Consider the following 57,503-nt stretch of genomic DNA (forward strand, 5'->3'; position numbering starts at 1 on the left):
TCAAGTCCTTTAGCCGGCACCATTTTGCGGAAATAGCTCAGTGGTAGAGCACCACCTTGCCAAGGTGGGGGTCGCGGGTTCGAACCCCGTTTTCCGCTTAGCCAATTCATTACGCCGGGGTGGCGGAACTGGCAGACGCACAGGACTTAAAATCCTGCGGTGAGTGATCACCGTACCGGTTCGATTCCGGTCCTCGGCATTGTTTTATATTTAGCACCCATAGCTCAACTGGATAGAGTGTTTGACTACGAATCAAAAGGTTAGGGGTTCGACTCCCTTTGGGTGCATTAGTTATATACGGGAAGTAGCTCAGCTTGGTAGAGCACTTGGTTTGGGACCAAGGGGTCGCAGGTTCGAATCCTGTCTTCCCGATAATAATTTTCATGGGGCCTTAGCTCAGCTGGGAGAGCGCCTGCTTTGCACGCAGGAGGTCAGCGGTTCGATCCCGCTAGGCTCCATTCTTATTTTAATATAAGAGTTTCGCGGTGTAGCTCAGCTGGCTAGAGCGTCCGGTTCATACCCGGGAGGTCGGGGGTTCGATCCCCTCCGCCGCGATTATACATTTGGAAGAGCCTGGACCTTTAGCTCAGTTGGTTAGAGCAGACGGCTCATAACCGTCCGGTCGTAGGTTCGAGTCCTACAAGGTCCATTGTGACGTTGTTTATAGTTTTATTTTTATCATGGAGGATTACCCAAGTCCGGCTGAAGGGAACGGTCTTGAAAACCGTCAGGCGGGTAAAACCGTGCAAGGGTTCGAATCCCTTATCCTCCTTTCTTAGGAATTAAGTTTCCTTAGTCTAATTATCGCGGGGTGGAGCAGTCAGGTAGCTCGTCGGGCTCATAACCCGAAGGTCGTAGGTTCAAATCCTGCCCCCGCAATTGCTTTTGATTTCAAAAGCACATAAAAAGAAAAGTATGGTTTGGTAGTTCAGCTGGTTAGAATGCCTGCCTGTCACGCAGGAGGTCGCGGGTTCGAGTCCCGTCCAGACCGCCATGCGGGTGTAGTTTAGTGGTAAAACCACAGCCTTCCAAGCTGTTGTCGCGAGTTCGATTCTCGTCACCCGCTTTTCTTTTTGGGCCTATAGCTCAGCTGGTTAGAGCGCACGCCTGATAAGCGTGAGGTCGATGGTTCGAGTCCATTTAGGCCCATAATTTTATAAAATGGCCCGTTGGTCAAGCGGTTAAGACACCGCCCTTTCACGGCGGTAACACGGGTTCGAGTCCCGTACGGGTCATAGTTTTGTTACGGAGGATTACCCAAGTCCGGCTGAAGGGAACGGTCTTGAAAACCGTCAGGCGGGTAAAACCGTGCAAGGGTTCGAATCCCTTATCCTCCTTTCTTAGGAATTAAGTTTCCTTAGTCTAATTATCGCGGGGTGGAGCAGTCAGGTAGCTCGTCGGGCTCATAACCCGAAGGTCGTAGGTTCAAATCCTGCCCCCGCAATTGCTTTTATTTTTTAAAGCATACATTTGCATAAAGCAAAAACGAATTGGTTTGGTAGTTCAGCTGGTTAGAATGCCTGCCTGTCACGCAGGAGGTCGCGGGTTCGAGTCCCGTCCAGACCGTTTTTGGCTCGGTAGCTCAGTTGGTAGAGCAATGGATTGAAGCTCCATGTGTCGGCAGTTCGATTCTGTCCCGCGCCATCCAAGAAAAATTTGCGGGTGTAGTTTAGTGGTAAAACCACAGCCTTCCAAGCTGTTGTCGCGAGTTCGATTCTCGTCACCCGCTTTTTTCTTATTTGGGGCCTATAGCTCAGCTGGTTAGAGCGCACGCCTGATAAGCGTGAGGTCGATGGTTCGAGTCCATTTAGGCCCATTTATTTCTTGGGGAAGTACTCAAGTGGCTGAAGAGGCGCCCCTGCTAAGGGTGTAGGTCGGGAAACCGGCGCGAGGGTTCAAATCCCTCCTTCTCCGTTTTTTCTTTTTAATGGCCCGTTGGTCAAGCGGTTAAGACACCGCCCTTTCACGGCGGTAACACGGGTTCGAGTCCCGTACGGGTCATAGTGAAGCATACAAACATTGTTTGTATGCTTTTTTTATTTTTATTACAAAAAAATGTCGTTGAAAGCGTTGACATTTGTTGTAAATATGTTATTCTTTGAATGTAGGGATAAGTAAATAGATGGATAGTGATTGTTTAAAGACAAGCTAAACCTAATTTTTTCATGAAGCGACAGGTGTGTCGTTCTTTTTGAAGAAATTGGGTTTTTCTTTTTTCAACGAAACACAAAGGAGGTGGGGCATTGATTATTCACAAAATTTTAAACAATAATGTGGTTATTACATTAGATGATGATAAACGAGAGCAAATTGTTATGGGCAAAGGAATTGCTTTTAAGAAACGCATTGGGGATTGGGTTCCTGATGAAAGTATCGATCAAGTTTTTTATTTAGCCAATCAAGAAACATCACTTAAGTTTCAAGAATTGTTAGGAAATATTCCTTTAGAGATGATGAAACTCTCGGATGACATTATTGTTTATGCAAAATCAACGTTGAAAAAGAGTTTGAATGATACCATTTATATTTCTCTGACGGATCATTTGTACACAGCTTTAGAAAGAAAAAAACAAGGAATTGAAATTAAGAATTTATTATTATGGGATATTAAACGTTTTTTTCCTGAAGAGTACGAAGTAGGAGTAAATGCTTTAAAAATGGTACAAAAGCGCGTAGGAATGGAATTGTCAACGGATGAGGCAGGTTTTATCGCATTGCACTTGGTAAATGCGGAGATGGAGGAAGAAGTCGGTAATATTTACGAATTGACAAAGTTGATGCAAGAGATTACAAATATCGTCAAATACTATTTTAAGGTAAGTTTTGATGAAGACTCTGTCTACTTTTATCGATTTAGCACACATTTAAAATTTTTCTGTTATCGCTTATTACACCAACGTGAAGTTGTCGAAAATGATGATGAAGAACTGTATGCGGTAATTAAAAAGAAATATCTCAACGCCTATCGTTGCGTGGAAAAGATCAGCTTGTATTTAAATGAGAACTATGACTATCAAGTTTCAAATGAAGAACGCTTGTACCTAACGATTCACATTGCACGAATTGTACAAACAACGGAACAATAAACGCACCACTTTGGATAGTGACATTCAGTTGGCTAAACCTTCAAATGAAAATAAATTTTTGGAGGAAAAAAAGATGGGAAAATATCATGAACTAGCAGAAAAAATTGTAAAAAATGTCGGTGGGCAAGAGAATATTAATAGTTTGACACATTGTATCACACGTCTTCGCTTCAAATTAAAAGATGAGAGTCAAGCGAATGATGATGTCTTAAAAAATATGGACGGTGTGGTAACTGTTATGAAAAGCGGTGGACAATACCAAGTCGTTATTGGGAACCATGTTCCAGCCGTTTACGAAGAAGTAGTTAGTATTGCAGGCTTGTCAGGAGAACGTGAAGAAGAAGCTTCCCGTGGGAATTTATTTGATCGCTTAATAGATATTTTAAGTGGTTGTTTCCAACCCTTTTTAGGGGCGTTAGCAGCGGCTGGGATGGTCAAAGGGTTAAATGCCTTATTGGTTTTCTTAAAGCTCTATACGGCTACGTCAGGGACTTATACCATGTTAAATGGGATTGGCGATGCAATTTTCTACTTTATGCCAGTTATTTTAGGTTATACAGCAGCTAAAAAATTCCGGTTGCATCCAATGGTAGGGATCGTGATTGGCGCAGCTTTATGTTACCCAACGATTCAAGGAAGTGCATTACAAACGGCCTTTGAAACAACAGCGGGTGCGGGAGCCGCAGCGCCGTATAATTTATTCGGCTTACCTGCCTATGATACATTTATGGGGATTCCTTGGGTCGGTGCGAACTATACAAGTAGTGTCGTACCAATCATCTTCATTATTGCTTTTGCGGCACAAGTTCAAAAAGTGTTTAAACGTATTATTCCAGAAGTTGTTCAAACGTTCTTAGTACCGTTTTTCGTCTTGTTGATTGCCTTACCAATTGGTTTCTTAGTAATTGGGCCAATCGTTAGCATGCTAACAGATTTATTAAGCGCTGGCTTTACAGCATTAATGAGTTTCTCACCAGCTTTGTATGGTTTGATTCTTGGTTTCTTCTGGCAAGTCTTAGTTATTTTTGGTTTACATTGGAGCGTTGTGCCATTAGCTATTATGCAAGTGACACAAGAAGGTTCAAGCCAAGTATTAACGGGATCATTTGCAGCTAGTTTTGCGCAAACAGCGGTTGTTTTAGCGATGTTCTTCAAATTGAAAGATAAAAAGTTAAAAGCTTTGTGTCCGCCAGCAATTATCTCTGGTATTTTTGGTGTAACAGAGCCAGCAATTTATGGAATCACTTTACCGAAAAAATGGCCATTTATTTATTCAATGATTGGTGGCGCTGTCGGTGGTTTATATTTGATGATCAATAATGTGACAGCATATACAATGGGTGGTTTAGGAATTTTCGGTGTGCTAAACTTTATCAATGGTGATGATGCAAGTGGGATGATTCAGTCCTTTATTGCAATTGCCATTGCAGCGGTCGTTGGTTTTGGTCTAACATTCTTCTTCTGGAAAGACAATACAGTTGAGGAAGAAGAAGTGATTATTGATAAAACAACGATTAAAAAAGAAAATATTACAAGTCCAGTCAAAGGACGAGTGTTATCTTTAAAAAATGCAGAGGATCCTGCTTTTGCAAATGGAGCTTTAGGAAATGGGGTCGTGATTGAACCAACGGAAGGTAAAGTGGTTGCACCCTTTGATGGAACGATTGTCACACTATTCCCAACAAAACATGCATTAGGTTTGATTTCAGATAACGGCACAGAATTATTGATTCATATTGGGATTGATACAGTTCAATTAGAAGGCGAAGGCTTTGAAGCTTTTGTAAAACAAGGTGACCGCGTGAAAAAAGGTCAAACATTAGTAACCTTTGATTTAGAAGGAATAAAAAAAGCTGGGTTTAGTACACAAATTCCAATCGTTGTGACGAATACAGCGGATTATTTAGATATTTTGGAAGTCGGCAGTAATGAAGTTTCAACAAGTGATGATTTGCTGACCGCTTTAATATAAAAAGATGTGGAGGAAGAGAATTTATGGCATTTAGAAAAGACTTTTTATGGGGTGGCGCAACAGCAGCCAATCAATGTGAAGGTGGCTATAACGAAGGTGGACGCGGTTTGGCAAACGTCGATTTAGCGCCAACTGGTCCAGATCGTTTTCCAGTAATCACTGGTGAAAAGAAAATGTTTAACTTTGATGAAGAACATTTCTATCCTGCACAAGAGGCGATTGATATGTATCATCGCTATAAAGAAGACATCGCCTTGTTTGGTGAAATGGGTTTTAAAACATACCGTTTATCCATTGCTTGGAGTCGAATTTTTCCAATGGGAGATGAAACAGAGCCAAATGAAGAAGGCTTGAAGTTCTATGAAGACTTATTCAAAGAATGTCATAAATATGGGATTGAGCCACTAGTAACGATTACACACTTTGACTGCCCAATGCACTTAGTGGAAGAATATGGCGCTTGGCGTAGTCGTAAGTTAGTAGGTTTCTATGAAAATCTTTGCCGTGTAATTTTCAACCGATATAAAGGTTTAGTCAAATATTGGTTAACATTTAACGAAATTAATATGATTTTACATGCACCATTTATGGGAGCAGGTCTATACTTTGAAGAAGGCGAAAACAAAGAACAAGTGAAATACCAAGCGGCTCATCATGAACTACTAGCAAGTGCAATTGCGACAAAAATTGCTCATGAGGTAGATCCTGAAAACCAAGTAGGTTGTATGTTAGCGGCTGGTTCCAACTACGCTTATACTTGTAAACCAGAAGATGTTTTCGCTGCTCGACAAGCAGATCGTGAAAATTATTTCTTTATTGATGTCCAATCACGTGGGGAATACCCTGCGTATGCTTTAAAAGAAATGGCCCGTAAAGGTATTCAAATTGAAATGGAAGAAGGCGACGAAGAACTTTTAAAAGAACATACGGTGGACTTCATTTCGTTCTCTTATTATTCTTCTCGTGTCACATCAACAGATCCAGAAATTAATGAACAAACAGCTGGTAACATCTTTGCCTCTGTGAAAAATCCTTATTTAAAAGCCAGTGAATGGGGTTGGCAAATTGATCCGCTTGGTTTGAGAATTACGATGAATGACTTATATGATCGTTATCAAAAACCACTATTTATTGTTGAAAATGGCTTAGGAGCGGTAGACACACCAGACGAAAATGGTGATGTAGTCGATGATTATCGTATCGATTATTTGGCGGCGCATATTCAAGCGATGAAAGATGCCGTTGAACAAGATGGTGTCGACTTGTTAGGCTATACGACTTGGGGCTGTATTGATTTAGTATCAGCTGGAACAGGTGAAATGAAAAAACGCTATGGCTTTATCTATGTGGATCGCGATAACGAAGGAAATGGTACGTTAAAACGAAGCAAGAAGAAATCGTTTGATTGGTACAAAAAAGTAATCGCAACAAATGGTGAAGATTTAAGTAATTAATAAAATTAGCAACTATTAAAGGGCGTTTGACGTTGGTAGAAAAAACAAGGACTCTTCTGCCAGCGTCAATTCCCTTGATGGTTTCTTTGTTATGCCTAAAAACAGAGGGAAAGAGGGATTTTATGGGATTTCCAGAAAATTTTTTATGGGGCGGCGCAACAGCTGCTAACCAATATGAAGGTGGCTACCTTTCAGGAGGCAAAGGTCTGAGTACATTAGATGCAATTACTGGTGGTAGTCAAACGGAACCGCGACGGATTACGTATTTAACTAAAGAAGGCCAAAAAGCTTCGTGTACACGCGATCAAGCATTACCCGAAGGAGCGATTGGCTATATCGATGAAGAATTATACTACCCTAGTCATGTAGCGACGGACTTTTACCATCATTACGAAGAAGATATCGCCTTATTTGCAGAAATGGGTTTCAAATGTTTTCGGCTGTCTATCGCCTGGAGCCGGATTTGCCCAAATGGAACAAAAGAGATTAATGAAGAAGGCTTAGCCTTTTATGATAAAGTTTTTGATACTTTGCTGCGCCATGGAATTGAGCCCGTTGTGACGATTAACCATTTTGATATTCCGATGTATTTGGCCGATGAATATGATGGTTGGAAAAATTGTGAAGTGATTGATTTCTTTGTTTTCTTTTGCGAAACCATTTTTACGCGTTATCAGGATAAAGTGAAGTATTGGATGACTTTTAATGAAATTAATTTTTTAAGAAGTTGGACGCAAATTGGGATTCACAATAATGATAAACAAAGTAAATATCAAGCAGCGCATCATCTATTTGTAGCAAGTGCGAAAGCAGTTGAATTAGGACATTCCATCAATCCAGATTTCCAAATTGGTATGATGGTGGCTTATATTCCAAGTTATCCTTTGTCCTGCAAACCTGAGGACGTGATGGCAGCTGTTCAATTTAACCGAGAGCAAGAATTTTATATGGATGTCCAGGCTAAGGGATATTATCCAGCGCATAAGCTCAAAGAATTTGAGCGTGAAGGAATGACAATTCAAATGGAGTCAGAGGATTTAGCGATTATTCAAAAAGGAACAGTTGATTATATCGGGTTTAGTTATTATATGTCGACCGTTTCGACTGCTTATCCCGAAGAAGTAAAATATGTCGGAGGCAACCAAATGCCTGCGGTTAAAAATCCTTATTTGCAAGAATCTGAATGGGGCTGGGCTGTCGATCCTTTAGGGTTAAGAATTTCATTGTGTCAGTTGTCAGATCGTTACAATATGCCATTGTTTGTGGTTGAAAACGGGTTTGGCGCGGTAGACACATTGCAAGAGGATGGCTCGATTGTCGACGATTACCGCATTGATTATTTTAAACAACATATTGAAGCCATGAGAACCGCAATAGAAGAAGACGGGGTTAACTTAATTGGTTATACGCCATGGGGTTGTATTGACTTAGTTTCAGCAGGGACTGGCGAAATGAAAAAACGTTACGGCTTTATCTATGTAGACATGGATGACGAAGGTCAGGGAACCTTGAAACGAACTAAGAAAAAATCATTTAATTGGTACAAACAAGTTATCGCTAGTAATGGTGAAAACTTAACAACTGAGTAGAAAATGAGGGGAAATAAAAAATGAAAAAACGATTGACGATTGTGGGGATGCTTTTTCTGGCCATTTTAGTAATGGTTGGTTGTGGTAAAAATCAGCAAGCAACGACAAAAGAAAAAGAGACAAAACCTGAAGAACTAACTCTTTACATTGTGCGCCATGGAAAAACCATGTTAAATACGACGGACCGCGTACAAGGATGGTCAGATGCGGTCTTAACACCAGAAGGTGAAAAAGTTGTGACCGCAACTGGGATTGGCCTGAAAGATGTTGCCTTTCAAAATGCATATAGTAGTGATAGTGGCCGCGCCTTGCAAACTGCTCAACTTATTTTAGATCAAAATAAAGCAGGCAAAGACCTTGAAGTCGTGCGTGACCCAGATTTACGTGAATTTAATTTTGGTAGCTATGAAGGGGATTTAAACAAGACAATGTGGCAGGATATTGCTGATGATCAAGGTGTTTCCTTAGAAGAATTTATGAAAAACATGACCCCTGAATCCTTTGCCAACAGTGTAGCTAAACTGGATCAACAGCGCGAGGAAAGCAAGAATAACTGGCCTGCAGAAGACTATGCTACAATTACCAAACGTTTGAAAAAAGGCTTAGATAAAATTGTTGCCACAGAATCAGCCAATTCTGGGAATGGCAATGTTTTAGTGGTCTCTCATGGCTTGAGTATTTCAGCGTTGTTAGCAACTTTATTTGATGATTTTAAAGTCCCAGAAGGCGGTTTGAAGAATGCTAGTGTTACAACGATTCATTACAAAAATGGCGAGTATACTTTGGATAAAGTCAATGATGTCAGCTACTTAGAAGCAGGCGAAAAAGAATCAAAATAATCTAAGGCATCGAGAAACGGTCTAGTTAGGAGTTGGTGGAGCAAGAAAAGGGTTGCTTCACCAACTCCTATTGTTTTTTTATTAAAAGTGAAGGCTTACCTCATCACATTTTTAAATAGAAGTGGTTCGAGCTCAAAAATGATTTATCGCATAACTATGCTGACTAGATTTTGGACCGTTTTTTTTACTAACTGAATAAAAGCATGTTCTGATGGGGTATTTTTACATTTATATTAAGTGAAAATTAGAAATTATTTTTTTAATTAGTGAATCAACTATTAAATAAATAGCATGAAAACATTGTGACATGTATCTGTTAAAAACCAGTCCTTTTTATGACTATTGTTGTTTTAGTTAATGAAATAGGTTGTTATTTATTATCTAAATTGTATAAGGCTGTTACTATGCTTGCTTATATTAGTAATGTGTCCCTATAAAATAGAATAATAGCTATGTCTATTTAAAATAGTGTATGCTACTATTTTTTACAACAGACAAATTTATGAAAGTAAGACTGTTTGTTGAAAAATAATTTATATATTAATGAAAAAGTTTAAGAAAGTGTATTGATGGTTTCAAGTGAAGCGATATAATTAATTTCATTAGAGAGAAGTGGTAGAATGGCGAGAAAGCAATGGTTTATTGTTAAGTCAATGTTACTATCATTCCTTATTTTGGGAGTCCTTTCCTTCATTTTCAAAGAATATATTTTTGAAAATGTTGGTTTATTGAGGGCTTCGTTAGCTCTGATAGTATTTTTCATTGGCGAGTATATCTATTTAGACTATACTTTATCAAATAACAGGGCTTTATTGATCTGTTCGGTGTTGATATTTCTGCTTTCAGCTTCATTGTTATTTTAATAAGGGAAGTGTAGGAAAAATAAATGATGATTTGAGACGGTTATTATCAGCTACTTAGAAGCAGGCGAAAAAGAGACAAAATAATCCCTGGCGTCGAGAAACAGTCTATTTAGGAGTTGGTGGAGCAAGAAAAGGGTTGCTCCACCAACTCCTATTGTTGTGTTCTTTTTTTATTAAAGGTAGAATCAGAAAGAAGAATTTTTTCATTGGGAGGAAATGAGATGAAAAATAGAACAAAATCACGCTGGAAAAAAATTGTCCTAGGACTTGGGCTTTTTTTAGTAATCTTAGTCATCGGCCTGACTATTTTTATTAAAAATAGTACGTATCAAGCGACCGATTCGGCCTTAAAAATAAGTCAAAGTGCCACGCAAGAAAAAAACTATGATTATTACACAAACGGGCAAAAAAATGATACAGCACTGATTTTTTATCCAGGTGCATTGGTTGCGCCCGCTAGTTATAGTGAATGGGCGCAAGAAGTTGCTACGAAAGGTTATGATGTCTATATTGTTCATTTTCCTTTGAATTTAGCGGTTCTTGCACCAAATGCTGCAGAACAAATTATAAAGGATCATCCACAACAAAACTTCGTTTTGGCTGGGCATTCTCTGGGTGGTGTGATGGCTAGTCGTTTTGTAGCGGAAAATGAGCAACGAATCAAAGGCATGATTTATTTAGCCAGCTATCCTGACGAAAAAGGTGCACTAAACAAGCAAAATCTGCCGGTTCTGTCAATAACAGCCACAAACGATGGTGTTTTAAATTGGACTAGCTATCAAAAAGCCAAACAGTTTTTGCCAAAAGATACGCAGTATGTATCTATCGAAGGTGGGAATCATGCAGGGTTTGGTAATTACGGTGTCCAAAAAGGAGACAACAAAGCGACAATTTCTAATGAGCAACAGCAAACAGAAATCAGTCAATTGATTGTAGTATGGCTACAATCACGCCCCAATAAATAATCCGATGAGCCGAAATGTTATTTTTTCGGCTCATTTTTACTGCGATAAACAGAGGGGGTTACGCCTGTTTCTTTTTTAAAAGTGGTGGCAAAATATGCTGCGGTTTGGAAGCCAACTTTTTTCGCGATTTGTTGAATCGTAAGGGGTGAATGGAGAAGCAATTCTTGGGCGTGCCTAATTCGGACACTTGTTAAATAAGCTGACGGGGTTTGTTTCGTTTGCTCCTTAAAGGTTCGCTGCAAATGAAAGGGACTACCGTGGCAGGCTTGCGCTAAATAGTCTAAACTTAATGGTTCCGCTGAATGCCGATCAATAAATTGCTTAATTTGAGCAACCCATTCCTCATTAGGAACGACTTGCCCGGTTGGTTGACATCTTTTACATGGACGAAAACCAAGTGTTAAAGCTTCCTGAGCCGTTTTGAAAATCAGAACGTGGTTCTTGTTGGGCACACGGGAAGGGCACGAAGGACGACAAAAAATTTTAGTTGTGGTCACACCATAAAAAAAATCACCATCAAATTGCGTATTATTATTTTGAATGGCTTCCCAACGTTTCTGAGTAAGTCGATACGTTGTTTTCATTGTAAGCACACCTCCCATTTTCTTCATTGTAAAAGAATCCCTAATAAAAACAAGTAAAAAGTGATAGGAGCGCAAGATTTTGAAAGCCAAAAGAATTATAATGAAGATAAGAAAACACGAGAAAGAAGTGTAGAAATATGGCAAAAAAGATTTATTATGCGCAACAAGAATGGCAGAAAGATCACTATTATCTTGGTGTGACAGACGCTGGACTAGCTTTTGTAGGTTCAGCCAATCAATCGATAGAAGAGCTGAAAAACTGGTACCCTCAAGCACAATTAGAAGCTTCTGAAAAGAAAACTGCGCCTTATAAAGAAGCATTAATAAGTTATCTTAACCAACATTCGACAACGTTTGCTTGTCCCATAGACATCGAAGGAACGCCCTTTCAAAAAGAAGTTTGGCAGGCGTTGCAAGAAATCCCTTATGGTGAGACAATGACTTATCAAGAAATTTCAGAAAAAATTGGGCGTCCACGTGCGGTTCGAGCAGTTGGCACAGCGATTGGGAAAAATCCTTTATTAATGGTCATTCCTTGCCATCGAGTCATCGGCAGCAAGGGACAATTAACCGGTTACCGTGGTGGTTTAGCAATGAAACAAGCATTATTAACATTTGAACAGTCTTAAAAGGAGGCGGCGATGAACAACTATCAATGGTATACAGAACAATGGGGAAAACCTACAAGAGAGGATGATTTGCTGTTTTTATTGTTGACGGTGGGTGTTTTTCAAGTTGGTTTAAGTTGGAAAGCAGCCGCAGGGAAAAAAGTAGCATTCATGAAAAATTTTTGCCAAATGAAGCCGGAAAAAGTTGCCGCGCTGTTGCCTGACGAAGTCGATCAAATAGTAGCTGATCCAGATATGATTCGCAATCGGCGCAAAATTGAAGCAACCATTAAAAATGCGCAAGCAATTTTAAAAGTACAAGAAGAATTTGGCAGTTTTGCCAATTATCTATGGCAATTTGTAAAAAACGTCCCCGTTTTATCTATTTATGAAGAAGCATACCAAGTCCCACGCACACAGCTTTTGTCAGATAACGTAGCAAAAGACTTAAAAAAAAGAGGATTTTCTTTTGTAGGTCCGATTGTCACCAATATGTTTCTGAAAGCTAGCGGGATTATCCAGGTGGAAATTTTAAATCCAGAATAAAGGAGTGTTAGGATGTTTGAAAATGAATCTCTTAGTTTTGAAGAAAAAACAATTATTCAAGCAGCAGAGCGTTATGTTCAACAAGAATTAGCCAACGAAGCAAGTGGCCATGACTGGTGGCATATTTATCGAGTGACACAATTAGCAAAAACAATTGCAGAGAAAGAACAAGCAAATTTATTTTTATGTATATTAACAGCATTGTTACATGATATTGGCGATGAAAAATTTAACGAAAGTGAAGAGGCTGGCTTGCTAAAGGTGCAACAATGGTTGGAAGCAAATAACGTATCAACAGAGCAAACGAATCACATCCTTTCCATTATTGCTAATATGTCCTTTAAAGGAGGAAATACTGGGAAAACAGTCACTACATTAGAAGGAAAAGTGGTCCAGGATGCGGATCGACTAGATGCCATCGGCGCAATTGGAATTGCACGGGTGATGGCTTATTCGGGAAATAAAGGCCGTTTAATTCACGATCCTCACAAACAACCTCGTGAACAGTTAACCCAAGAAGAATACCGGAATGGGGAAGATACTGCTATTATGCATTTTTATGAGAAACTTTTAAAGTTAAAGGAACAAATGAATACAAATTATGGTCGCTTATTGGCGGAAAAGCGTCATCAATTTATGGAACTTTATCTGGAGGAATTTTATCAAGAGTGGGATGGACACCGATAAATGAGGGTCAACTAAAACAGTCAGTACATTTCTTTTTGAATTTTAAGAGAACTCTTTTTTACAAATACCTCAGAAGTGGTAAAATGATGGATGAATAAACGGGTGGTTTATCTTAGTTTTACGTTACATATAGGAGGTAATTATGGAGACAAAAAAATCGAGTGGCATGTTTGCAGTTATTGCCGCACTGATTGCGAATATTTTAGTAGCGATTAGTAAATTTGTTGGTTTTGCTTTAAGTGGTAGTACCGCTATGATGAATGAAAGTATCCACAGTGTCGTGGACTGTAGTAATCAGGTGTTATTACTTTTTGGGAATAAGCGCGCTTCTCGTGGACAAAGTGCGTTACATCAATTTGGAGAAGGCCGTGCAAAATACTTTTTTAGTACAATTGTTGCAACGATGCTCTTTTTTGGTGGGGGCGCGTTAGGCGTAATGGAGGCTATTCAGAAGTTACTGCATCCCTCTCATGAAGTAGAAAATGTGGCTATTGTCATTGGTATTTTAATTTTTGGTTTGCTTGTGGAAGGTAGCTCTTTGCGTGTAGCGATGAAAGAAATCAAAGAATTGAATACAGAGAAGTTATCGCTCTTAAAATTTTTGCGAGAAAGTCGTCACAGTGAAATTTTAATTATTTTTACGGAAGACTTTTGTGCGGTTATTGGTTTGTGTTTAGCTTTGGTGGGAACCCTTTTAACAATGGTAACTGGGATTGCTGCATTTGATGCTATCAGTGGTTTACTGATTGGTTTACTATTAATGTGTGCAGCCATTTTCTTAGCGAAAGAATTTTATAGTTTGATTATTGGCGAAAGTGTGACCGCTACAGATTTAGCAAAAATTAAAACCGCATTTGATCGGGCGGATGTTGAAAAACTAATTGATGTAAAGACCGTTCATTTAGGCCCAACTGAAATTTTAGTAGCGGCAAAAATTGATGTGGTAGAACCAATGGAAGAAGATGCACCTGATGTTGTGAATGCGATTGAACGAGACATTCGCAGTAAAATGCCTGATAAAAAAATCTATATCTATATTGAAGTTGACGATTATGATGTGAATTACGTTCGTAAATAACAAATGAAAGAATAACTTTAAAAAACAATATGGGGGAAGAAACGATGCAAGAGGCAATTATAACAAGTACAGTAGATTTAACCAGTGGTGGTTGTAACGCCTGTGGTTTAGTGGAAGATACCGTCTACACATTAGCAATGAATGGAGTGGACATTCCGTTAGATGGCTTAACTGTTGCTCATCTAGTTTCTGCTGTTGTTGCCAGAAATGGATTTAAACAGGAGCTACAAATGGATATGCTAGATGACGAATATATCCTTTATCGAAAAGAAGACACAGCAGTAACCTTTAAAGAAGCGTACAATCATTTAAGCTACGATAACGGTTCTGAAAAAATCCAATCTAAAAATAAACTGGAAGATTTACCAGAACTTTTTGAACAAGTCAATCAAATCCTAACAACTGTTTTTGGAATTGAAACTGTCAATTTTATTATAGAATAAAGTACAAAATAGAACAGAAATTGGACAATCAATGAGTGAAAGAGATTGTCCAATCTCTGTTTTTTAATGTATAAATAGAAAATAAAGACAAAAAATGATTAAGTTAAGTGAACGCCTTTATCGACATAAATGATGTCACCGACCACACCACTAGCTAGTTCACTGACTAAAAAGGCACAAGTGTTTCCGACTTCTTCAATGGTTACGCCTGTTTTATCTGGTGTCCGCTCATTAGAAATACTAATCAATTGATCGTAGTCTTTTACACCAGTCACAGCCAATGTTTTAATCGCTCCTGCGGAGATTCCGTTGACACGAATTTTATCTGCAGCTAATTCAAAAGCTAAATATTTCACGGCAGTTTCTAAAGATGCTTTAGCAATCCCCATCATATTGTAGTTAGGAATCGCACGTTCGGAACCTAAATACGTCAATGTGACAATTCCTGAACCAGGATTTAACAAAGGTTTCGCATAATGAGTGACTGCTAAAAGAGAGTAGCTACTAATATCTTGTGCTAATAGGAAACCATCACGAGTGATGTCACTAACGTTTCCAGACAATTCTTCTTTTTTGGCAAAAGCAATTGCATGGACTAGTCCATCGATCGTGCCCACTTCATTTTTAATTGTTTCAAAGGCTGCTTGAATGGACGCATCAGAAGCAACATCGCACTCCACCAACAAATCATTTTCATCTGCTAATTTAACCACTTGCTTTTTCATGCGTTCGTTTTGATACGTATAAATAACATTGGCCCCTTGATCTTTTAATGCTTTTGCACAGCCCCAAGCAATACTTTTTTTGTTGGCAACACCCATTACGACGACATTCTTATTTTGTAAAAACATATAAAATCTCCTTTAATAAAAAATTTTTGTTGATAGAATAGGCTTTTCTTCATCAAAATGTAAAAGTTACATTTATTGAGTTGACGAATAAAATTTCAACTGGTATTATCTGTGTGAGAATGATAACAAAATCTTCTCAATTTTCCAATCTTGAAAAAAACAGACATTTTTCCTGATGTCTGAATTATTAACCAAAATACTTTGAAAGTCAAACTATTTTTCTTATTTTTTAAGAAAAAGTGCTGGAAACCACATGAAATAATAGTTTGATAATCAAAATAAACTCGGAGGTACAGTATGAAAAGAGTGGTCATAACCGGCATGGGTGCCGTAACACCATTAGGCAATACCGTAAAAGAATTTTGGCATAATCTAGTGGATGGCAAACTAGGAATTGGCAAAATTACTAAATTTGATTCTGAAGATACTGGGGTGGCTTTGGCTGGCGAAGTGAAAGAGTTTGACCCAAGTGCTGTTTTAGAACGCAAAGAGCAAAAAAGAATGGACTTATTTTCTCAATATGGCTTGGTCGCTGCTTTAGAAGCGTGGGAAATGAGTGGTTTAACAGAAGCAACGATTGACCCGACTCGTTTAGGCGTGATTGTCGGTAGTGGGATTGGCGGGATGACTACCTTACAAGACCAAGTACGGGTAATGGATAAAAAAGGCGCAAAACGCGTAACACCATTTTTCGTGCCCATGGTAATTGCTAATATGGCAGCGGGAAATATTTCGATTCGTTTAGGTGCAAAAGGACCTTCTCAAACTATCGTGACTGCTTGTGCTTCTGCGACGAATGCGATTGGTGAAGCTTTTCGTACGATTAAATATGGTTTAGCGGACATGATGGTAACTGGTGGGACAGAAGCTACAGTATGTGAAATTGGGATTGCAGGCTTTGCAGCATTGAATGCTTTAAATACAACAGAAGATGCGACTCGGGCTTCGATTCCTTTTGATAAAGAACGAAAAGGTTTTGTGATGGGTGAAGGCGCAGGAATGCTGGTTTTAGAAGAACTCGAGCATGCACAGAAACGTGGCGCAACTATCTACGGCGAAATTGTTGGTTATGGCAGCAACTGTGATGCTAGCCACATGACCGCTCCTTTAAAAGACGGTAGTGGCGCGGCTGCTGCGATGGAAATGGCGATTGCGGAAGCAGGGATTACGCCGGAACAAATTGGGTATATCAATGCTCATGGTACGTCAACCCCAGCGAATGATGCTGCGGAAACAACGGCCATCAAGCGTGTCTTTGGTGAGCGAGCATCGCAAATTCCAATTTCAAGTACAAAGAGTATGACTGGACATTTATTGGGCGCGGCTGGCGGTATCGAAGCGATCGCTTGTGTGCAAACATTGCAAGAAGGAAAAGCTCATCCGACAGTAGGCTACCAAGTAGCTGATCCAGATTGTGATTTAGATTATGTCACAGAAGGTGCACGTGACATTACAGCGGACTATACAATTAGTAATTCGTTTGGCTTTGGAGGCCATAATGGTGTAATTTGCTTGAAGAAATGGGAGGAAAACTAGTATGAAAAAAGTAATGACTGCAACAGAAATTATGGAAATGATTCCTAATCGCTATCCGATTTGTTATATTGATTATGTGGATGAAATTATTCCAAATGAAAAGATTATTGCAACAAAAAATGTGACAATTAACGAAGAGTTTTTCCAAGGACATTTCCCTGGAAATCCAACAATGCCAGGCGTTTTGATTATTGAAGCATTGGCACAAGTAGGTTCGATTTTAATCTTAAAAATGGATCAATTTGAAGGTGAAACAGCCTATATTGGCGGTATCAACAAAGCCAAATTCCGTCAAAAAGTGGTCCCTGGTGATGTCTTGAAATTACATTTTGAAATCGTCAAATTACGTGACTTTGTCGGCATCGGCAAAGCGACTGCTTACGTGGAAGATAAAAAGGTCTGCGAATGTGAATTGACGTTTATTGTGGGACGATAAAAAGATAATTAGAAAGAGCAAGCGGTGAAGGCTTGCTCTTTTTTTGTTCTGGTATGATAAAATAAATTTATGGTAGAAAAAAATTCAAGACGGAGGCGTAAGATGAAAAAGAAGTTATTTTTTAATGGAATACTTATCATTTTTTTAACAGGTTGTGCACCGAAAGTAGAAGATGCGGGAATAACTCATACACAGATAACATCAACTATTTCTAGTGTATCTAGTAATATAAATAGTACAGAATCAAGTGATAACTTAACTGACAATGGGCAAGATATTTCTTCAGATGAAGTGAATTCAGCAAATGAAGACTTAAATATCGAAGCAATCAACAATGGTGATTTTACAACTTTGGCGGGGATTTGGCAAAATGGAAATGGTCAAGTATTAGTGATTAACCAAGATGGCACGACAGAAGATGGTCAAATAATTACAGGTGTTCCTCAATCTGATGTAACTAGCAAGATCCCCTATGCAAATATTAGAAGTGGACAGACTGGAGCGGCACTTGGACTTTATAAAATTGGATTTAGCAATCCTGATGGTGATCAGTCAGATACTACTAAACCACGGATATTGATAGCTCAAAATGCTGGAAATTACTCTGCCGAATTCTATTATTATCGTCAGCAATAGTGTATAAATAACACTAACACAAAAAAACATGCTGAAAGTCAAAGAACATGCTATAATCATAAAAAGCTTACGTGAAGGTGGTAAGCTTATGAGTAAAACAATTTACAGGAGGGTTTTTCTTTTGGATATTTCAGTAGAGTTTTCGGGACATAAATTGGCGAATGTGTTAATGAACGCATCAGGTATTCATTGTATGACAATTAAGGAAATGGACGAGTTAGCGGCTTCTCAAGCAGGTGCTTTTGTCGCTAAGACGGCAACACCTAATCCTCGTCAGGGCAATGAGGAGCCTCGGTATTTTGATACACCATTAGGAAGTATTAACTCAATGGGCTTGCCTAATTTAGGGATTGATTATTATTTAGATTATCAGATTGCACGTCAAAAGGAATTTCCTGAGGAGTTACGCTTTTTATCTGTATCTGGTATGAATTATGAGGAAAATATCGCTATTTTAAAAAAAGTGCAAGAAAGTGAATACACAGGAGTGACAGAATTTAATTTGTCTTGTCCCAATTTGCCTGGTAAACCGCAAATTGCTTATGATTTTGAATTAACAGAAAAGCTTTTAACAGAAGTTTTCCAATTTTTTACTAAACCATTAGGTGTAAAATTACCCCCATTTTTTGATATTGCACATTTTGACGCAATGGCTGAAATTTTAAATAAATTCCCTTTAGTATACGTGAATAGTATTAATAGCATCGGTAATGGTTTATATATTGACAGTGACAAGGAAGAAGTGGTCATTAAACCAAAAGGAGGCTTCGGTGGACTGGGCGGCGAATATGTCAAACCGACAGCGTTAGCCAATGTTCGTGCGTTTGCGCAACGTTTGAAACCAGAAATCAAAATTATTGGAACGGGCGGTATTACATGTGGAAAAGATGTTTTTGAGCATCTTTTATGTGGTGCGACATTAGTACAAGTTGGCACACAATTGCATCAAGAAGGTCCACAAGTTTTTGAACGTCTAGCCAAAGAATTACAAGAAATCATGGCAGCAAAAGGTTATGAAAGTATTGAAGAATTTCGTGGGAAATTGAAAGAGATGTAACAAAAAAGAGGTCGGGACAGAACCGTTTAGCTCCGAGAAATAAGAAGAAATTTCCGAAAATTGCTCTTTAATTTTTGGAGAATTTCGGCTTATTTCCGAAGGAGTTGGTTCTGTTCCCGCCGTTTATCAGTTTTTGAGCGTGGAGCAAAAATCCAAAGTGATTTTTGTCCCACGCTCTTTTTTGTTATTTCACAGCCTTAACATTTTCCATAAAGGCTTCCAAATATTCAGGTTGTGTTAATTGTTGGTTACAGGTGTCGCTATCATGGCAAATGTAATTGCCTTTTTTCGTGTAGGTTCCGTCGCTGCCTGATTTGGTGGTAGCTAGGAACATAGACACATTCGTGATTGTTTGACAGATGGAGCAAACACCTTTAACAATGCTGGGTGAAAGGGTGCCGTGGACGCCGATTAATTTATTTTCTCGATAAGCTAAGATAAATTTTTTCTGAGTCCCAGCGTCGTTCCAACCGACATAGGTATTGTTCCGTAAATCCATGTTTTCCCACTCAGGAATCTTTAACTTTTTCACTTTGCGAAAGACTTTCGTGACTTGTGGTGTTGAAGGTTCTTTAAAGGGCAACACGGTTTCTTTTAATTCATCTAAATATTTTTCAGCACGTGCGCGTGTTAAACGACGATCCATCACTTTGTCCAACAAAATCGTAACAGCAGGGTGTTTTTCTGGAAATAACCCATTGATTTTTTCGACACATAGGGCCTGGACAGTTTTGACAGTCGTAGCATCGTTAACAGACGTATAGGTGTTTAGTAACACAGCGACTTGTTCTTTAATTATGTTAAATTGGTAAGGTTGAATAGTTGGGTTCATGATTTTAAATTCCTTTCAAATAGACCGAGTACATACGCTGAAAGGCAATTTGTCTCACCAACGTATGTTTAGTGACAGACAACCTCATGTGTTTTTGATAAAGATAGCGTTTGACGTATCATATCATCACCCCCTTTAATGATTGATTTTTTCTATGTAAAAAGTGAAAATAATTGATGAAAGCTTGGTAATTCTAACGCAATTCAAGAAAAAAGGCAAGTTAAACTCGTTTTATTTCCCAATTCAATGTCTGGGGAGTGATAAACTTCTAAAAAAGATACGTGATTTCCTAGATTAATCCTAGGTTATTTGCTACAATAATGAAGAATTAACCAGAGAAAAGGAGAAATTACAATGATTGCAGCAAGCGATTTAAAAGCCGGTATGACTTTTGAGCAAGACGGCAAATTAATTAAAGTAATGGAAGCTAGCCACCACAAACCAGGTAAAGGTAACACGGTTATGCGTATGAAATTAAAAGATGTTCGTACGGGTTCAACAACAGATACAACAATGCGCCCAGATGAAAAAGTGAAAAAAGCGCACATCGATACAAAACCGGTTCAATATTTATACAGCCAAGATGATATGGCTATTTTCATGGATTTAGAAACATATGAACAATATGAAGTACCAACTGCTTTAATTGAAGAAGAACTAAAATATTTATTAGAAAATATGGAAGTAAAAATTCAATTTTATGGTGAAGAAGTCATTGGTTTAACTTTACCAACAACGGTAATCTTACGTGTTGCTGAAACACAACCTTCAATCAAAGGCGCAACAGTAACTGGTTCTGGTAAACCCGCTACAATGGAAACAGGATTAGTTGTTAACGTTCCAGATTTTGTTGAAGCAGACGAATTATTAGAAATCAATACTGCGGAAGGTACGTATTTAAAACGTGCTAAATAAGTAGCAGAAAAACAGAAGGCTAGCCTTCTGTTTTTTTTGGTCTATTAATTCTTTTGCCTATAAGAAAACCATTGGTGTGATAGGAAATAGCAATCGTTAGAATCGTTGACACTAGAAAATGGGAAATGGTATAGTTTGGTCAACACATGACGAAGGAGGAAATCAACCATGACGAAAAAACAAGCTAGCCTTTTTTTGGAAACGGAAAGCTGTTGTTGTATGGTGCAAAATAGTGCAGCATACTCTTTTGTGATGGGGAAAACCTCCGTTATTTCTGAAAAATTGCCTAACACGATTCCTCTCTGAATCTAGACAACCAGAAATAAACAAAAAAGGTGCTGATGCGATCAGCACCTTTTTGTTTTATGTACATGTATTAGAAGGAGGAATTCGCTATGATTGTTCAGTCAATTTTAGACACAATCGGAGCAACACCATTATTTGAATTTACAAGTGAACAATATCCTATGCCAGAAGGCACTAAAATTTATGCGAAACTAGAATATTTGAATCCAGGTGGCAGCGTCAAAGATCGGCTTGGTGTGCATCTTCTCAAAGAAGCAATGAAAACGGGAAAGATAAATCAAGCCACAACAATTATTGAACCGACAGCGGGGAATACAGGGATTGGCCTGGCATTAGCTGCCAGTCAACTGGGCCTCAAGACAATCTTTGTTGTGCCAGAAAAATTTAGTCAGGAAAAACAACAGCTGATGCAAGCGTTAGGTGCTAAAATTGTCCCTTCGCCAACAGAGCAAGGGATTGTCGGAGCGATAACTAGTGCCCAAGACTTAGCCAAGGAAATTCCTAATAGTTACGTGCCGTTACAATTTGAAAATCCGGATAATCCTGCTGCTTACTACGAAGGATTAGGACCTGAAATTGTTCAAGACCTAGGCGGGAAGATTACTAGCTTTGTCGCAGGTTTAGGCAGTGGTGGAACGTTTGCAGGTGTTGGCAGATATCTCAAAGAACAAAATAGTAAGACGCAATTATGGGGCGTGGAGCCAGAAGGTTCAATTTTAAATGGCGGACCTGCACACGGACATGAAATCGAAGGCATTGGCGTGGAGTTCGTGCCGCCTTTTCTTAAACAGATTCCTGTGGACGGCTTTTATACCATTTCAGACGAGGATGGTTTTTTCTGGGTCAAACAATTAGCCAAGAAAAGCGCTTTGCTGGTGGGAAGCTCCAGCGGCGCAGCGTTTGCGGCGGCATTAAGAGAGGCGCGCCGCTTACCAGCAGGCAGCACAATTGTAACTATTTTTCCTGACGGTAGTGACCGTTATTTATCAAAAAATATTTATTCTTAGGAGGAAAACTTTTATGAAATTCAATACCAAATTAATTCATGGCGGCATTAGCAAAGACGCAACAACAGGTGCAGTGAGTGTTCCTATTTATCAAACGTCAACCTTTGAACAAAATGGCGTGGGCCAGCCAAAAGAATATGAATATTCTCGTTCAGGTAATCCCACACGTCACGCGTTAGAAACCTTAATCGCTGAGTTAGAAGGTGGGAGCCATGGCTTTGCGTTTAGCTCAGGCTTAGCTGGTATCCATGCAATCATTTCTATGTTTGGACCCGAAGATCATATTTTATTAGGTGATGATGTCTATGGGGGGAGTTTCCGTTTATTGGATAAAGTATTTGTAGCAAATGGGTTAAGCTACACGATTGTAAACGCCAGCGACTTATCAACAATTGAAGCCGCAATTCAGCCAAATACAAAAGCCTTGTTTTTGGAAACACCAAGTAATCCACTGTTAAAAATTACAGATATTGAAGCGGCGGCTAAGCTTGCTAAAAAACATCAGTTGTTAACCATTGTCGATAATACGTTTGCGACGCCTTATTTTCAACGGCCGTTAGCGTTAGGTGCTGATATTGTGGTTCACAGCGGGACAAAATATTTAGGGGGCCATAGTGATGTAGTTTCTGGTTTAGTCGTAACGAATCATCCAGAAAGCGCAGAAAAGATTGCCTTTTTACAAAATGCGATTGGCGCTGTTTTAGGACCACATGATAGTTGGTTGGTCCAACGTAGTTTAAAAACATTAGGCGTCCGGATGGCAGCGCATGCCCAAAATGCTCAAAAAATCGCAGAATTTTTAGAAGCGCATCCAGCTGTAGCAACGGTGTATTATCCAGGACTAGCGAGTCATCCTGGTCACGAAATTGCGCAAAAACAGATGTCGGGGTTTAGTGGTATGATTTCTTTTGAATTAGCCAAGGATGAGCAAGTCGTTCCTTTCGTAGAAACGTTGGAAATTTTTACTTTAGCGGAAAGTTTAGGTGGCGTAGAAAGTTTAATTGAAGTACCTGCCATTATGACTCACGCATCTATTCCCAAAGAAAATCGTGAAGCTGTGGGAATTAAAGATGGACTCATTCGTTTATCTGTAGGAATTGAAGCAGTCGAAGATTTATTGGCTGATTTAGAAAAGGGATTACAAGCATAAACAAAAGGCCCTCGTCTTTAGACGAAGGCCTTTTGTTTATAATTCTTCTCCATTCGTAGCAATCACTTGTTGATACCAAGCAAACGATTTTTTCTTTCGCCGTTCCAACGTTCCGTGACCATCGTTGTCCTTATCTACATAAATGAAGCCATACCGTTTCTTCATTTCGCCTGTACTAGCGCTCACTAAATCGATGAATCCCCAAGGTGTATAGCCCATCAAATCAATGCCGTCATACGCAACGGCTTCTTTCATCATCTCGATATGTTCACGTAAATAAGCGATTCGGTAAGTGTCGTTAATCGTTCCGTCTGGTTCTAGCTCATCAATAGCACCAAAGCCATTTTCAACAATAAAGAGTGGTAATTCATACCGATCATTGAACCAATTCATTGCATAGCGTAAGCCCATAGGATCGATTTGCCAACCCCAATCAGATGTTGCTACATAAGGATTTCGCACCAAGTCTTTTGCTTCATTGTAGTCAAAAGTAGGGGCCTTTTCTGCACCTTTCACAGCAAACGACATGTAATAGCTAAAGCCAATATAATCAACACAGCCATTAGCCAAATCAGTTAAATCTTCTTCTGTGACATCTAATGAAATGTTTTTTCGTTTCAAATAGCATTGAATTGCACTTGGATAATGACCGCGGACATGAACATCGGTAAACCAATAACGTTTTTGCATTGCGCTAACACTCATCATCATATCCTCAGGATTACAAGAATAAGGATAAATAGGCACCATCGCAATCATACAGCCAATTTGGAAGTCGGGATTGATAGCGTGGCCAATTTTCACTGCACGTGCGCTAGCGACTAGTTCATAATGAGCAGCCTGATACATAATTGCTTCGCGGTCTTCTCCTTCCTGGTAAGCAATACCAGAGTTAGTAAAAGGTGCAAAATCTTCTTCATAATTGGCTTGGTTGTTAATTTCGTTAAAGGTCATCCAATATTTGACTTTTTTCTGGTAACGAGTGAAACAGACTTCAGCAAATTTGACAAAAAAATCAATGACTTGGCGATTGCGAAAGCCGCCATATTTTGTGACTAAATGATAAGGCATTTCAAAGTGAGACAGTGTCACGACTGGCTCAATGCCATTTTTCAAACACTCGTCAAAAAGTGCATCATAAAAACGAAGGCCTTCTTCATTGGGCGTTTCTTCATCTCCGTTAGGAAAAATTCGTGTCCAAGCAATAGAGGTTCGGAAACAATTTAAACCAAGTTCTTTGAATAGTTGAATATCTTCTTGATAGCGATGGTAAAAATCAATCGCTTCATGGTTAGGATAGTGTTCATCTGGTAAAACGCCTGCGGTAATTTTACGAGGAACGCCATGTGCACCAGCAGTCATTACATCCGCCACGCTCACCCCTTTACCGCCTTGGTCCCAGCCTCCTTCTAATTGATGAGCAGCGACAGCGCCGCCCCAAAGAAAATCATTTTTCAAAATTGACATATCGTTTCAGTCCTTTGTTCAAATTTTTATACGTTTTGTGCTTCGACTTTTTCAAGGGTTTCTTCAGTAATTGGTTGATTGGTTTCTTCTGCGTAATTAAGTGCATCCATTTTTTTAGCAAACGGTAAATAGATAAAGAAACTCATCGTTAGTACCACTACTTGAAGCAACGCGGCTTGCCAACCACCAACTAAAAGTCCAGAAATGATTGGAGGAGTAGTCCAGGGAACTTGTACCGCAGTAAAGAGAGGAACCAGTCCTGTGTACAAGGCAAAATATGTCACAACAGAAGAAACAATCGGTGTGATAATGAACGGCACAGCCATGATTGGGTTCATCACGATAGGTGTAGCAAAGACAATTGGCTCGTTAATATTGAAAACAGCTGGCCCAATTGAAAGCCGACCTAATTGCTTAAACTGAGCTGATTTGGCAAAGAAAACCATGAACACGACTAACCCGATTGTCATGCCCGCACCAGTGACCGTTAAAAATTGATCTAAAAATTGTTGTGTAACAATATGGCCACCATTAGCCAGTGTTAAGTCTTTTCCTGATTTCAAAATTTCGGTGTTTTCTAAAGAGTTTGCTTGTAAAATAGGGCCCATGATACCGCCAACGATTGTTGACCCGTGAACACCGAAAAACCAAAAGAGCGGAATGACAAAACCTAATAGTAATGCGCCACCTAGTGAATCTGTGACTCCTTGAAGTGGTGATTGTAGCACTTCGTAAATAAAGTCAAAGAATGTCGTATTGAAGACTTTATCTAGAAGAATGAAAATTAGCATTGCTCCAGTTACAATGACGCTGGCAGGAATTAACGCAGTAAAGGAATTGGCCACATTTTCTGGTACAGCTTCTGGTAATTTGATACGAATATCATGACGTAAAAACCAACTATATACAACGCCGACTAACAAACCAACAATAATAGCTGTAATCATCCCTTTGCCAGCTGTCCAATCTTTGTTGATGACATTGCCAACTACTGCGCCAGAAACCGCATCTTTGACTTCAGATGACATAAACAAAATGAAAACCACCATGGCAATCATGCCCGCTGGGAGGCCTTCAAATCCCTCGCTTTTTACATATGAGTAGGCAATACCGATGACCGCAAATAACGACATAATCGCAAAAGATGCCCCATATGCTTGATTGAAATAAACAGCCAGACCGCTTGCGTTAACCCATTCAGAAATAGCTGTAACTGGGAAATTCGCTAATAGAAGAAACACGGAACCAACAATGGTAAAAGGCATCGTGTAAAGCATCCCGTTCCGTAAGGCAGTAATTGCTTTGGTATTGACGAATTTTAGTACTGGAGGTAATAATTTCTCGTTAATCCATTCGTTCATAAAAATCTCTCCTTTGAAGAATAATATAAATGCAAATGTATCCGTTTACATATTTACTATATAAGGTTATTTGAAGAAAAAATAGACTTTTGCTTGAATGAGAAACATGTACCAAGAAAAAAAACACAAAAGCTCATGCTGTTTTAGACAGCATGAGCTTTTTTGAAAAACAACTAGAAAGGTGTTTCATCTAGTTCCTTTAAAAGTTGACTTGCTTGATGAGCTAGGAGTTCAATTAAAGCAATGACAGGGATTTGAGTGGTTGTATTGACTGATTTATCTGCAAATGGAGAACGTTCGTCGGGCATATAATAGGAGATGTTGTAGTCAGCCAAGCGGGCAATAGTTGAATGTTGATTGTTGGTAATGCTTAGCACTTTGGCACCAGCTGTTTTAAAATCGGTCATTTGTTTAATCATTTCATTGGTTTCCCCAGATACAGACAGAATCAAGGCTAATGTATTTTCAAATCCGCGCTTGGGGATAGGCGTAAAGGGGTCAGCAATACTGTAAGAATTGATATTTAAGTTGGCAAAATAACGACTGCCATAACTACCTAAAATTCCGCTAGTACCAATGCCAGTAAAGGCAACGTGACGTGCTTGAACAATCATTTGAATCGCTGGACGAAGCATTTCGTAATAGGTTTCTTGGTTTAATTTTTTCAAAAAAGCATCGACGTGAACCGTGGCATCATAAAAATTTTCAAACGTTTGTGTTTGTTTGGCTTCTTCTTTCACTGCATATTTTAATTCGGAAAAACCAGCATAGCCCATTTTGTTACAAAATCGTAGAATCGTTGAGGTGGAGACATGACAGGAAGTAGCCAGTTGGCGAATGGTCTGTTGAGGGATTTGGTGCAGATGTTCCAATACATAATGGTAAACGAGCATTTCTAATTCATTCAAGGTCTGAACCTTCTCTAAATCAAACAAAGTAATCCTCCTTTATATAAAAACTGAATATGTTATTTTTTTGTGTAAATCAAATAAACCAATTCTTATTTTTCTTGAAAAAAATGTAAAATAACTCAATAAAAAGTTTCTTATTTCCTATTTTACAAAAAGTAGCCCAATTATCCTAGTTTTTCTCTTTTTTCTTTTAAAAATAACAATGCGCACCCCTAGAGTTTTTTGAGAAAACAAGCTAAAATAGATAAGAAGAGAAAAGGAGGCGTTGATGTGGCACGGGAAGTAATTTTATTTATTGCAGCGAGTATTGATGGTTTCATTGCGGACAAAGCGGGCGGTGTTGCTTGGTTAGAAGAGAATATTCGTGGCGATGAAGAAGATCGTAGTTACGATGAAATGTATGAAAAAATAGACACTGTGGTAATGGGGCGGACTACTTATGATCAAGTGACACAAGAATTGTCCCCAGATGTGTATTTTTATGAAGACAAGCATTCTTATATCATTACCTCTCATCCAGAAACATCAACTGTTTCAAGAACTTTTACCAAGGAAGATCCCGTCACATTAATTCGTCGTCTCAAAGAAGAAGACGGCGCGGGAATTTGGATTGTTGGAGGCCCAAAAGTGGTTCAACCGCTTTTGGCAGCTGATTTAATTGATACCTTCATTTTGACGACAATACCACTGTTTCTGGGTGAGGGCATTGCTCTATACGAGACAATGGCTCAATCAATCCCAGTTCGTTTAAAACAGGTTTATCAAAAAAATGAGTTGGTTTATTCGATTTATCAACGTGAAAACAAAAATTAAAAAATAATTATTCGGTTGGGCAAGTTGCTTTCAAGGTTTTGAGTTTCTCATAGGGCGAGAGGAACAAAGCAACAGTTGTCTAGCCGTTTGTGTTGTTTTTGATTGACAAAGAAATGGTAGAGGAGAAAAAAATGAAACATCAGATCAAAAAAAGGTTGTATATTTCACCGGTTCAAACAATTGTCTTAGGCTTTTTTTTATTAATTGTTGTAGGCACAATCTTATTAATGATGCCTTTTTCTGCACAAGCTGGACAAAAAACGCAATGGATTGATGCTTTTTTCGTGGCAACTTCCGCCGTCTGTGTTACAGGGCTTTCGCCTTTGAATACGGCGGAGCATTGGAGTCCTATCGGGCAAGTTATTATTATGATTTTGATTGAATTAGGCGGCTTAGGCTTTTTAACCGTTGCCACGATTTTCTTTAGTTTGCTGCGGAAAAAAGCGTCACTAAGTGTACGGATGTTGTATCAAGAAGCGTTAAATGTTAGTGAAGTTTCCGGAGTTTTTCGTTTAATGAAATATATTATGAAGTTTGCGGCCATTATTCAATTACTTGGAGCCTTCTTGTTGTCCTTTCAATTTGTGCCAACATTTGGGTGGAAAAAAGGGTTGTTTTTTAGTCTCTTCCATGCCGTTTCGGCATTTTGTAATGCTGGCTTTGATTTGCTAGGGGATAGTATGGTTCCTTATCAAAATTCGCCTTATCTTTTACTAGTCATTAGCTTTTTAATTATAGCTGGTGGTTTAGGATTTATTGTGTGGCGCGATATTTTTGCAATGATTAAAGGCTATAAAAATAAAATTAAGCACCGTGTTAGTATTCATACACGCCTTGCTTTAACGGTGACCGCCACCTTTTTAGTCTTAGGGACCGTTATTTTTTACATTTCAGAATATCGCCATTTTCCAGCTGACATGTCTTTTTGGCAGCGTCTTGTCAACAGTTGGTTCTTGTCGGTTACACCAAGAACGGCTGGCTTTTATTCAGTTGATTATTTGAAAATGAGTAATCCAGGCCTGATTGTCACGATTTTGTGGATGTTTATTGGTGGCACTTCAGGATCAACCGCTGGCGGCTTGAAAACCACTACGTTTGGTGTGTTATTTTTACAATTTCGTGCAATTTTTAAAGGGAAACAGCGAGTGGAATTCCATGAACGCACAATTCCTGAGCGAGTAGTGCTCCAAGCGTTTACTTTGTTCTTCTTGGCAACTTTTTTATGTGTAACTGCTTCAGTTATTCTCTCGTTTACAGAAACATTACCTTTAAAAAACGGGATTGAGTATATTGTTTTTGAAGTGGTTTCTGCATTTGGAACGGTTGGTTTAACAATGGGGTTAACACCAGATTTAACTGTTTTTGGTAAACTGGTGATTATTTTTCTAATGTTCGTCGGTCGTGTGGGTGTGTACACGGTGTTATTGTCATTAATTAAGAAAGGCTTGGAAAGTCAGTCGAAAGTTCAATATCCAAAAGAATCAGTGATGATTGGTTAATAGAGAAAGAGGGAAATAGAATGGAATTTTTAGGTATTTTATGTTTGATTTTAATTACAACGACTTTAGCAGGTGTTGCTTGTAAAAGAGTAGGAATTCCTGCGGTAATTGGGCAATTGCTAGTAGGGATTGTGTTAGGTCCAGCGATGTTAAATATTGTGCATCAAGATGTGTTTGTGCATGACTTTTCAGAAATTGGTGTCATTATGCTGATGTTTATTGCTGGAATGGAATGTGAATTGGAATTATTGAAAAAATATGCGAAACCTAGTGTCATGGTCGCTATTTTGGGCATCGTTTTACCGGTTGGTTTTACTATGTTGATTGGTCAGCTGTTTGCTTTTTCTTGGAAAGAAGCTTTTTTCCTTGGGTTAGTTTTAGCAGCAACGTCGGTCAGCATTTCAGTAGAAGTATTAAGAGAGTTGAATGTTTTAAGTAGTAAAGAAGGTGCAACGATTCTTGGGGCTTCCGTCGTTGACGATATCGTGGTCGTGATTATTTTAAGTGTCGCTGTCGGCATGATTGGTGCAAGTACAGGCGGCAATACAGAAGTCAGCTTTATTGTTAAGTTAATTGAACAAGGCTTATTCTTTATTGGGATTTTCTTTTTGGTCCGCTTTATTGCTCCCTATTTACTACGTTTAAGTCAAAAAATGAACATTGGGTCGTCTGTTATTATCATGTCATTGATTATCTGTTTGGGCATGGCTTATTTGGCTGATTTAGTTGGTTTAAGTTCTGTCGTAGGTGCCTTTTTTGCAGGGATTGCTGTGGGACAAACGGATGCAAAAACAGAAATTGATTTCAATATTGAAGCTATTGGCTATGCCGTGTTTATTCCCGTCTTCTTTGCCAGCATTGGCTTATCAGTGACATTTAACACGTTAGGAAAAGATTTACCTTTTATTTTGGTAATGACGATTATGGCGATTTTAACGAAATTACTGGGCGGCGCCTGGGGAGCGAAAATGGTTGGTTTCTCCAATACAAGTTCTTTAATGGTCGGTGCTGGGATGGTTTCGCGTGGGGAAATGGCATTAATCATTGCGCAAATTGGTTACCAATCTAAATTACTTTCAGAAGCGTATTATACGAGCATGATTGTGGTAATTATCTTAACGACCTTAGTTGCACCGTTCTTATTGAAATACTTTGTTAAAAAACAAGAATCTGCGTTGCAATAAAAAAAGATGAGCAGAAGTTGTTGACAAAAAAATAAAATAGCTATATGATGAGTTCAAGACGGATGACTACATTTGTAGTCGATAACCTTGAACTCTTTTTTTATTGATGAAGGAGGAATTTAACGAGTATGGCAAAAGATAAATTAGCGACAATTACAGATGCAGAGTGGGAAGTCATGCGGGTTATTTGGACCCAAGGCAAGACCACGAGTCGTGAAGTGCATACACTTTTAAATGAGAAGAAAGAATGGAAATCAACGACCGTCAAGACGTTACTAAGTCGTTTAACAGATAAAGGGTTAGTTGGAACGGAGAAAGCAGGCAATAAATATATTTATTATCCGCTAGTAGAAGAACGTCGGAGCGTTGAAACGGTGGCAGACGAACTTTTAGCTAAGGTGTGCAGCCGTAAAGTTGGTTCCGTGGTAGAAACAATTTTAACAGAGAGTCAGTTGAGTTATGACGATTTGGATCGATTAGAGGAACTCTTGAAAGAGAAGCGCAAGACGGCGGTTGAATCTGTCCCTTGTAACTGTATTCCTGGTCAATGCCAATGTCATTTAATTTAAAAAGGAGTGAAAAAAATGGAAAGTAAAACGTTTGATATTGAAGGGATGAGCTGTGCTTCCTGTGCCCAAACGATTGAAAAGGCTACGGCGAAGTTACCTGGGATGGCAAAGGCAAGTGTCAATTTAGCTACGGAAAAATTAAGTGTCACGTATGATCAGACGGAAGTCACAGAAGAAGAAATTAAGGAAGCTGTGTCAGATGCTGGCTACAAGGCGATTAGCCCAGCCCAGCAACGAACGTTTGCGATTGAAGGAATGAGTTGTGCTTCCTGTGCCCAAACGATTGAAAAAGCTGTGAACCAATTATCTGGTGTTCAACAAGCGATTGTTAATTTAGCCACGGAAAAACTGGTGGTTAGTTATGACGACCATCAAGTAACGAGTGCTAAAATTATCAAAGCAGTTACGGATGCAGGTTATCAAGCGACAGAAGAAGTCGCTGCAGGTGCAACAGCGGACCAAGATCGTGAAAAGAAACAAAAACATATTGCTGAGATGTGGCAACGTTTTTGGATCTCAGCGGTGTTTACAGTACCCCTTCTTTATATTGCGATGGGACATATGGTAGGCTTACCATTGCCGGATTTTTTGAATCCAATGACACATGCGACGACCTTTGCAATGGTTCAATTGATTTTGACGTTACCCGTCCTATATGTCGGCAGAGAATTTTTCACAGTCGGTTTTAAAGCATTATTTAAAGGACATCCGAATATGTTTTCTTTAGTAGCTTTAGGAACCAGTGCTGCTTTTGTGTATAGTTTATATGGCACAGTCATGATATTTTTAGGAGACACAAGTTTTACAATGGCTCTTTATTATGAATCAGCGGGTGTTATTTTAACTTTAATTACATTAGGAAAATATTTCGAAGCTGTTTCAAAAGGGAAAACCTCAGATGCGATAAAAAAATTAATGGGTTTAGCACCGAAAACTGCCCATATTTTACGTGATGGCGCAGAAATTGAAGTGCCAGTTGATGCTGTTCAGTTGGATGACATTGTGATTGTTCGCCCAGGAGATAAAATCCCTGTTGATGGAGTGATTGTTTCAGGCAGTAGTTCTGTGGATGAAGCCATGTTAACGGGCGAAAGTTTGCCTGTTGAAAAGAAAGTCGGTGATGCAGTAATTGGTGCTAGCATCAATAAAAATGGCAGCTTTCAATTCAAGGCAACAAAAGTGGGAAAAGAGACGGCCCTTGCCCAAATCATTCAATTAGTGGAAGATGCGCAAGGCTCAAAAGCACCGATTGCACAATTAGCTGATAAAATTTCGGGTGTTTTTGTCCCAATCGTTATTGGTTTGGCTGTTCTTTCTGGCTTGGCTTGGTTCTTTTTAGGACAAGAGTCATGGATTTTCGCTTTGACAATTACCATTTCTGTGTTAGTGATTGCTTGTCCTTGTGCGCTCGGCTTGGCAACGCCGACTGCGATTATGGTGGGGACAGGTAAGGGCGCTGAAAATGGCGTTTTAATTAAAAGTGGGGATGCTTTAGAAACCACTCACAAAATTCAAACAATCGTGTTTGATAAAACAGGAACTATTACAGAAGGCAAACCGGTGGTTACAGATATTTTAGTTGCTGATTCAGCACTTTCAGAAGCTGAGTTACTAACATTAGCAGCTTCTGCAGAACAAGGATCAGAACATCCTCTAGGTGAAGCAATTGTGGGAGCGGCTAAAGAACGTCAATTGCCATTAGTAGAAGGAAGCGATTTTTCAGCGATTCCAGGTCACGGCATCCGTGTGACAATCAACGAACGAGTCCTACTTTTGGGCAATATAAAATTAATGAAAGAAGAAGCCATTGAGCTATCAACGTTTGTTCAACAAGCGGATCGTTTGGCAGAAGAAGGGAAAACCCCAATGTTTGTGGCAAAAGATGGTTCGTTTGCGGGTATCATTGCGGTAGCAGATACTGTGAAGGATAGCAGTCAAACAGCCATTGCACGTTTGCATAAAATGGGGATCGAAGCCGTGATGATTACGGGAGACAACAAGCGTACTGCCGAGGCGATTGCAAAACAAGTAGGTATCGATCGTGTCTTAAGTGAAGTTTTACCAGAAGATAAAGCGTTAGAAGTGAAAAAACTACAAGCAGAAGGCAAAAAAGTAGCGATGGTGGGTGACGGTATTAATGATGCACCAGCACTTGCCCAAGCAGATGTGGGGATTGCTATTGGTTCAGGCACAGATGTTGCAATGGAATCGGCCGACATTGTGCTAATGCGTAGTGATTTAATGGATGTGCCTACAGCAGTTGAATTAAGTAAAGCGACCATCAAAAACATCAAAGAAAATCTTTTCTGGGCATTTGCCTATAATACATTAGGTATTCCAGTGGCTATGGGTGTGTTACACTTATTTGGTGGACCTTTGTTAAGTCCGATGATTGCAGCAGCAGCTATGAGTTTTAGTTCAGTCTCTGTCTTACTAAACGCCTTACGCTTAAAAGGATTTAAACCTTCGACGGTGAAAAGAACTAGTGGAAGTCAAAAATAAAATTGAAAAGGATGAAGTGAAATGGAAAAAACAGTAAAAATTGATGGGATGAAATGTGATGGCTGTGTTCAAGCGGTCACTGAAAAATTTAGTGGAATTGACGGCGTAACGAATGTTGAGGTTCACTTGGCAGATCAAACAGCCGTTGTGACAGCAGATCGTGAAGTAAGCCAGGATGAACTGAATACCACGTTGGCAGATACAAAATTCAAGGTTGTCAGCGAATAACAAAAAAACAGGGCCTACCATCATGAGTAGGCCCTGTTTTTTTGTTATGGAAGTTTTGCTTTGATTTCCTGATAAATCTTAGTCGTTTCTTGACCCTCACGCGCAGTATAATAATAAACTTTTTCCCGCGTTTCTATTTTCAGAATCGGATGGCTTTTTGTATAAATTAGTAAATAAGCAGGTTTTCCAGCGACTTTAAATTCTCCTGTTAAGTAACTATCTGTCGCAGCACCCATTGTGCGGATGCGTTCTTGAGGTAAGTCATCAATCAAAGAAACAGCAGTGATTTGGTTAAAAGGAATTGACCTTGTTTTTGCTAATGGGGCAGATAACTCAATTTGTTTATTTTCAATAGTTGCTTGAAAGGCATGACTAGAAAAATCATTTATAAACATCGGCACTGTGGCAAAGAACAGCACCGCAATCGTTAAAATACCAGTAGCGGCTAGAATAATTTTCCCAGCAGGCCGTCCTAGGTTAATAGATAAATTCATACCAATGCGATCAGGAACCATGATTTTGGGGTCCTTGGGATTGATATAAATCCCATACCGCCAATATTGATCATCATCCCCATAGCGATAATCGCCAGCCTGTAAAACGAATTGATCTTGTTTTTTGCGCATTGAAAATAGGTAGTAGAAGAGAAAGCCTACATAAACAAACAAAAGAATAAAATAACAAAAAGTAAGGGCCATCGCAACCGTATAATCAATGACAATTGTGAAAGTTGGTAAAATGGTTAGCGGTGCAAAAACTAAGGCGGATAAAACCATTAAAACAGACCAATGATGCCGAAATAAATCATTGATTTGCTGATTAATTTTTGAGTCACTAGTTAGCGGTTTGACAGGTAAGCGCGCAATAAAATAATAGCCGCCAATGAACAAACTTAACATCAAAACAGTAATTAAGAAAAGAATCCAGGAACCAATCGCCGTTTGCAAGGAATAAAAGCCCCCAGCAAAAGTAAGAATAATTGCAGGTAAAAACCACCAAAATGAAATAAGTTTCTGGTTTTTATTTAAAACTAATTGCGTATCGATTAAGAGAGGACGCTTAGGTAGCAACCAGCCGTTTTGCATTTTTAAAGCGGCCATTTTGCGAATATAAACGATTTGCAGATAGTAGGCACTGCCAATAAAACTAAATAAAAGTAACAGAAAAAGGAACAATAAAATCGAATCATAAGGAATAAATAACAAAGGTAAACTAAGAACACTAAAAACGGCTGCTAGTTGAACCAAGCGTTTTTTATAACGTTTTCGGATTGCTTGAACGCTGGGATCTTGTAGTTTATCTTCTGGTAAAGTGTTTTCCAAAATAATATTTTTGTGAGGATTTGCATAAATCCCCATAGTAAATGCCATAAAAAAAGCGACAGAAACTAGGATGAAATAAAAGAATACCGCCATTATAGTGCACGCCCTTTCGAATCAAAATTTTGATAAATTTTCTGAATAAGTGCTTGGATTTCTGCTTCGGATTGCTGATGTAAAAAACTTTCAGCCAACAGAAGTTCTAAACGCTCATGCAATTGCTGTTGCCAAACAGCGGTAGCAGGTAACTTTGCGGCAATTTTGGTGCCGTTACGACGGTCAGTCACAATATAACCTGATTGCTTTAACTTATTATAAGCTTTTGAAACAGTCATCATATTGACCCCGATTTCGTCCGCCAATTGTCGGATAGAAGGCAAACTTTCATTGGGAACCAGTTCACCTTTGGCAATGCCTACAATGATTTGATCAATGAGTTGCTGATAGATGGGCTGTTCGCTTTGTTCATCTATTTCTAAAAGCATCGAATCACTCCTGTCTTATTTGTTCTATCTGTATTATATATACTAATACAAAAAGAGTTGGAAAGCAAGGAATTTAGAGTAAATGGTTGTTTCTGTTTAAAGAGAAGCATATAATGAAGAAGAACGTAAAATGAAAGGACGATGAAAATATGACAGCAATTGAACCAAAATTAACAGAGAAATTCCATCAAGATTTCTTGAACAATAATAAACAAAATGCCTTACAACGTAGTGTAGTAAAAAATGGTATCAGCGCTTCAGGTGAATCTGTACAAGGAGCCGTGAATAACGTACCCGTCTTTTCAGTCGACTTAGCTACTGGAAAAGTGGCCAATCAAAAACAAAGCGGTCGCTGCTGGATGTTTGCGGCATTAAATACATTTAGACATAGAATGTTAAATGCGTTTCAATTAAAAGATTTTGAATTATCACAAAACTATACATTTTTCTGGGATAAATATGAAAAATCAAACTATTTCTATGAAAATATTATTGCAACAGCCGATCAACCGTTGACTAGTCGTAAAGTGGCCTTTTTATTAGCTACACCACAACAAGATGGTGGGCAATGGGATATGATCGTTTCAATTTTTGATAAATATGGCGTAGTGCCTAAAACGGCAATGCCTGAAAGCAGCAATAGTTCCAATTCACGTGATTTAAACAACTATTTAAATAAAAAATTACGCAAAGATGCAACAATTTTACGCAGTTTAATTGAAAAAGGCGCTTCTGCTGAAGAAGTCCAAAAAAACAAAGAAGCAATGTTACAAGAAATTTATAATTTCTTAGCAATCTCTTTAGGAACGCCGCCAGAAACCTTTGATTTTGAATACCGTGACGAAGAAAAAAATTATCATTTGGATCAAAATCTAACACCGCAAACATTCTTTGAAAAATACGTTGGCGTTAATTTACATGATTATGTAAGTATTATTAATGCTCCTACAGAAGATAAACCCTTCAACAAAACATACACTGTTGAAATGTTAGGGAATGTTGTCGGCGGCAAAGAAGTTAAATATTTAAATGTAGAAATGGCTGCTTTCAAAAAATTAGCTGCTGCACAATTGGAACAAGGCGAATCTGTTTGGTTTGGTTGTGATGTCGGACAATCTTCAACACGTGACACAGGAATTATGGCATTAGATGTTTACGATATGAACGATCTTTTTGATATTGATTTTACGATGACTAAAGCAGAACGTTTAGACTTTGGTGAAAGCTTAATGACACACGCCATGGTTTTAACAGGTGTTGATATCGTTGATGGTCAAACAACAAAATGGAAAGTGGAAAATAGCTGGGGCGAAAAAGTCGGTGAAAATGGCTTCTTCGTCATGAGCGATGCGTGGATGGACGAATACACTTATCAAATCGTTGTGCACAAAGATTTATTAACTGACGAACAGAAAAAAGCTTGGGAACAAGCGCCAACTGTTTTGGCACCTTGGGATCCAATGGGAGCATTAGCATAAAACAGAAAAAGAAGGCCCCCGCCGTCATGGCGGGGGCCTTCTTTTTACGTTGGGCGGCGAACTTCACGGATTTCGCCCAATGTTGTATAATCATTGCCTGCTAAACGAGCAATCGGTTGGAGTTTTTCAGGTAAAATGTACTGATGTTCTTCATCGAAAACGGCTGAATCAAAATAGAAATCGGTAATTTCTACAATGAATAAATCCGTAATAATTTGACCTTCATGGTTAGCAATAGGTACATATTGATGTAAGCGAGCTTCCATCCGAATCGGCGCGGCTTTGATTGCTGGAACAGTAACAGTCTGGCTGGCAATGGTTTCAATACCGAATGTGTCAATTTCACTGATCTCTGCTGCTAAAGACGCCGAAGTCTGATTCATTTGAGTAAGAACGTCTTCGTTAACGAAATGGATGACAAGTTCTTTAGTAGCCAAGATGTTTCGTGCCGTATCTTTAGGCTCTTTGTCTGGTCGTAAAATGGACAACGTTGCTAAAGGAATTTCAGCTGCCGCCGCATTAAAGAAACTAAAGGGAGCAGCGTTGACGACACCTGTAGCTGTATCTTGTGTTGTAACCCAAGCGATTGGCCGAGGAATAATACTTCCTGATAAAAATTTATACGCTGTTTTTGCAGATAACTCGTTACTATTGTAATGAATCATAGGAACCTCCTAGAAAAAATACTAATTTCTTTGAACATTCGCATCTGAAGTATCGAAAGGACGCACAAATTCTTCAATCCCTGCCCGTTTTGGTTCTAAAAATGGCGGTAATGATAATTTTTCACCAGCGTGTTCATAGGTTTCATCCTCTAAAAACCCAGGACCATCGGTTGCCAGTTCAAATAACACATGTGTTGCTGCCAAGAAATATTCAGATTTAAAGTAAAAACGTTCCACAAAGCCAGAATTAGGAAATTCCAAACGATTAATTTTTTCAATCCAGAAACGTAGTGCTTCCTCATCGGCAACGCGCAAGGCTAAGTGATGGACATTGCCGTAGCCTTCTTGGGCCGCTGGCAAATCTTCTCGATGCTCTACGATAATGCTGGCACCATTCCCACCTTCGCCAACTTCAAATAAATGGAAACTACCTTCAGCATCAATCAATTTGAACCCTAAAACTTCAGTTAAAACTAGTTGCAGATGTTCGTAATTTTCGACAGTTACAAAGGCTGGACCTAAGCCGATTAAAGCGTGTTCACTAGGGACGTTAGATTTTTTCCAAGGCGTGCCGGCTGCAACACCTTGGTTCTTTTCATCAGAAATAAGTTGGTAACGTTGATTGTCAAAATCTTCAAATTCTAAATACTTTTTGCCAAAACGTTCTTGAATTTCTCCATGATCAATTGCATATTCATTAAAGCGTGATACCCAGTAATCCAAAGCAGCATCATCTTTTACACGGAAGGAAGTACGAGAAATTGTATTGGTTCCTTTGGTTCCTTTAGGTAAGCCTGGGAAGTCAAAGAAAGTCATGTCTGTTCCGGGAGAGCCGGCATCATCAGCAAAAAATAAATGATATGTTTCAATATCGTCTTGGTTGACAGTCTTCTTAATTAAACGTAGACCTAAAATATCGGTGAAAAAGTGATAAATTTTTTCAGCACTTGAAGTCATGGCAGTGACGTGGTGTAAACCTAAAATTTGTGTATTCATAATAAAAATCCTCCTAAAAGAAAAATAATTTTTTAATTAACTAACTTACTAAAAGTAAGTTTAAATGATTAGTTCTAAAAATGCAAAAGAAATGTCTCGAATTCGAACTATTATTTTTTAGTTGATTTTTTTTAAAAATAAGAATATAATAACCTGAGATATTTTAATACATAAACTTTCGTAAACATCGCCGGATGCTTGCGACTAAAGTGTTAATGAACAGTTCTTAGGCCATAGCTGAACTGTTTGTTGGCACTTTTTTTGTTTGGAAGGGAAGGAAAACAAGATGAGTAAAGCTTGGTTAAAAGTTATTTTTGGCGCTTTTTGTGAAGTGATTTGGGTCATTGGCATGAAGCATAGCACAACATGGTGGGAGATTTTAGGGACAGTAATCGCAATCTTTATCAGTTTCTATGCGCTGATTAAAGCAGGAGAGGAATTGCCAGTCGGTACAGCCTATGCTGTATTTGTTGGCTTAGGTAGTGCTGGAACTATTGTGACAGATCATTTTTTATTCCACACACCATTGGGCATAGGAAAAGTTCTTTTTCTGTTGCTGTTATTAATAGGTGTAATTGGCTTAAAAATGGTAACTGGAAATAAAGAGGAGGAAACAAGATGAGTTGGTTATACTTAGTTATTGCAGGCTGTTTTGAAATCTTTGGTGTAGGTTCAATTAAACTATTTACAACAAAAAAAGACTTACGTTCATTGTTAATTTTAATTCTAGCGTTTAGTGGTAGTTTCTTATTCTTATATTTAGGGATGAGACAATTACCGATGGGCGTTTCTTATGCAGTTTGGACAGGAATTGGTACAGCAGGAGGCGCTATTTTAGGAATGCTCTTAGGTGAATCAAAAGACCCACGCCGGATATTTTTTATTTTTTTAATCATTGTTTCTGTGATTGGTTTAAAATTAATTGGTTAGAAAGCGAGAGAACATTGTTTGGATTATTGAAAGACAGGTGAGTAAAATTTAAAAAGAGACAGAACCAAATGCGGTGTTCTGTCTCAAAATAGCTTTTATTTTACGAGGTTACTATAACGTGTCGCAAATTCATTGTTGTAGGACTTGCCGTTGACATCTTGACCAACGTCCCAATTTGCAGACCAAGTCATTAAGCCACGGATAGGATTACCGTCTTTTGCTAACTGATCAAAAGTTTTGGCTACAGGGGTAGCCTCAACAACATAGCCGCTACCAGCAGCATCCCGATTTGCTGGTAAACCAAGGACTAATTTATCGTTTGGTATCTGTAGATAGCCGCGCGTGCCATGGATTAATGAATCAGACATATAATAGAGGAACTCGTATTTTAGAGCATCGTTGCTTTGAGCAACCCAAGTCATAATTTCATCAACCCAGACACCGTCGCCGCCTTGGTTATATAATTGTGGGGCAATGTAATCATAATAACCATTTAGGGAAGTAATGTATGTTTCATAAGCGGCACCAGGTTTTAAATAAGGGAATTCTGGCGCCATCGTAATGATGAAATTTTTTCCTTGTGCTCGATAATGGTCTTTGACTATTTTCAATGCAGCAGGAATGACGGTTTGGTTGTCGCCAGCAGTAATCGCCAATTGCTCTAAGTCGATGTCTAAACCATCAAAGCCGTATGTTTCCACTTGACGAATGATTTCATTCGCAAAGGCTTGTTCATCGCCTTTGACTAATTGAATATGTGCATCTGCTCCACCAAGTGCCAATAAAACTGCGCGACCTTGACTATTTAATTGTGCGACTTCTTGTCGGAAGGCAGTGTCCGTTTGGTTATAAGGCTTGAACGTAGGAATCCGTGTCGTGCCATCGCTTTTCATGAAGGAAACCGGGACGACATTGTAGGCTTGATTTACTTCTGAAAGGTTTAGTGATGCTGATGTTCCTTGTTTGTAACCATCGCGTCCTTTTGAGGCCCAGTTATGCCAATATCCAACCAACACTTTTTTGCCAGAGATATCTACCATCGTATCCGCAGCATCTGCAGAAGCTTGAGTAGGCGTTAACCACAAGCCAACTGCAACGGTTGAAAGAAGGAGAAAAGCAGGAATTATTTTTTTTAGCTTCATTTTTTGAGAACTCCTTTAATTTAGTTTAAGATGTGAGTATTTTTACTGAATGTTCACATCAATCGCTTGGTAAAAGGCGTTCACCGTATCACCAATGCCCCAGACAGCGTAAATGACATGATAACCTTTGCGGTCTGTCGGAATATTAATTGTTTGTTTAACAACTTTATTAGGAACTTCTTGTTTGCCGTCGATTGAAGCAATTTTGTCGAAGTTTTTAATGTCTAATGGTTGATTGGGATTCCAGCCATTTTTAGTAATATAGTAATCCCAAGAAGCAGTTCTATGTTGGGCAGTTAAGTTCCAAGTGATGTCAAGGGGACCTGTTGTAATGTTTGTTTTGTGCCAACGAGTAGCTGTTTGTTCATCCAAAGGTTCAAAACCTGAGACACCTGCACTGGCTAATTTACCAGTAATAAACGTATTTTTGGGCGCTTCGATACTTTGAGGTTCCCATTGTGCACGACCAACATTTGTATTTAAGTTACCACCAGCAGAACTACCAAAGAAAGCACGACTTCCAGGACTTGCTACGTAACCATGAGCCTCCGAAACAGTAGGGGCCAATGCAGCGCCACCTAAAACAAAACTAAAAGCCAGGACGATTGTTAATAAACTCTTTTTCACGAAAAAAACCTCCTAAAAAATTATTTTGTATGCGCTTACAGATAGGAATATAACATAATAATCTTTCGGATACAAATAATAAGAAATGTTATTTTTAAAAATAAAACAATATTTTTTAAGTAATATTAAGAATGTTTTTAAATAATATAAATAATAGTGTTTTTCAAAGTTTTGTTAATTTTTCATTCGGAATCGCAATTGAAGAAATCACGTGGTATACTTTTAAGAAGAAACAATGACACGAAAGTAGCCATTGGAAAAAGGAGATTATTTCGTGGGAAAAAAACATACATCCTCTTATGAAGTTGCCTACTATGACGGCGATTTTACTGGTGCAATGAAGATACCGGCTTTGTTAGCGGTTGTCATTAAAGTATCAGAAGAACAAACAGAATTACTAGGAAGAGATGCAGCTTATGTCGCCCAATTTGGCCTAGGCTGGGTCATCACCAACTATGAAATAGAGATTCACCGCTTACCAAAAGTTGGTGAAAAAGTAGCAATTACAACGCAAGCTATGAGTTATAACAAATATTTTTGTTATCGTAACTTTTGGGTTCATGATGAAGAAGGCAATGAATGTGTCTTTGTGAAATCAACCTTTGTCTTAATGGATCAAAAAAATCGGAAAATCAGTAGTGTATTACCAGAAATTATTGCACCTTTTGATTCTGAAAAAATCACTAAAATTTATCGCCATGAAAAAATTGAAAAGGTCACAGAGGGGAACTTTTTACCTTATCGTGTGCGTTTTTTTGATATTGATGGCAATCAACATGTTAATAATGCGATTTATTTTAATTGGTTATTGGATGTGTTAGGGTATGACTTTTTAACAACGCATCAACCGAAAAAAATTCTTGTGAAATTTGACAAAGAAGTAGAATATGGCCAAGAAGTCGAAAGTCATTACGAAATTGTCGAACAAGAAAATCAGTTGAAAACACGCCATGAGATTCGGATTGATGGTCAAACCTATTGTGAAGCCAATATCGATTGGACAAATTAAGTTAAGATGACGATTTAGAAAATAAAAAGTTACGCAGAGGAGGAAGGACATGATTCGCTTAGGATTAACATCTTTTAGTGAACACGACTATTTAACTGGAAAAAAACGGGCTACGCTTTATGAATATGCCAGTCATTTACCGCTAGTTGAAATGGACACGGCGTATTACGGGATTCCTCCCAAAGAACGAGTAGCTGAATGGGTCAAAGCAGTTCCCGAAAACTTTCGCTTTGTCATGAAAGTTTATAGTGGAATCAGTTGTCAAGGTGAGTGGCAGACCTATTATGCAAGTGAAGAAGAAATGATCACCGCCTTTTTAGAAAGTATGGCCCCATTAATTGAAAGTAAAAAATTATTTGCCTTTCTGGTACAATTTTCAGGAACATTTGGTTGTACGAAAGAAAATGTCGCTTACTTGCAAAAAATTCGTCACTGGTTTAAAGACCTACCCATCGCCATTGAATTACGAAATAATTCATGGTATCAACCAAACTTTGTAAAACAAATGTTGCAATTTATGAAAGAAAATCAATTTTCACTTGTGATTGTAGATGAACCGCAGATTCCTACGAATCCAGTGCCCTTTTATCCGTATGTAACGAATCCTAATCTCGTGCTCTTCCGGTTTCACGGACGTAATGCGGCTGGCTGGTTAGCCAATGATGCAGAGTGGCGAAAAAAAAGAACCCTTTATCATTATAATACGCAGGAAATCGCTGATTTAAGCGAAGCTGTTTTAAAAATGTCGCAAGAAGCTAAAGAAGTGGGCGTAATTTTTAATAATAATTCTGGCGGCGATGCCGCAGAAAACGCTCTACAGATGCAAAAAGTCTTGAATTTGAGTTACGATGATTTGAATCCAAAACAATTAGATTTATTTTGAGAAAGAAGGTAGCTGAATGTCTGAAAAGCAATCCCCTTATGAAATGGCTTGTGCCTTCCACGAGGTTTTTAATCCACAACAACCAGAGCAACCAACTGCTTTTTCGCCAGAGCTAGCCAGTCGACGAGCAGAGTTTAAAGTCGAAGAACTTGTGGAATTTTTATATAGTGCTGCTAATAATGACCAAGTGCTTTTTCAACAATTGGTCAACGGATTAAAAAAATCTGTCGATAAAGCAGAGCAGAAAGTCTTGGCGAAAGGCAAACCAGTATCTGATCCTTTAGTGGAGGAAGTGGATGCACTAGTTGATTTATTGTATTTTACTTATGGTTCGTTTTGCTTAATGGGCGTCAATCCAACAAAAATTATTGAAATCGTTCATCAAGCCAATATGGGAAAATTATTTCCAGATGGGCAGCCACATTATGATCCAGAAACAAATAAAGTATTAAAACCTGAAAATTGGGAACAAGATTTTGCGCCAGAAGTTAAAATTAAAGCGGAAATTCAACGCCAATTGAAAATTACTGAAACCAATGAAAAAGACGAATGAGAAAACTCATTCGTCTTTTTCATTAATCATGGAAGAACGTCCGATATAAAGCTTTGATGGCTTTTTCCTCTTGTTCTTTTTTGATACCAAACATAATACTTACTTCCGAAGATCCTTGGTTAATCATTTCTAAGTTGATTTTTTCTTTGGCTAACGCCATTGTACTTTCAGCAGTAACCCCAATTCGTTGGCGCATGCCTTCCCCGACAATCATAATCATGGAAAGGTGATGCGTGATGCGTAACTCATCAGGCGCTAAAACTTCTTGGAGTTGAGCCATCAGTCGATTTTCAATTTCAGTTGTTAACTGGTCTTCTCTTAAAACAATCGTGATGTCATCAATTCCTGAGGGCATATGCTCATAGCTCAAGGCTAATTTTTCTAGTACTTCTAAGAGCCGTCGCCCAAAACCTAATTCTCTATTCATTAAATACTTACTAATGTAAATACTTGCGAACCCTTGATCACTAGCAATTCCTACAACAGGAGCATGCTTCACTTTGCGAGAGGTGGTAATTAGGGTGCCAGGATGATGTGGGTTGTTGGTATTTTTGATAACGACTGGAATATTTGCGCGATAGGCAGGCATTAAGGCTTCGTCGTGGAGGACGGCAAAGCCTGCATAAGCTAACTCCCGCATTTCTCTGTAGGTCAATTCTTGAATCGTTTGAGGCTGTTCAATAATTCCAGGATGGGCGACATAAATTCCGTCCACATCGGTAAAGTTTTCATACAAATCTGCTTGAACACCTGCGGCAACAATGGACCCTGTGATATCGGAACCGCCACGAGAAAAAGTACAAATTTCGCCGGCTTCTGTATAACCAAAGAAACCTGGAATAACCAAGATTTGTTGAGTCTCACGATAGACACTAATTTTCTCTAAAGCTTTTGGTAAAATGCGAGCATTGCCTGGTTCAGGTGTCACCAGGAGACCCAATTCTTTTGGACTAATGTAGCGAGCATCTAAGCCATTTTGCTTGAAAAAACTGGCAACAACTTTTGCATTATTGTCCTCGCCACTAGCTAAAAAATAGTCAAATAAAAAAGCATTGTTTTCTTTTGGTAAAGTGGCTAATTGGCGAATCGAAATAGCAATATCAGCTAAAACTGCTTTATCCAAGTGTAATTCATCGAAAAGATCTTCATAACGACGAATGATGGCAGAGATTGTCGATTCAATTTCCTCATTATTTAAGTAGCGCTGATAGTATTGAATCAATAAATCAGTCACTTTAATATCTTGCGGGGTTCGCTTTCCAGGAGCGGATACAACGACAAACGTTCGGCGCGGCTCTTCCTTGACGATTTGTAAGACTTTCTGTAACTGTGGTGCTGATGCTAGCGAGCTACCGCCGAATTTAACTACGTTCACGTTTATCACTCCTGTTTTTAATTATTTTCTCATTTGTAGATTAGTAAAAGGATACCGAAAAACATTTAGAAAAGCAACCACTTATTTTCAGAAAGTTAGGAAATCATGAAAATATTTGTTCTTCATTTTTCCTTAAAATTTTGTTAAACTGTAAAGATATGAGTCGTAACGAAGGAGTTAAATAGTATGACAGAATCCAAAACTGCCATTATTTTTGATATGGACGGTGTCCTAGTAGATAGCGAAGCTTATTATTATGAGCGACGTAAAGCATTTTTAGCGGAATTTGATTTGACCATTGAGGGCCTAACCTTGCCAGAATTAGTCGGTGCGGATATGCGTTCATTATGGCAAAAGATTGAACAAGTCAACAAAAAAGAGCTAGATATTGCTTTTTTAAATGAACAATACATAGCCTATAAAAAAGCGCATCCGATAGATTATTTAGCTGTGCTTGATGAAAATGCGAAACGTGTTTTACAATTTTTAAAAAGACAAGGCTATAAAATCGGATTAGCTTCTTCTTCCACAAAAGACGCAATTGAAGAAGTTTTGACAGTGGGGCAATTAAGTAGTTATTTTGATGCGGTCGTGAGTGGGGAAGATTTCGAAGAAAGTAAACCGGCGCCGGATATTTATCTGCACACGTTACAAGAATTAGCTGTTGCGCCACAGGAATGTATAGCCATTGAAGATTCAGAAAAAGGCATTGCCTCTGCCAAAGAAGCTGGGCTAGAAGTTTGGGCTATGCGCGATGAACACTTTGGGATGGATCAAAGTCAAGCGGATGCCTTCTTAACACAACTAAGTGATATTTGTAAAAAAATTAGTGAAAATCGGATCGATGAAAGCAGTGAATCAACCCCTTCGTAAGAAGATCGCGGGTTTTCTTAAAAAAGTTTGTTATAACTAGTGAATGAATATACAGTTTGTGCTATAATTTTCTATAGGTATTTCTGCAAGAATGCCCTTTTTCAAGGGTCAGGAACAATAGATAACCGTGTGAAGAGAACAAACAACCTTTCTTTTATTATAGAAAAATTATCGGAGGAGCCAAAATGAAGAATAATTGGATTATCATTTTAGTACTAGTAATCGTTATTATTGCTGCGGTGCTATACTTAATTGGTTATTTTATGCGCAAAAAAAATCAAGAACAATTAGATGAATTAGAAGTTCGTAAAGAAGCCCTGTTTGACTTGCCAGTCTTTGAAGAAATCGATGACATTAAAAAAATGCATCTAGTTGGACAGAGTCAAAATAGTTTCCGTGAATGGAATCAACGTTGGGTAGAACTATCGACGCGTTCTTTCGCCGAACTAGAGAGTCAAATTTATGAAGTCGAAAATCAAAATGAAATTTTCCGTTTCATGAAAGCGAAGAAAGCAGTCGTGGAAGCGAATGAAACGATGACCGAAATGGAAGCCGAAGTGGAAGTCATTCGTAATGGCTTGAAAGAATTACGTGAAAGTGAAGAGCGCAATTCATTAGAAGTTCAAAAAGCTTTGGATGTTTATGAAGAATTAAGTAAATCACTAAAAGATGATAAAGCTAGCTTTGGTCCAGCATACTCCGAAATCCAAAAACAATTAAGAAACGTCGAAATTGAATTCACACAATTTGTCACACTAAATACATCGGGGGACCCAATCGAGGCTCGAGAAGTCCTAGAAGATGCGGAACGTCATACGTATGAATTGGAAGACTTAATGAAACGGATTCCACCAATGTATGAAGAATTAAATGAAACTTTCCCAGATCAATTAAAAGAAATCGAAGAAGGCTACAACCAATTATTAGCTGACGATTACGTGTTCCCTGAACAAAACTTTGCTGAAGAAATTCAACATGCGAAAAAACGTGTCGAGAATTCAATGGCTGATTTAGAGAAAACAGAGATTGCTGCAGTAGAGGTCGCAAATCGCGACACAGCAACGGCGATTGATGCATTATATGAAGTGATGGAACGTGAAATTGAAGCGAAGAAATATGTCGTGACCAATCAAAAAATTATTGACGATTATATTTCTCATTCCTTAAAAAATAACCGTCAATTAATGATTGAATTGGACCATGTATCACAAAGCTACACCTTAAACAACAACGAGCTAGGACGTAGTCGTGGTTTCCAAACGGAAATTGAAGAAATTATCCGCCGTCAAAAAGACTTGGAACCTCGAATGAAAGAACATACAGTTCCTTACTCTGAAATTCAAGCGTTCTATAAAGAATGCTATAAGATTTTAGATGATATTGAAAATCAACAATTAGAAATTGATGCTTCATTGAAAGAACTAAGAAAAGGCGAAAAAGTCGCCCAAGAAAAAGTCGACGAATACGAATTCCGTTTACGGAGTATCAAACGGTATGTTGAAAAGCAACGATTACCAGGTTTGTCTGCTGATTACTTAGAATTTTTCTATGTGGCAACGGATCGAATTGAAGATTTAAGCCGAGCCTTAAATAAAATGCGCATTAACATGGATGAAATCAATCGTTTATGTGACTTATGCGAAGATGATTTAGAGTTATTAGATAAGAAAACAAAAGATTTAGTCAATGCAGCAGCTCTGACAGAACAAATGATGCAATATGCAAACCGCTATCGTCATACTCACGAGAACATCCGAGCGGCTTTAGATAAAAGCATGTATTTATTCTCGACAGAATTCCGTTATCAAGATGCATTAGATGAAATTGGAACGGCATTGGAAGCTGTTGAGCCAGGGGCGTTCAAACGAATCGAAGATTTTTATTTTAAAAATATCAATAACCCTAATTTAACAGCAATTTAATTAAACAATCACTAAACAGAGGTTTGTCGACAGACAAGCCTCTGTTTTTATGGCGTGGTGGTGACTTGAAGTGATACTTTAGAAAGTATATAATGGGAAAGAATTTTAAAAAAGAAGGGTGACAAATGATTTATTTTGATAATAGTGCAACTACACCGATTTACCCCCAGGCTTTAGATACATATGTAAAAACCAGTCAGCGGATTATTGGCAATCCGTCTAGTCTGCATGACTTAGGCAACCAAGCGAATCGGCTCTTACAACAAGCACGGAAGCAGATTGCGGAGCTAATCAATGTTTCAGCAAATGAAATCTATTTTACAAGTGGTGGAACTGAAGGAGATAACTGGGTTTTAAAAGGAACGGCAATCGAAAAACGAGAATTTGGTAATCATATTATTATTTCTGCAGTGGAACATCCAGCAGTTACAGAAACAGCGGAACAATTAGTCGAACTAGGTTTTGAACTTTCTTATGCGCCAGTGGATAAAGAAGGTCGTGTAAAAGTCGAGGAACTACAGAAATTAATTAGAAAAGAAACGATTTTGGTTTCTGTTATGGCAGTGAACAATGAAGTGGGAACGATTCAACCAATTAAAGAAATCAGCGAGGTTTTAGCGGAGTTTCCTAAAATTCATTTTCATGTAGACGCGGTTCAAGCAATTGGGAAAGTTAATTACTCAGAGTGGTTAACGGATCGGGTGGATTTTGCAACGTTTTCTGCACATAAATTTCATGGACCACGAGGCATTGGTTTTATGTATTGGAAACAAGGAAAACGTTTAGCGCCGCTTTTAACAGGAGGCGGGCAAGAAAACAACCAACGCAGTGGGACAGAAAACGTACCAGCAATTGTGGCAATGGCCAAAGCGTTACGCTTGCATTTAGAGAACGAACAACAACGACCGCAACATGTGGCGACATTACGGAGTTATTTATTAAAGGCGCTAGAAGAATTTCAAAATGTGACTGTTTTTTCACAAGATAATGAACATTTTGCGCCACACATTTTATGTTTTGCTTTGAAAGGGATTCGTGGCGAAGTGCTGGTCCATACATTGGAAGAAAAACAGATTTATATTTCGACTACGAGTGCTTGTTCTAGCCGGAAAAAAATGGCTAGTAGCACCTTGTATGCCATGCATGTGCCAGGGGAATTAGCGACTTCCGCTGTGCGCATTAGTTTAGATGAAAGCAATACAATGGCAGAAATTGAACAATTTATGATTGTTTTCAACCAACTTTATCAAAAATTTTCTCGTGTAAATTAATAAAAAAATAAGTCGGAGCCTAGAAATAGGCTCCGACTTATTTTTGCTCTCTTTATCGATTGAAGCGGTAGCCACTTCCCCAGAGTGTTTCAATTGGAGAGTCAGAAAGATTGGCTTTTTTTAATTTTTCCCGAATCCGTTTAATGTGAACAACGACAGTCGAAACCTCAGTATCTAAGGCATCAAACCCCCAGACACTTTCAAAAAGTTCTTCTTTATTCCACACACGGTTAGGATGTTCCATCAAGAAAACCAACAATTTGTATTCTTTGCTTGTAAAAATAACTTCATTTTCTAAAACAAACACTTTGTGGGCGGCAGTGTCGACAGCGATTTCATTGATTTTTAGTAATTGTGGCGGTTGCTCTGCCTTGCTTAACAATTGATAGCGGTTCATATGAGCTTTTGCTCGAGCGACCAATTCATTGGGACTAAACGGTTTAATTATATAATCATCCGCACCTAAGCCAAGCCCACGAATTTTATCAATATCTTCTTTTTTAGCCGAAACAATCATGATCGGCGTTTGCTTTTTTTTCCGAATTGCACGACAGATTTCAAAACCATCCATAGTTGGCAGCATCACATCTAAAATAATTAAATCAAAGGGCTCATTTAAAGCTGCTTCCAATCCTTTTTTTCCATCATGTTCAATTGTGACAGTCATATCGTTAATTTCTAAATAATCTTTTTGCAAATCAGCAATGCTTGGATCATCTTCAATAATTAATACATGTGGTTTCATTTTTCATCCTCCAACAACGGCAGCGTAATTATCACGTTGGTGCCGTCTCCTTTTTTACTTGTGACAGTGATTGTTCCCTGATGATAGTCAATAATTTGTTTGACAATACTTAATCCCAAGCCGCTTCCTTTAACTGTTGGGGTTCGAGATTTGTCTACACGATAGAAGCGTTCGAATAAATAAGGTAATTCTTTTTTATCGATACCAATGCCGTTATCTGTAATGGTTAAAACTAAGTCTGTTTGATTATGCGTTAAAGAAATCGTAAAGGCTAGTTGTTCTTTAGTGGGATCCGCAAATTTAATGCTATTTTGAATTAGATTGGTAATCACGCGATTCATCTGCGTGGGATCCATTTGAACGTATAAAGCTTCGGTGGGAAGTACAGAAGTGATCACGAGTTCTTGTTCCAAACGGTATTCTTCAAGAATATGTGCAATAAAACGAGTGAAATTGGTCTTTTCCATTGTAAAGACAGCACGGTCTAGGTCTAATTTAGAATACAAAAATAATTCTTCAATTAAATCATTGAGGCCTAAACTTTTTTCATGAATGACCGTTAAATAGCGCTGTTTTTTTTCTTCAGTATTGGCAACGCCATCCATCAAACCTTCAACGTAACCAATAATAGAAGTAATTGGTGTTTTTAAGTCATGAGAAATATTTGCAATTAATTCTTTCCGATTAGCTTCATATTTTTCGCGTTCCGCATTGGCTTCTTCTAAATCTTGCCACATTTGTTCAAAACTAAGTTGGAGCTGTTTGACTTCTGTTGAGACGGTTTGGTGGCTAGTTGGTGTAAATGGATTTTCTTTTTGGGCATCCTTACCCAATGTTTTAGTCGCTTTTTCTAATGCTTCTAATGGCTCGATAGTGGTTTTGGTTAAGCGCTTATTAATGAGCCAAGCTGCTGCAATTGCTACAAGGACAATTAACAAAATCATCCAGATAATCCAGCGTGTGAAGAATTCAAAAAGGCTACTTTCGCGTTTCAAGACAATAAAGCTCCCATTAGAACCATCTAAATAATGAAAATCGGATTTGACATAATGATACAGACGCCCTGCATTATCCAGTGTGCCAGTTGGCATAATATTATTCATTTCGTAGTTTGGAATATGTACAGACAAAGATTTTTCTACTAAATTATCCGAATAATAAGGAAACCGTGCATTCTTTCGAATAATCACACTTAATCCTTTTGCCTCAATTGTTTGAATCGTTTCCTTTAATTCTTTACTTAAAGGCGTATCTAGTAATTTCGGTGACTTTTTTAACAATTGATCTAAGGCCAAATAACTTTCTTCTTCGTTAGCGGTCAATGGTCGTTGCTTATTCATCATTCGGTAAGCTTGGGGCAAACTGGGGACAGTTCCTAATGTGATGTAAGAAGCTAAGGATAAAACAGCTAAAACAGAGGCTAAAGTAATAATGATGGCACTAATATAAGAAATAAAAAAGCGGCGTTTAATGGTCAAAAGCGTCCCTCCTAGTGGTTTTAATCTATTTCTTACTTATAGTGTATTACAAGTGAACAAAAAAAAGCTAGTATTGTTATTAACTTTTTTTCATTTGTTTATAATTTGTTCATTTTTCGGCAAGTAGGAGTTTATAAGGCTTTGCTATTCTAGGTATATCAAAAAGAAAAAAGGGGATTACCAACTATGAAAAAGAAAAAAGTTTTTAGTACGATTACCTTATTAACCTTTAGTACGTTGTTGATCGCAGGCTGTGCTGGCGGAGCCAACTCTGCAACAGATAAATCAAGTGCAGCTAGCTCAAGCACTGCAGTCTCTAGTTCAGCAGAAGCAGCTAAAGAGCAATCAAAAGGACAAGAATTAACAGAAATTTTATCCAGTACTGATTGGCAAGGCACAAAAGTTTACGACAAAAATAATAATGATTTAACAGCAGAAAATGCTAATTTTATTGGTTTAGCAAAATATGATGGTGAAACAGGTTTTTATGAATTTTTCGACAAAGAAACAGGTGAAACCCGTGGCGATGAAGGCACATTCTTTGTGACAGATGATGGCGAAAAGCGTATCTTAATTTCGGATACACAAAACTATCAAGCGGTGGTCGATTTAACGGAAGTGACGAAAGATAAATTTACCTATAAGCGAATGGGTAAAGATAAAGACGGGAAAGATGTAGAAGTCTTTGTAGAACATATCCCTTATTCTGACGAGAAATTAACCTTTACGAACGGCCGTAAAGATTTAGAAACAGAAACTGGCAAGATTGTTACCAGTGAACCTGGGGATGACATTTTAGGGGCTACATTATGGAATGGCACGAAAGTTTTAGATGAAGACGGTAACGATGTTACTGAAGCAAATAAAATGTTTATTAGTTTAGCGAAATTTGATAATAAAACAAGTAAATATGAATTCTTTGATTTAGAAACGGGTAAAACACGTGGAGATTTTGGTTACTTCCAAGTAATTGATAATAACAAAATCCGGGCCCACGTTTCAATTGGTGACAATAAATATGGAGCTGCGTTAGAATTAACAGAATTAAATGATAAACGTTTTACGTATACACGAATGGGTAAAGACAACAATGGTAAAGAAATTAAAGTCTTTGTGGAACATGAACCATATGAAGGAGACTTTACGCCAGACTTCACGTTCTAATTAGTCAATCACGAGTGGATGAAGCGGTCAAAAGGAAGTAAAGGATTCTTTTGACCGCTTTATTTTTAACAAAAAAATAGTTTATAGTTGTTTTTAATCGTTTATAAATTGTTCATTTTTCTGACAGTGGTAGTTTAGAATCGCTTGTTAAGATAGGTTTATCAAAGAAAAGGAGCGATGCTTTATGAAAAAGAAAGTATTAAGTTCGATTACTTTAGTAACATTAAGTACGTTACTTATAGCAGGTTATGCAAGTCCAGCATTTGCAGATCATGCAGCCAATCCAAATAGTGCTACAGCAAATTTAGGCAAACATCAAAACAATGGCCAAACAAGAGGCGACAAGGCGACTAAGATTTTATCTGGCACGGACTGGCAAGGAACCCGTGTTTATGATGCTGCTGGTAATGATTTAACGGCAGAAAATGCTAATTTTATTGGTTTAGCAAAATATGATGGTGAAACCGGTTTTTACGAGTTTTTCGACAAAAATACTGGGGAAACCCGTGGTGACGAAGGAACATTTTTTGTGACAGGTGATGGCACAAAACGAATTTTAATTTCGCGGACACAAAATTATCAAGCCGTAGTGGATTTAACCGAAGTGAGTAAAGACAAATTTACTTACAAACGTTTAGGGAAAGATAAACTGGGGAATGATGTTGAAGTTTACGTGGAACACATTCCTTATCATGGGAAAAAATTAGCTTTTACAAATGGACGTGAAGCATTAACCAATCAAACTGGCAAAATTGTGACAAATAAATCAGGGGATAAAATTTTAGGAACAACCTTGTGGAATGGCACAAAAGTCGTAGATAAAAACGGTAATGATGTGACAGCGGCCAATCAAAATTTCATTAGTTTAGCGAAATTTGATCCAAACACAAGTAAATATGAATTTTTCAATTTACAAACAGGTGAAACCCGCGGCGACTTTGGGTACTTCCAAGTGGTGGACAATAACAAGATTCGGGCCCATGTATCTATAGGGACGAATCGTTACGGCGCGGCGCTAGAATTAACGGAACTAAACAATGATCGATTTACGTATACTCGAATGGGTAAAGATAATGCTGGTAATGATATTCAAGTGTTTGTAGAACATGAACCTTACCAAGGCACATATCATCCAGCCTTTACTTTCTAAAAGTCTCTTGTCTTCTCTCTCATTTAACAAAAGAACGTCCCCCAACGTTCTTTTGTTTTCTTCTCTTCTATAAATAAATTGTTATTAGTTACAATTAAATATTATTATTAAGATAATTATAATAATTATTATTTAATAATTTGTTCATATTATGGACAGGTGGAGTTAATAACTACTTGCTATCCTTAAATTATCAAGAGGGAAAGGGAGTAGTAGCTTATGAAGAAAAAAATCGTTGGTACAATTACATTGTTGGCTTTAAGTGCGTTATTAGTTGGTGGAGCAGGAGGGGCTTTGACGGCAGAAGCATACGTTCCTCAAAGCGTAGACAATCCCAATAATTTAGGGAATTTACCTGAGTATTTACGCTCGGTTGGTATTCGGCAAGATGAAATGTTATCGGAAAAAGATTGGGCAGGTCAACGTGTCTATGATAAAAATGGGACCGATTTAACCGCTGAAAATCAGGATTTATTACATGCAATTAAGTTTGATGCAACCACTAGTTTTTATGAGTTTTTTGACAAAGAAACTGGGAAATCCACAGGTGATGAAGGGACCTTCTTTATGACCGCTGGCTTATCTGATAAGAGCTACTTAGTAATTATTTCTGAAACAAAGAATTATCAAGGTGTTTACCGGTCAAGAATGTTGTACCAAGATACTTTTACGTATACACAAACAGGGAAAGACAAAGCAGGAAATGATGTGGAAGTTTTTGTAGAAAATAAAGCAACCTCTGGTCCTGTCTATGGATATCCGCAACCTTTCCCAAATAATCGTCCGAGAACACTGGAATTTACGAATGGCCGACGTGCGATGACAGAGCAAACAGGGGCAATCGATATTAATCGACCTGGTGATGAGATTCTTGGAAAAACATCTTGGTTGTATGGTACGCCTGAGCGCTTATGGAACGGCACGAAAGTAGTGGATAAAGATGGCAATGATGTAACATCGGCTAATCAAAACTTCATTAGCTTAGCAAAATTTGACCAAGACAGCAGCAAATATGAATTTTTCAATTTACAAACGGGTGAAACTCGTGGCGACTATGGCTACTTTAAAGTAGGAAATCAAAATAAATTCCGTGCCCATGTGTCCATTGGAACCAATCGCTATGGCGCTGTCTTAGAATTAACAGAATTGAATGATAATCGTTTTACGTACACACGAATGGGTAAAGATAACGAAGGAAACGATATCCAAGTCTATGTGGAACATGAACCATACCAAGGAACTTTTGATCCTGAATTTACCTTTTAAGAACAAAACATACGAATGGAAACCAAAAAAAGTTTCGACTTCTTTTGGTTTCTCTCTTTTTAAAATAGAAAAACAGAGAAAGCGTTTTAATCGACAAATAAAAAAAGATTCGTTAGATTAGAACCACTGGAGAAAAATCTCATATTTCTCTCGAGGAAAGGAAGTTGAGCACAATGAACAAAAAAATTTTAATGGGGCTATTAAGTGTCGTGACCATTCCATTACTTGCTGCGTGTCAAGGAGGAGAAACACCCTCCGCAGCGTCAAAAAATAGTCAAACGGTGACTACTCAAAGTAGTGCAAAAACTGAAAGCACCAGTACAACCCGTTCGGTAGCTCAAACAACATCAAAAGAGGAAGTGAAAGAACCGATGAAGACCTATGAAGTGGGTGCGCTTTTAGAAGCAGCCAATCAACGAGATACGAAGAAGGTCAAGGAAATTTTACAAGATACTACTTATCAAGTGGATGAAGTCGACACAGAAGGCAACACACCGCTCAATATCGCTGTTCACAATAATGACATTGAGATTGCAAAAGCGTTGATTGATCGGGGTGCCGATATTAATCTGCAAAATAGCATTAGTGATAGTCCCTATCTTTATGCGGGAGCGCAAGGACGTACGGAGATTTTAGCGTATATGTTAAAAAATGCGACCCCAGATTTAAATAAGCATAACCGTTACGGTGGCAATGCGTTAATTCCGGCAGCTGAAAAAGGACATATTGACAATGTGAAGCTCTTGTTAGAAGATGGACGAGAAGACATAGATTTCCAAAATGACTTTGGCTATACAGCGTTGATTGAGGCAGTGGGGTTACGTGAAGGGAACCAACTATACCAAGATATTGTAAAATTGTTAATGGAAAATGGTGCGGATCAATCCATTAAAGACAATTCTGGTCGAACAGCAATGGACTATGCCAATCAAAAAGGTTATACGGAAATTAGTAAAATTTTAGCACAGTACAACTAAGTATTGTGTCCTTTCGGGAAGGAATAAATACAGGTAGGAGTGAAGGAAAGCATGAATTATTGGTTAAAAAATGTTCGAATTGAAACAGGGTATCAAAAAGAAGGTGACTGGTTATCTGGGACAGTAACCAAAGAAGTGGCAATTGAAATAACAGATGGAGTATTTACGAAAATCATCCCCAATGAAGAATTGGTAGAAGAACCTGGGTTGACAATTATTGATGGTCACCATCAATTGATTTTACCAGGTTTGATTGAAAAACATTGTCATTTTGATAAAAGTAAACTAGGTGTTCCGTGGTATCCGGTGACGCCAGCGAAGTCAATTGTGGAACGTGTCGAAGCAGAAATCCCTTATTTAGATAGTTTAGAACTTTCTTTAACTGAACGCGCAAATCATTTAATTGACTTAGAATTACCACATGGCGCGACAGCCTTCAGAACACATGTCGACGTGGAACCGATGACAGACTTACGTTATTTTTATGAAGTCCAAGCGTTGGCCCAAACGAAACCATTTGCGGTAGAAATTGTCGTCTTTCCACAGCACGGCTTACTACGTTCAGATTCCGTTGAATTAGTTGATCAAGCATTGGCAAAAGGTGCCGATTTTATTGGTGGCGTGGATCCTTATTCACTAGATGGTGATTACAAAAAATCATTGGCTGAAACATTCCGCTTAGCAGATAAACATGGTGTCGGTGTGGATATTCATTTACATGACCGTCACGAAGCTGGGACAACAACGATTAAAGAAATTATCCGTTTAACGAAAGAATATGGCCTACAAGACAAAGTATTTATCAGCCATGCCTTCGGGTTAAATGATTTCATTGGTGAAGAACGTGACGAAGTTTATGACGCTTTAGCAGCAGAAAAAATTCATATTAATTCCAGCGTGCCAATCACACCTAACACGATTCCGCCAATTATGGAATTGTTACGTCATGGAGTCAATGTCCATCTTGGTTGTGACAATATCTACGATTGCTGGTCTCCTTATGGTGATGGCTCATTACAAGAAAAATTGGCTCGTTTAGGTGAACTTTTTAATGTGAAAGATCAAGATGCTTTAACCCAATTATTGGGCTTAGTGACAGATGGTGTCACAACTTTAGACGAACAAGGGCAAGCAAATTGGCCGCAAGTTGGTGCTGAAGCAACTTACTTACTCACTGAAGCAGAATGTGCGGCGGCTTTTGTCGCTCGTCAGACACCGGTG

54 protein-coding genes and 22 tRNA genes (2 of these 76 only partly in view) are annotated in these 57,503 nt (G+C 38.4%); 61 read left to right on the forward strand and 15 right to left on the reverse strand.

What is annotated here, in order from left to right; all coding sequences use genetic code 11:
• From IGL17_RS01045 to IGL17_RS01180, 28 genes are all read left to right on the forward strand, one after another.
• Positions 1-22 (forward strand) — tRNA-Thr (locus IGL17_RS01045); it begins 54 nt to the left of the window's first position.
• Between the two features lie 4 nt (positions 23-26).
• Positions 27-98 (forward strand) — tRNA-Gly (locus tag IGL17_RS01050).
• A gap of 15 nt (positions 99-113) precedes the next feature.
• Positions 114-199: transfer RNA gene (locus tag IGL17_RS01055), tRNA-Leu, on the forward strand.
• Positions 200-213: 14 nt separating this feature from the next.
• Positions 214-287, forward strand: a tRNA-Arg gene (locus IGL17_RS01060).
• Positions 288-298: 11 nt separating this feature from the next.
• A tRNA-Pro gene (locus IGL17_RS01065) sits at positions 299-372 on the forward strand.
• A gap of 13 nt (positions 373-385) precedes the next feature.
• Positions 386-458: transfer RNA gene (locus IGL17_RS01070), tRNA-Ala, on the forward strand.
• 23 nt (positions 459-481) lie between these two features.
• Positions 482-555 (forward strand) — tRNA-Met (locus tag IGL17_RS01075).
• 20 nt (positions 556-575) lie between these two features.
• Positions 576-649: transfer RNA gene (locus tag IGL17_RS01080), tRNA-Ile, on the forward strand.
• Positions 650-682: 33 nt separating this feature from the next.
• Positions 683-772 (forward strand) — tRNA-Ser (locus IGL17_RS01085).
• Positions 773-805: 33 nt separating this feature from the next.
• Positions 806-879: transfer RNA gene (locus IGL17_RS01090), tRNA-Met, on the forward strand.
• A 38-nt stretch (positions 880-917) separates the two neighbouring features.
• Positions 918-994: transfer RNA gene (locus IGL17_RS01095), tRNA-Asp, on the forward strand.
• 1 nt (position 995) lies between these two features.
• A tRNA-Gly gene (locus IGL17_RS01100) sits at positions 996-1,066 on the forward strand.
• A gap of 9 nt (positions 1,067-1,075) precedes the next feature.
• Positions 1,076-1,149: transfer RNA gene (locus tag IGL17_RS01105), tRNA-Ile, on the forward strand.
• 14 nt (positions 1,150-1,163) lie between these two features.
• A tRNA-Glu gene (locus IGL17_RS01110) sits at positions 1,164-1,235 on the forward strand.
• Between the two features lie 12 nt (positions 1,236-1,247).
• Positions 1,248-1,337 (forward strand) — tRNA-Ser (locus IGL17_RS01115).
• Positions 1,338-1,370: 33 nt separating this feature from the next.
• Positions 1,371-1,444: transfer RNA gene (locus IGL17_RS01120), tRNA-Met, on the forward strand.
• A 48-nt stretch (positions 1,445-1,492) separates the two neighbouring features.
• Positions 1,493-1,566, forward strand: a tRNA-Asp gene (locus tag IGL17_RS01125).
• Between the two features lie 5 nt (positions 1,567-1,571).
• Positions 1,572-1,644: transfer RNA gene (locus IGL17_RS01130), tRNA-Phe, on the forward strand.
• Between the two features lie 14 nt (positions 1,645-1,658).
• Positions 1,659-1,729: transfer RNA gene (locus tag IGL17_RS01135), tRNA-Gly, on the forward strand.
• Positions 1,730-1,742: 13 nt separating this feature from the next.
• Positions 1,743-1,816: transfer RNA gene (locus tag IGL17_RS01140), tRNA-Ile, on the forward strand.
• A gap of 10 nt (positions 1,817-1,826) precedes the next feature.
• Positions 1,827-1,914, forward strand: a tRNA-Ser gene (locus IGL17_RS01145).
• A gap of 15 nt (positions 1,915-1,929) precedes the next feature.
• Positions 1,930-2,001 (forward strand) — tRNA-Glu (locus tag IGL17_RS01150).
• Between the two features lie 242 nt (positions 2,002-2,243).
• Positions 2,244-3,086: a BglG family transcription antiterminator LicT gene (gene licT / locus IGL17_RS01155; RefSeq protein ID WP_033624230.1), complete on the forward strand. Its 843-nt coding sequence runs from the start codon at positions 2,244-2,246 to the stop codon at positions 3,084-3,086.
• 73 nt (positions 3,087-3,159) lie between these two features.
• On the forward strand, positions 3,160-5,058 hold the full coding sequence (locus IGL17_RS01160) for a beta-glucoside-specific PTS transporter subunit IIABC (RefSeq protein ID WP_033624229.1): 1,899 nt from the start codon (positions 3,160-3,162) through the stop codon (positions 5,056-5,058).
• 23 nt (positions 5,059-5,081) lie between these two features.
• The gene (locus tag IGL17_RS01165; RefSeq protein WP_002375743.1) at positions 5,082-6,512 is read left to right on the forward strand and encodes a 6-phospho-beta-glucosidase; all 1,431 of its coding nucleotides are present in this window, start codon (positions 5,082-5,084) and stop codon (positions 6,510-6,512) included.
• A 122-nt stretch (positions 6,513-6,634) separates the two neighbouring features.
• The gene (locus IGL17_RS01170) at positions 6,635-8,101 is read left to right on the forward strand and encodes a glycoside hydrolase family 1 protein (RefSeq protein WP_025193338.1); all 1,467 of its coding nucleotides are present in this window, start codon (positions 6,635-6,637) and stop codon (positions 8,099-8,101) included.
• Positions 8,102-8,121: 20 nt separating this feature from the next.
• A complete protein-coding gene (locus IGL17_RS01175) occupies positions 8,122-8,940 on the forward strand; it encodes a histidine phosphatase family protein (protein WP_002355185.1) in 819 nt (272 codons plus the stop codon).
• 1,084 nt (positions 8,941-10,024) lie between these two features.
• Entirely contained in the window at positions 10,025-10,768 is a 744-nt protein-coding gene (locus IGL17_RS01180; RefSeq protein ID WP_016618197.1) for an alpha/beta hydrolase, read from the forward strand.
• Between the two features lie 17 nt (positions 10,769-10,785).
• Here IGL17_RS01180 and IGL17_RS01185 read toward each other — a convergent pair whose 3' ends face one another.
• Positions 10,786-11,379: a bifunctional transcriptional activator/DNA repair enzyme AdaA gene (locus tag IGL17_RS01185; RefSeq protein WP_016618196.1), complete on the reverse strand. Its 594-nt coding sequence runs from the start codon at positions 11,377-11,379 to the stop codon at positions 10,786-10,788.
• A gap of 110 nt (positions 11,380-11,489) precedes the next feature.
• Here IGL17_RS01185 and IGL17_RS01190 point away from each other — a divergent pair, with 110 nt between their 5' ends.
• The 5 genes from IGL17_RS01190 to IGL17_RS01210 all read left to right on the forward strand — a co-directional run bounded on the left by IGL17_RS01190 (position 11,490) and on the right by IGL17_RS01210 (position 14,714).
• The gene (locus IGL17_RS01190; RefSeq protein ID WP_010713611.1) at positions 11,490-11,981 is read left to right on the forward strand and encodes a methylated-DNA--[protein]-cysteine S-methyltransferase; all 492 of its coding nucleotides are present in this window, start codon (positions 11,490-11,492) and stop codon (positions 11,979-11,981) included.
• Between the two features lie 12 nt (positions 11,982-11,993).
• Positions 11,994-12,506: a DNA-3-methyladenine glycosylase I gene (locus tag IGL17_RS01195; protein ID WP_002408650.1), complete on the forward strand. Its 513-nt coding sequence runs from the start codon at positions 11,994-11,996 to the stop codon at positions 12,504-12,506.
• A gap of 12 nt (positions 12,507-12,518) precedes the next feature.
• On the forward strand, positions 12,519-13,193 hold the full coding sequence (locus IGL17_RS01200) for an HD domain-containing protein (RefSeq protein ID WP_016618195.1): 675 nt from the start codon (positions 12,519-12,521) through the stop codon (positions 13,191-13,193).
• Between the two features lie 142 nt (positions 13,194-13,335).
• Positions 13,336-14,271, forward strand: coding sequence for a cation diffusion facilitator family transporter (locus IGL17_RS01205; RefSeq protein WP_002355191.1), 936 nt, complete (start codon positions 13,336-13,338; stop codon positions 14,269-14,271).
• 29 nt (positions 14,272-14,300) lie between these two features.
• Positions 14,301-14,714, forward strand: coding sequence for a DUF4809 family protein (locus IGL17_RS01210; protein WP_002355192.1), 414 nt, complete (start codon positions 14,301-14,303; stop codon positions 14,712-14,714).
• A 98-nt stretch (positions 14,715-14,812) separates the two neighbouring features.
• On the opposite strand, the gene fabI is transcribed toward IGL17_RS01210, so the two are convergent.
• Positions 14,813-15,565 carry an enoyl-ACP reductase FabI gene (gene fabI / locus IGL17_RS01215; protein ID WP_002358338.1) on the reverse strand — a complete coding sequence of 251 codons (753 nt, stop codon included), beginning with the start codon at positions 15,563-15,565 and terminating at the stop codon, positions 14,813-14,815.
• 297 nt (positions 15,566-15,862) lie between these two features.
• Here fabI and fabF point away from each other — a divergent pair, with 297 nt between their 5' ends.
• The 4 genes from fabF to IGL17_RS01235 all read left to right on the forward strand — a co-directional run bounded on the left by fabF (position 15,863) and on the right by IGL17_RS01235 (position 19,230).
• Complete coding sequence (gene fabF, locus IGL17_RS01220) at positions 15,863-17,101, forward strand: beta-ketoacyl-ACP synthase II (protein WP_002358339.1); 1,239 nt, start codon at positions 15,863-15,865, stop codon at positions 17,099-17,101.
• Position 17,102: 1 nt separating this feature from the next.
• Positions 17,103-17,537, forward strand: coding sequence for a 3-hydroxyacyl-ACP dehydratase FabZ (fabZ, locus tag IGL17_RS01225; protein ID WP_002355197.1), 435 nt, complete (start codon positions 17,103-17,105; stop codon positions 17,535-17,537).
• Between the two features lie 102 nt (positions 17,538-17,639).
• Positions 17,640-18,173 (forward strand): DUF6287 domain-containing protein, encoded by a 534-nt coding sequence (locus IGL17_RS01230; protein ID WP_010713607.1) that lies wholly within the window; start codon positions 17,640-17,642, stop codon positions 18,171-18,173.
• An 88-nt stretch (positions 18,174-18,261) separates the two neighbouring features.
• On the forward strand, positions 18,262-19,230 hold the full coding sequence (locus tag IGL17_RS01235) for a dihydroorotate oxidase (protein WP_002386045.1): 969 nt from the start codon (positions 18,262-18,264) through the stop codon (positions 19,228-19,230).
• Positions 19,231-19,414: 184 nt separating this feature from the next.
• On the opposite strand, the gene IGL17_RS01240 is transcribed toward IGL17_RS01235, so the two are convergent.
• Positions 19,415-20,062, reverse strand: coding sequence for a FusB/FusC family EF-G-binding protein (locus tag IGL17_RS01240; protein ID WP_016618192.1), 648 nt, complete (start codon positions 20,060-20,062; stop codon positions 19,415-19,417).
• 354 nt (positions 20,063-20,416) lie between these two features.
• Here IGL17_RS01240 and efp point away from each other — a divergent pair, with 354 nt between their 5' ends.
• The 4 genes from efp (at position 20,417) to IGL17_RS01260 (ending at position 23,440) form a co-directional block, all read left to right on the forward strand.
• The gene (gene efp, locus IGL17_RS01245; RefSeq protein ID WP_002355202.1) at positions 20,417-20,977 is read left to right on the forward strand and encodes an elongation factor P; all 561 of its coding nucleotides are present in this window, start codon (positions 20,417-20,419) and stop codon (positions 20,975-20,977) included.
• Positions 20,978-21,145: 168 nt separating this feature from the next.
• The gene (locus IGL17_RS01250; protein WP_002366057.1) at positions 21,146-21,283 is read left to right on the forward strand and encodes a hypothetical protein; all 138 of its coding nucleotides are present in this window, start codon (positions 21,146-21,148) and stop codon (positions 21,281-21,283) included.
• Positions 21,284-21,372: 89 nt separating this feature from the next.
• Entirely contained in the window at positions 21,373-22,290 is a 918-nt protein-coding gene (locus IGL17_RS01255; protein WP_002361143.1) for a PLP-dependent cysteine synthase family protein, read from the forward strand.
• Between the two features lie 13 nt (positions 22,291-22,303).
• Positions 22,304-23,440 (forward strand): cystathionine gamma-synthase, encoded by a 1,137-nt coding sequence (locus IGL17_RS01260; RefSeq protein WP_010823393.1) that lies wholly within the window; start codon positions 22,304-22,306, stop codon positions 23,438-23,440.
• Positions 23,441-23,476: 36 nt separating this feature from the next.
• Here the strand turns inward: IGL17_RS01260 and genA are convergent, their stop codons facing one another.
• The 3 genes from genA to genR all read right to left on the reverse strand — a co-directional run bounded on the left by genA (position 23,477) and on the right by genR (position 27,203).
• Positions 23,477-24,907, reverse strand: a complete 1,431-nt coding sequence (gene genA / locus IGL17_RS01265; protein WP_002355206.1) for a 6-phospho-beta-glucosidase GenA — start codon at positions 24,905-24,907, stop codon at positions 23,477-23,479.
• Positions 24,908-24,933: 26 nt separating this feature from the next.
• Positions 24,934-26,268, reverse strand: a complete 1,335-nt coding sequence (gene genB / locus IGL17_RS01270; protein WP_002355207.1) for a PTS sugar transporter subunit IIC — start codon at positions 26,266-26,268, stop codon at positions 24,934-24,936.
• Between the two features lie 173 nt (positions 26,269-26,441).
• Positions 26,442-27,203 carry a MurR/RpiR family transcriptional regulator gene (gene genR / locus IGL17_RS01275; RefSeq protein ID WP_002355208.1) on the reverse strand — a complete coding sequence of 254 codons (762 nt, stop codon included), beginning with the start codon at positions 27,201-27,203 and terminating at the stop codon, positions 26,442-26,444.
• Between the two features lie 198 nt (positions 27,204-27,401).
• Between genR and IGL17_RS01280 the strand changes: the two genes are divergently transcribed.
• The 6 genes from IGL17_RS01280 (at position 27,402) to IGL17_RS01305 (ending at position 33,974) form a co-directional block, all read left to right on the forward strand.
• On the forward strand, positions 27,402-27,992 hold the full coding sequence (locus IGL17_RS01280; protein WP_016618191.1) for a dihydrofolate reductase family protein: 591 nt from the start codon (positions 27,402-27,404) through the stop codon (positions 27,990-27,992).
• Positions 27,993-28,123: 131 nt separating this feature from the next.
• Positions 28,124-29,491, forward strand: coding sequence for a TrkH family potassium uptake protein (locus tag IGL17_RS01285; RefSeq protein ID WP_078126881.1), 1,368 nt, complete (start codon positions 28,124-28,126; stop codon positions 29,489-29,491).
• A gap of 20 nt (positions 29,492-29,511) precedes the next feature.
• On the forward strand, positions 29,512-30,675 hold the full coding sequence (locus IGL17_RS01290; RefSeq protein ID WP_002355211.1) for a cation:proton antiporter: 1,164 nt from the start codon (positions 29,512-29,514) through the stop codon (positions 30,673-30,675).
• 128 nt (positions 30,676-30,803) lie between these two features.
• Positions 30,804-31,244, forward strand: coding sequence for a CopY/TcrY family copper transport repressor (locus IGL17_RS01295; protein WP_002358353.1), 441 nt, complete (start codon positions 30,804-30,806; stop codon positions 31,242-31,244).
• Positions 31,245-31,259: 15 nt separating this feature from the next.
• Positions 31,260-33,746 carry a heavy metal translocating P-type ATPase gene (locus tag IGL17_RS01300; protein WP_016618189.1) on the forward strand — a complete coding sequence of 829 codons (2,487 nt, stop codon included), beginning with the start codon at positions 31,260-31,262 and terminating at the stop codon, positions 33,744-33,746.
• Positions 33,747-33,767: 21 nt separating this feature from the next.
• Positions 33,768-33,974 carry a heavy-metal-associated domain-containing protein gene (locus IGL17_RS01305; RefSeq protein ID WP_010775519.1) on the forward strand — a complete coding sequence of 69 codons (207 nt, stop codon included), beginning with the start codon at positions 33,768-33,770 and terminating at the stop codon, positions 33,972-33,974.
• 44 nt (positions 33,975-34,018) lie between these two features.
• On the opposite strand, the gene IGL17_RS01310 is transcribed toward IGL17_RS01305, so the two are convergent.
• The gene (locus IGL17_RS01310) at positions 34,019-35,389 is read right to left on the reverse strand and encodes a DUF5808 domain-containing protein (RefSeq protein WP_016618188.1); all 1,371 of its coding nucleotides are present in this window, start codon (positions 35,387-35,389) and stop codon (positions 34,019-34,021) included.
• Entirely contained in the window at positions 35,389-35,778 is a 390-nt protein-coding gene (locus IGL17_RS01315; RefSeq protein ID WP_002358356.1) for a GntR family transcriptional regulator, read from the reverse strand. The genes IGL17_RS01310 and IGL17_RS01315 overlap by 1 nt, the downstream gene beginning before the upstream one ends.
• A 149-nt stretch (positions 35,779-35,927) precedes the next feature.
• Here IGL17_RS01315 and IGL17_RS01320 point away from each other — a divergent pair, with 149 nt between their 5' ends.
• Positions 35,928-37,256, forward strand: a complete 1,329-nt coding sequence (locus IGL17_RS01320; RefSeq protein ID WP_002358357.1) for an aminopeptidase C — start codon at positions 35,928-35,930, stop codon at positions 37,254-37,256.
• A gap of 44 nt (positions 37,257-37,300) precedes the next feature.
• Here the strand turns inward: IGL17_RS01320 and IGL17_RS01325 are convergent, their stop codons facing one another.
• Both IGL17_RS01325 and IGL17_RS01330 read right to left on the reverse strand, forming a co-directional pair.
• Complete coding sequence (locus IGL17_RS01325) at positions 37,301-37,921, reverse strand: flavin reductase family protein (RefSeq protein ID WP_002383902.1); 621 nt, start codon at positions 37,919-37,921, stop codon at positions 37,301-37,303.
• A 21-nt stretch (positions 37,922-37,942) separates the two neighbouring features.
• Positions 37,943-38,917, reverse strand: coding sequence for a ring-cleaving dioxygenase (locus tag IGL17_RS01330; RefSeq protein ID WP_002355221.1), 975 nt, complete (start codon positions 38,915-38,917; stop codon positions 37,943-37,945).
• A gap of 265 nt (positions 38,918-39,182) precedes the next feature.
• Here IGL17_RS01330 and IGL17_RS01335 point away from each other — a divergent pair, with 265 nt between their 5' ends.
• On the forward strand, positions 39,183-39,539 hold the full coding sequence (locus IGL17_RS01335) for a DMT family transporter (RefSeq protein ID WP_002386054.1): 357 nt from the start codon (positions 39,183-39,185) through the stop codon (positions 39,537-39,539).
• Positions 39,536-39,847 (forward strand): DMT family transporter, encoded by a 312-nt coding sequence (locus IGL17_RS01340; RefSeq protein ID WP_002361148.1) that lies wholly within the window; start codon positions 39,536-39,538, stop codon positions 39,845-39,847. The genes IGL17_RS01335 and IGL17_RS01340 overlap by 4 nt, the downstream gene beginning before the upstream one ends.
• A gap of 95 nt (positions 39,848-39,942) precedes the next feature.
• On the opposite strand, the gene IGL17_RS01345 is transcribed toward IGL17_RS01340, so the two are convergent.
• Both IGL17_RS01345 and IGL17_RS01350 read right to left on the reverse strand, forming a co-directional pair.
• A complete protein-coding gene (locus tag IGL17_RS01345; RefSeq protein WP_002364979.1) occupies positions 39,943-40,989 on the reverse strand; it encodes a chitinase in 1,047 nt (348 codons plus the stop codon).
• Between the two features lie 42 nt (positions 40,990-41,031).
• Positions 41,032-41,616, reverse strand: a complete 585-nt coding sequence (locus IGL17_RS01350) for a lytic polysaccharide monooxygenase (RefSeq protein WP_002355225.1) — start codon at positions 41,614-41,616, stop codon at positions 41,032-41,034.
• Positions 41,617-41,890: 274 nt separating this feature from the next.
• Between IGL17_RS01350 and IGL17_RS01355 the strand changes: the two genes are divergently transcribed.
• Genes IGL17_RS01355 through IGL17_RS01365 form a run of 3 tightly spaced genes read left to right on the forward strand, consistent with a single transcriptional unit; the run spans position 41,891 to position 44,061 of the window.
• Positions 41,891-42,625: an acyl-ACP thioesterase domain-containing protein gene (locus IGL17_RS01355; protein ID WP_002355227.1), complete on the forward strand. Its 735-nt coding sequence runs from the start codon at positions 41,891-41,893 to the stop codon at positions 42,623-42,625.
• Positions 42,626-42,674: 49 nt separating this feature from the next.
• Positions 42,675-43,508: a DUF72 domain-containing protein gene (locus tag IGL17_RS01360; protein ID WP_002358361.1), complete on the forward strand. Its 834-nt coding sequence runs from the start codon at positions 42,675-42,677 to the stop codon at positions 43,506-43,508.
• A gap of 16 nt (positions 43,509-43,524) precedes the next feature.
• On the forward strand, positions 43,525-44,061 hold the full coding sequence (locus tag IGL17_RS01365; RefSeq protein WP_016618108.1) for a hypothetical protein: 537 nt from the start codon (positions 43,525-43,527) through the stop codon (positions 44,059-44,061).
• 22 nt (positions 44,062-44,083) lie between these two features.
• On the opposite strand, the gene IGL17_RS01370 is transcribed toward IGL17_RS01365, so the two are convergent.
• A complete protein-coding gene (locus tag IGL17_RS01370; protein WP_002391510.1) occupies positions 44,084-45,436 on the reverse strand; it encodes an aspartate kinase in 1,353 nt (450 codons plus the stop codon).
• Positions 45,437-45,622: 186 nt separating this feature from the next.
• Here IGL17_RS01370 and IGL17_RS01375 point away from each other — a divergent pair, with 186 nt between their 5' ends.
• The 3 genes from IGL17_RS01375 to IGL17_RS01385 all read left to right on the forward strand — a co-directional run bounded on the left by IGL17_RS01375 (position 45,623) and on the right by IGL17_RS01385 (position 49,502).
• Complete coding sequence (locus IGL17_RS01375; RefSeq protein ID WP_002355232.1) at positions 45,623-46,309, forward strand: HAD family hydrolase; 687 nt, start codon at positions 45,623-45,625, stop codon at positions 46,307-46,309.
• A 185-nt stretch (positions 46,310-46,494) separates the two neighbouring features.
• Positions 46,495-48,231, forward strand: a complete 1,737-nt coding sequence (gene ezrA, locus IGL17_RS01380) for a septation ring formation regulator EzrA (RefSeq protein ID WP_002355233.1) — start codon at positions 46,495-46,497, stop codon at positions 48,229-48,231.
• A 125-nt stretch (positions 48,232-48,356) separates the two neighbouring features.
• Complete coding sequence (locus IGL17_RS01385; protein ID WP_016618110.1) at positions 48,357-49,502, forward strand: cysteine desulfurase family protein; 1,146 nt, start codon at positions 48,357-48,359, stop codon at positions 49,500-49,502.
• A gap of 52 nt (positions 49,503-49,554) precedes the next feature.
• Here IGL17_RS01385 and IGL17_RS01390 read toward each other — a convergent pair whose 3' ends face one another.
• Positions 49,555-50,247 (reverse strand): response regulator transcription factor, encoded by a 693-nt coding sequence (locus tag IGL17_RS01390; RefSeq protein WP_002355236.1) that lies wholly within the window; start codon positions 50,245-50,247, stop codon positions 49,555-49,557.
• Positions 50,244-51,587, reverse strand: coding sequence for a sensor histidine kinase (locus tag IGL17_RS01395; protein ID WP_025193394.1), 1,344 nt, complete (start codon positions 51,585-51,587; stop codon positions 50,244-50,246). The genes IGL17_RS01390 and IGL17_RS01395 overlap by 4 nt, the downstream gene beginning before the upstream one ends.
• Before the next feature lie 324 nt (positions 51,588-51,911).
• Between IGL17_RS01395 and IGL17_RS01400 the strand changes: the two genes are divergently transcribed.
• From IGL17_RS01400 to IGL17_RS01420, 5 genes are all read left to right on the forward strand, one after another.
• Positions 51,912-52,889 (forward strand): DUF4822 domain-containing protein, encoded by a 978-nt coding sequence (locus IGL17_RS01400; RefSeq protein WP_016618112.1) that lies wholly within the window; start codon positions 51,912-51,914, stop codon positions 52,887-52,889.
• 184 nt (positions 52,890-53,073) lie between these two features.
• Positions 53,074-54,039, forward strand: coding sequence for a DUF4822 domain-containing protein (locus tag IGL17_RS01405; RefSeq protein WP_002387659.1), 966 nt, complete (start codon positions 53,074-53,076; stop codon positions 54,037-54,039).
• A gap of 219 nt (positions 54,040-54,258) precedes the next feature.
• Entirely contained in the window at positions 54,259-55,305 is a 1,047-nt protein-coding gene (locus IGL17_RS01410) for a DUF4822 domain-containing protein (protein ID WP_016618113.1), read from the forward strand.
• A gap of 173 nt (positions 55,306-55,478) precedes the next feature.
• Positions 55,479-56,282 carry an ankyrin repeat domain-containing protein gene (locus IGL17_RS01415; protein ID WP_002373191.1) on the forward strand — a complete coding sequence of 268 codons (804 nt, stop codon included), beginning with the start codon at positions 55,479-55,481 and terminating at the stop codon, positions 56,280-56,282.
• Between the two features lie 51 nt (positions 56,283-56,333).
• Positions 56,334-57,503, forward strand: the 5' portion of a protein-coding gene (locus tag IGL17_RS01420) for an amidohydrolase family protein (RefSeq protein ID WP_016618114.1). The gene runs 42 nt beyond the window's last position; only the first 1,170 of its 1,212 coding nucleotides appear in the window; the start codon lies at positions 56,334-56,336; the stop codon falls past the right edge of the window.

It is taken from the genome of Enterococcus sp. AZ088 (assembly GCF_051714845.1).
In the GTDB taxonomy this organism is placed as follows: domain Bacteria; phylum Bacillota; class Bacilli; order Lactobacillales; family Enterococcaceae; genus Enterococcus; species Enterococcus faecalis.

Coding starts and splice junctions, on each gene's coding strand:
- IGL17_RS01325 (WP_002383902.1), bottom strand. CDS start 37,921: ATGATTCATTACAATAGTAACGAGTTATCTGCAAAAACAGCGTATAAA.
- IGL17_RS01200 (WP_016618195.1), top strand. CDS start 12,519: ATGTTTGAAAATGAATCTCTTAGTTTTGAAGAAAAAACAATTATTCAA.
- IGL17_RS01195 (WP_002408650.1), top strand. CDS start 11,994: ATGAACAACTATCAATGGTATACAGAACAATGGGGAAAACCTACAAGA.
- IGL17_RS01315 (WP_002358356.1), bottom strand. CDS start 35,778: ATGCTTTTAGAAATAGATGAACAAAGCGAACAGCCCATCTATCAGCAA.
- IGL17_RS01255 (WP_002361143.1), top strand. CDS start 21,373: ATGATTGTTCAGTCAATTTTAGACACAATCGGAGCAACACCATTATTT.
- IGL17_RS01190 (WP_010713611.1), top strand. CDS start 11,490: ATGGCAAAAAAGATTTATTATGCGCAACAAGAATGGCAGAAAGATCAC.
- IGL17_RS01395 (WP_025193394.1), bottom strand. CDS start 51,587: ATGAATAAGCAACGACCATTGACCGCTAACGAAGAAGAAAGTTATTTG.
- IGL17_RS01400 (WP_016618112.1), top strand. CDS start 51,912: ATGAAAAAGAAAAAAGTTTTTAGTACGATTACCTTATTAACCTTTAGT.
- IGL17_RS01160 (WP_033624229.1), top strand. CDS start 3,160: ATGGGAAAATATCATGAACTAGCAGAAAAAATTGTAAAAAATGTCGGT.
- IGL17_RS01240 (WP_016618192.1), bottom strand. CDS start 20,062: ATGAACCCAACTATTCAACCTTACCAATTTAACATAATTAAAGAACAA.
- fabZ (WP_002355197.1), top strand. CDS start 17,103: ATGAAAAAAGTAATGACTGCAACAGAAATTATGGAAATGATTCCTAAT.
- IGL17_RS01205 (WP_002355191.1), top strand. CDS start 13,336: ATGGAGACAAAAAAATCGAGTGGCATGTTTGCAGTTATTGCCGCACTG.
- IGL17_RS01185 (WP_016618196.1), bottom strand. CDS start 11,379: ATGAAGAAAATGGGAGGTGTGCTTACAATGAAAACAACGTATCGACTT.
- IGL17_RS01360 (WP_002358361.1), top strand. CDS start 42,675: ATGATTCGCTTAGGATTAACATCTTTTAGTGAACACGACTATTTAACT.
- IGL17_RS01345 (WP_002364979.1), bottom strand. CDS start 40,989: ATGAAGCTAAAAAAAATAATTCCTGCTTTTCTCCTTCTTTCAACCGTT.
- IGL17_RS01230 (WP_010713607.1), top strand. CDS start 17,640: ATGAAAAAGAAGTTATTTTTTAATGGAATACTTATCATTTTTTTAACA.
- IGL17_RS01260 (WP_010823393.1), top strand. CDS start 22,304: ATGAAATTCAATACCAAATTAATTCATGGCGGCATTAGCAAAGACGCA.
- IGL17_RS01175 (WP_002355185.1), top strand. CDS start 8,122: ATGAAAAAACGATTGACGATTGTGGGGATGCTTTTTCTGGCCATTTTA.
- IGL17_RS01170 (WP_025193338.1), top strand. CDS start 6,635: ATGGGATTTCCAGAAAATTTTTTATGGGGCGGCGCAACAGCTGCTAAC.
- IGL17_RS01210 (WP_002355192.1), top strand. CDS start 14,301: ATGGGGGAAGAAACGATGCAAGAGGCAATTATAACAAGTACAGTAGAT.
- IGL17_RS01410 (WP_016618113.1), top strand. CDS start 54,259: ATGAAGAAAAAAATCGTTGGTACAATTACATTGTTGGCTTTAAGTGCG.
- fabF (WP_002358339.1), top strand. CDS start 15,863: ATGAAAAGAGTGGTCATAACCGGCATGGGTGCCGTAACACCATTAGGC.
- efp (WP_002355202.1), top strand. CDS start 20,417: ATGATTGCAGCAAGCGATTTAAAAGCCGGTATGACTTTTGAGCAAGAC.
- IGL17_RS01415 (WP_002373191.1), top strand. CDS start 55,479: ATGAACAAAAAAATTTTAATGGGGCTATTAAGTGTCGTGACCATTCCA.
- IGL17_RS01235 (WP_002386045.1), top strand. CDS start 18,262: ATGAGTAAAACAATTTACAGGAGGGTTTTTCTTTTGGATATTTCAGTA.
- IGL17_RS01295 (WP_002358353.1), top strand. CDS start 30,804: ATGGCAAAAGATAAATTAGCGACAATTACAGATGCAGAGTGGGAAGTC.
- IGL17_RS01375 (WP_002355232.1), top strand. CDS start 45,623: ATGACAGAATCCAAAACTGCCATTATTTTTGATATGGACGGTGTCCTA.
- genA (WP_002355206.1), bottom strand. CDS start 24,907: ATGTCAATTTTGAAAAATGATTTTCTTTGGGGCGGCGCTGTCGCTGCT.
- IGL17_RS01305 (WP_010775519.1), top strand. CDS start 33,768: ATGGAAAAAACAGTAAAAATTGATGGGATGAAATGTGATGGCTGTGTT.
- IGL17_RS01340 (WP_002361148.1), top strand. CDS start 39,536: ATGAGTTGGTTATACTTAGTTATTGCAGGCTGTTTTGAAATCTTTGGT.
- IGL17_RS01300 (WP_016618189.1), top strand. CDS start 31,260: ATGGAAAGTAAAACGTTTGATATTGAAGGGATGAGCTGTGCTTCCTGT.
- IGL17_RS01320 (WP_002358357.1), top strand. CDS start 35,928: ATGACAGCAATTGAACCAAAATTAACAGAGAAATTCCATCAAGATTTC.
- IGL17_RS01290 (WP_002355211.1), top strand. CDS start 29,512: ATGGAATTTTTAGGTATTTTATGTTTGATTTTAATTACAACGACTTTA.
- genB (WP_002355207.1), bottom strand. CDS start 26,268: ATGAACGAATGGATTAACGAGAAATTATTACCTCCAGTACTAAAATTC.
- IGL17_RS01250 (WP_002366057.1), top strand. CDS start 21,146: ATGACGAAAAAACAAGCTAGCCTTTTTTTGGAAACGGAAAGCTGTTGT.
- IGL17_RS01365 (WP_016618108.1), top strand. CDS start 43,525: ATGTCTGAAAAGCAATCCCCTTATGAAATGGCTTGTGCCTTCCACGAG.
- IGL17_RS01390 (WP_002355236.1), bottom strand. CDS start 50,247: ATGAAACCACATGTATTAATTATTGAAGATGATCCAAGCATTGCTGAT.
- IGL17_RS01180 (WP_016618197.1), top strand. CDS start 10,025: ATGAAAAATAGAACAAAATCACGCTGGAAAAAAATTGTCCTAGGACTT.
- IGL17_RS01385 (WP_016618110.1), top strand. CDS start 48,357: ATGATTTATTTTGATAATAGTGCAACTACACCGATTTACCCCCAGGCT.
- IGL17_RS01405 (WP_002387659.1), top strand. CDS start 53,074: ATGAAAAAGAAAGTATTAAGTTCGATTACTTTAGTAACATTAAGTACG.
- ezrA (WP_002355233.1), top strand. CDS start 46,495: ATGAAGAATAATTGGATTATCATTTTAGTACTAGTAATCGTTATTATT.
- IGL17_RS01310 (WP_016618188.1), bottom strand. CDS start 35,389: ATGGCGGTATTCTTTTATTTCATCCTAGTTTCTGTCGCTTTTTTTATG.
- fabI (WP_002358338.1), bottom strand. CDS start 15,565: ATGTTTTTACAAAATAAGAATGTCGTCGTAATGGGTGTTGCCAACAAA.
- IGL17_RS01285 (WP_078126881.1), top strand. CDS start 28,124: ATGAAACATCAGATCAAAAAAAGGTTGTATATTTCACCGGTTCAAACA.
- IGL17_RS01330 (WP_002355221.1), bottom strand. CDS start 38,917: ATGAATACACAAATTTTAGGTTTACACCACGTCACTGCCATGACTTCA.
- IGL17_RS01165 (WP_002375743.1), top strand. CDS start 5,082: ATGGCATTTAGAAAAGACTTTTTATGGGGTGGCGCAACAGCAGCCAAT.